Origin of the sequence: Nocardioides sp. Root140, from assembly GCF_001426745.1 — a bacterium.
Lineage (GTDB): Bacteria > Actinomycetota > Actinomycetes > Propionibacteriales > Nocardioidaceae > Nocardioides.
The window spans coordinates 1,078,051-1,133,531 of the sequence record NZ_LMFI01000001.1; the positions used below are offsets into that span (position 1 = coordinate 1,078,051).

The following is a 55,481-nucleotide window of genomic DNA, read 5'->3' on the forward strand; positions in this document are numbered from 1 at the left end:
ACGAGGACGTCACCATCGTGATGGGCGTCAACCACGAGTCGTACGACGCCAGCGCGCACACCGTCATCTCCAACGCGTCGTGCACCACCAACTGCCTGGCCCCGATGGCGAAGATCCTCAACGACGGAATCGGCATCGAGCGCGGCCTGATGACGACGATCCACGCCTACACCGCCGACCAGAACCTTCAGGACAACATCCACAAGGACCTGCGACGTGCTCGTGCCGCCGCGCTCAACGTGGTTCCCACGTCCACGGGTGCGGCCAAGGCGCTCGGGTTGGTCCTCCCGGAGCTGAAGGGCAAGCTCGACGGCTACGCGCTGCGGGTCCCGGTGCCGACCGGCTCGGTCACCGACCTGACCTTCACGGCCTCCCGCGACACCACCGTCGAGGAGATCAACGCGCTGTTCAAGGCAGCCACCGAGGGCGACTTTGCCCGCTACGTGAAGTACTCCACCGACCCGATCGTGTCGTCCGATATCGTCACGGATCCGTCGTCGTGCATCTTCGACTCCCCGCTGACCAAGGTGATCGGAAACCAGGTCAAGGTGGTCGGCTGGTACGACAACGAATGGGGCTACTCCAACCGCCTCGTCGACCTGATCAGCTACATCGGCGAGACCCTCTGAGTCGTCCCGCCCACCAGCACACGGCAGAACAGCCAGCCCAGAACAGGAAGGCATGGCATGGCAGGCATCGACACGCTCGCGTCCGCACTCGGCGGGAGCCTCACCGGCAAGCGGATCCTGGTCCGCTCGGACCTGAACGTCCCGCTCGACGGCAACACCATCACCGACGACGGACGGATCAGGGCCAGCGTGCCGACGATCAAGGCCCTCGCCGACGCCGGTGCCCGCGTGGTCGTTGCCGCCCATCTCGGTCGACCTGAGGGCAAGCCCGACCCGGCGTACTCACTGGCGCCAGTCGCCGCGCGCCTCGGCGAGCTGCTGGGCGCCGACGTCGCCTTTGCCACCGACACGGTGGGGGAGTCGGCCCGTTCGACGGTCGAGGCCCTCGCCGACGGCCACGTCGCGGTGCTCGAGAACGTCCGCTTCAATCCGGGCGAGACCAGCAAGGACGACACGGAGCGTGGCGAGTTCGCCGACCAGCTGGCCGCCTTGGCCGACGGCTTCGTGAGTGACGGCTTCGGGGTCGTGCATCGCAAGCAGGCGTCCGTGTACGACGTGGCGAAGCGGTTGCCGCACGCGATGGGCAACCTGGTCGCGGCGGAGATCGACGTGCTCCGTCGGCTCACGGTCGACCCCGAGCGCCCCTACGTCGTGGTGCTCGGTGGATCGAAGGTCTCCGACAAGCTGGGCGTCATCGACAACCTGCTGGAGAAGGCCGACAAGCTCCTGATCGGCGGCGGCATGGTCTTCACCTTCCTCAAGGCCCAAGGCCACGAGGTGGGCAAGAGCCTGCTCGAGGAGGACCAGCTCGACGTCTGCCGCGAGTACGCCGAGCGCGCGAAGTCGAGCGGCGTGGAGATCGTGCTGCCGACCGACATCGTGGTCGACACCGCGTTCCCGAGCGACGACCGGGAGCCGCAGCCGCAGGTGGTCGCCGCCGACGCGATCCCGGCGGACTCCCTCGGTCTCGACATCGGCCCCGATTCCGGCGTCGCCTTCGCCGCCGAGCTCGCCGATGCCCGCACCGTCTTCTGGAACGGGCCGATGGGGGTCTTCGAGGTCGACGCGTTCGCCGCCGGCACCCGGGCCGTCGCCGAGGCGCTGACCAAGGTCGACGGCCTCTCGGTGGTGGGCGGTGGCGACTCCGCTGCCGCCGTACGCCAGCTGGGCTTCGAGGAGTCGGCCTTCGGTCACATCTCGACCGGCGGCGGCGCCAGCCTCGAATACCTCGAGGGCAAGGAACTGCCCGGCATCACCGTTCTCGACGACTGACAACTCCTCACGCAAGGACCCTCATGGCCAAGCGCAATCCGCTGATGGCGGGCAACTGGAAGATGAACCTGAACCACCAGGAAGCGGTGGTCCTGGTGCAGAAGCTCGCATGGACGCTCTCCGACAAGCGTCACGACTACGGCAAGGTCGAGGTGGTCGTCGTACCGCCGTTCACCGACCTTCGGTCGGTGCAGACCCTCGTCGACGGCGACCGGCTCTCGGTGAAGTACGGCGCCCAGGACGTCTCCATGCACGACAGTGGCGCCTACACGGGCGAGATCTCGGCGGGCATGCTGGCCAAGCTGGGGTGCTCCTACGTGGTCGTCGGCCACTCCGAGCGCCGCGAGTTCCACGCCGAGACCGACGAGGTGGTCAACGCCAAGGCGGTCAAGGCGATCGCTGCCGGCATGACGCCGATCGTCTGTGTGGGCGAGGGGCTGGAGGTTCGGCAGTCCGGTGAGCAGGTCGCGTACACGCTGGCCCAGGTCGACGGCTCGTTGGCCGGCCTGACTGCGGAGCAGGTCGCCGAGCTCGTCATCGCCTACGAGCCGGTCTGGGCGATCGGGACCGGCGAGGTGGCGACTCCCGACGACGCGCAGGAGGTGTGCGCGGCGATCCGTGCCCGCCTCACCGAGGTGCACGGGGAGGCCGCCGGAGCCGCGTGCCGCATCCTGTACGGCGGCTCGGTGAAGGCCGCGAACGTCGCCGGCATCATGACCCAGCCCGACGTCGACGGTGCCCTCGTCGGAGGGGCCAGCCTGCAGGCCGACGAGTTCGGCGGCATCTGCAGGTTCTACGACATGCCGGTGCTGTGATCCCTGAAATCGTGAGTTAGTGTTGCCGCTGTGACTTTGATCTTCACCATCCTCCTCGTGCTCACCAGCCTGCTGTTGATCGCCATGGTCCTGTTGCACAAGGGTCGTGGTGGTGGCCTCTCCGACATGTTCGGTGGCGGCGTCTCCAGCAGCCTCGGTGGCTCGTCGGTGGCCGAGCGCAACCTTGACCGTCTGACGGTCGGTCTCGGAGTTATCTGGGCGGCGTGCATCATCGCGCTCGCTCTCCTGATGGCCTACAGCGGCGTCTGATCGAGAGGACTGAAACGTGGCTGGTGGAGGAAACGCAATCCGGGGGAGCCGGGTCGGAGCCGGCCCCATGGGTGAGGCAGAGCGCGGTGAGGCAGCCCCGCGCCAGAGTGTCACCTACTACTGCTCGCACGACCACCGTTCGGTGGTGACCTTCGCAGTCGAGGCCGCGGCTCCTGAGTCGTGGGACTGCCCGCGGTGCGGACTCCCTGCCAGCCAGGACTCCGAGAACCCGCCGCCGGCCCCGAAGATCGAGCCCTACAAGACGCACCTCGCCTACGTGAAGGAGCGACGCTCCGACAAGGAGGCGGCCGACATCCTCGACGAGGCCGTCAAGCTCCTCCGCTCCCGCCGAAAGTCCGGCGACATAATTTTCTGAGCGCAGAGCGCTCCGAAAATTGTAGGAGCCGAACGGGCCATTGTTGCTGCGAGCGCCAGCGAGCGTCCAGCAAGAATTGCCGGTTCGGCGAGCGCCCGGCAACGCGTGAGGTGCCCGCAACGGTGGACACGGTCGCCGTACCCCGCTCGCACGTCAAGAACTGCAGGCCCGCGCGTCAAGAACTGCAGGCTCGCGCATCAAGAATCCACGGCTCGTGCGGCGGCTGCGTCGAGCCACCACACGATCTCACCGGTGCCCGTGACACCCGTGGCCGGAGCACCGTGCAGGTCCAGGTCTCCGCGGGAACGCGCCACGGCCTCGGCCTTGTCGACGCCGGAGACGATGAACCACACCGCTCGGGTGTGGTTGAGCGCACCGAAGGTCAGGCTGATCCGCTCGGGCGGCGGCTTGGGGGAGTCGGGGACGGCGACCGCGATCCGGTCGTCGACGTCGATCTGGTGGGACCCCGGGAAGAGCGAGGCGATGTGGCCGTCGGGGCCGAGACCGAGCATCACGACGTCGAACTGTCCGCCGCCCTGGGCGCGGATCTCGTCGGAGTAGGCCTGCGCCGCCTCGTCGAGGGTCAGCCCGGAGTCGTGGGACGGCATCTCGTGCACCCGCTCGGGGTCGACGTCCATGTGGTCGAGGAGGTCTCGACGGGCCTGGACGGCGTTGCGGTCGTCACTGGTGGCGTCGACGTACCGCTCGTCGCCCCACCAGAAGTCGACCTCGTCCCAGTCGACGTCGAAGCCGTTGAGCGACGAGGCCAGCTTGCGGTGCACCAGTCCGGCGATCGTGCCACCGGTCAGGCAGACCGAGGGCACCCGGCCCTCGGCCTGCACCTCGGCCAGGCGCTGGATCAGTGCTTCGGCGACGGCCTCGGCCAGGGCGTCGCCGTCGTCGTGGACCTTGGTCGCCGTCGTCATGACAGCAGCGCCCGCAACTGGGCGAGGCCGCTCTCGAGATCGGTGAGGTGGAGGCGGAGCAGGGGTCGTCCCTTGTCGGCCAGCACCTGGCCGTCGCCGATCGCCTGCGCGACGAGGAACTGCTGGTAGGTGAACTCGCGACCCGGCACCTCGAGGTCGGCGGCCGGCTCGGCGGTGACCTGGAGGTAGACGCCGGTGGCGGGTCCGCCCTTGTGGTACTGCCCGGTCGAGTGCAGGAACCGTGGTCCCCAGCCGAACGTGACGGGTCGTCCGGTGCGGGTGGCCAGCTCGGGACGGCAACCGGCCAGGTCGGCGTCGCGCTGTCGGTCGAGGTAGGCCTGCACGGCGAGGTAACCGTGCGCGGCGTCGAGGTTGCCGAGCAGTGCGTCCACGGCCGCGGCGGCAGTGGACGTGCCCTCGGGCAGCCAGTCGCCGGCGTACACGCTGATCGCCGCGTCGGTGAAGGAAGGATCCGGGGTGGACCCGGCGCCGTCGAGCATCTCGCGGGCGGCGGCCTTGGCGCTCTCGACGTCGGGCTGGTTGAACGGGTCGATGCCGATCACCCGGCCGGCGACGGCGGTGGCGTACTCCCAGATCAGCATCTGGGCGCCGAGGGCCGCATCGACCGAGGCCCCCGTGGCCGAGGCCGGGCGGACGGACGCGAACGGGAAGTCGGGACCGAACGTGGACAGCACCGAGTCGGGGGTGCTCGGCACGAAGTTCGGGGCCTCGAGCGACTCCACCACGACGGGCAGGATGCCCTTGCCGTCCTTGCCGGTCGATTCGGCGATCAGCTGCTCGGCCCAGTCACCGAAGCCGCTGAAGTCGGCCCCGGCGTTGGCCAGCACCAGCTTGTCGACGCCCTGGCTGGATGCCTGGCCCAGAAGGGCACCCAGGCGGAGTGCGGGGTTGTTGACGGAGTCTTCGGAGAGCGCGGACTGCACCTGGTGCGCCTCGTCGAGCAGGGCCCCGATGTCGGCCCCGGCCAGGCCCGAGGGCACCAGCCCGAAGGCAGTGAGCGCGGAGTAGCGCCCGCCCACCTTGTCGTCGGCACGGAACACTCGGTAGCCGTCGGCACTGGCGCTCTTGTCGAGCGGCGAGCCGGGGTCGGTGACGACCACGATGCGCGCGGTCGGGTCGATGCCCGCGTCTCGGAACGCGGCCTCGAACGAGCGCTTCTGGCTGTCGGTCTCGACGGTGCCGCCCGACTTGCTGGACACCACCACCGCAGTGGCCCGGAGGTCCTGGCCGAGGGCGGAGCGGACCACGTCGGGATTGGAGGAGTCGAGCACCTCGAGGGGCACGCCGGCTGCCTTGCAGATGACCTCGGGCGCCAGCGACGAGCCACCCATGCCGCACAGCACCACCCGTGAGACGCCCTGGGCGGCGAGCTCGTCGCGCAGTGCCTCGATCTCGGACACAAGTGGACGCGAGGCGGTCGGCAGGTCGACCCAGCTGAGCCGCTTGGCGGCCTCATCCTCGGCGGCGCGACCCCACAGCGTCGGGTCCTGGGCGGCGATCCGGGAGGCGACCTTGTCAGCCACGAGCTGGTGGACCGCAGCGGCGAAGGCTGCCTCGTCGGGGTAGCCGAAGTGCAGGCAGAAGCCGTCGCCCTCGGCGACGTTCCAGGCGGTCACGACCGGCTGCTCTCGAGCTGCCCCTTCACCGTCTCCACGAGCTCGGCCCAGGACTTGTCGAACTTGTCGACACCCTCGGTCTCGAGCACCACCAGTACGTCGTCGAAGTCGATGCCCACGCCCGCGAGTGCGGCGAACACCTCCTCGGCCTCAGCGGAGCGGCCGCTGACCGTGTCGCCCTTCAGCTCGCCGTGGTCAGCAAACGCATCCATGGTCTTCTCCGGCATGGTGTTCACGCAGCCGTCGACGACCAGCTCCGTCACGTAGAGCGTGTCGGGGTAGGCCGGGTCCTTGACGCCGGTCGAGGCCCACAGTGGGCGCTGCACGTTGGCTCCGCCGAGCTGGAGGAAGCGGTCGCCCCCGAAGACCTCCTGGTACGCGGCGTACGCACGCCGGGCATTGGCGATCGCGGCCTTGCCCTTGAGTGCCTTCGCCTCGTCAGTGCCGATCGCGGCGAGGCGCTTGTCGACCTCGGAGTCGACCCGGGACACGAAGAACGACGCCACCGAGTGGATGGTGGAGAGGTCGATGCCCTTGGCCTGGGCCTGCTCGAGACCGGTGAGGTAGGCGTCCATCACCGCGCGGTAGCGGTCGATGCCGAAGATCAGGGTCACGTTGACGCTGATCCCCTCGGCAGTCGCCGCCGTGATCGCCGGCAGGCCGGGCTCGGTGGCCGGGATCTTGATCAGCACGTTGGGCCGGTCGACGGTCTCCCAGAGCTCGCGGGCCTGGGCGATGGTCGCCTCGGTGTCCATGGCCAGGCCGGGCTCCACCTCGATGGAGACCCGCCCGTCGAAGTGGTCGCCGGCGTAGACGTCGGCGAGCACGTCACAGGCGTTGCGCACATCGTCGGTGGTCAGCGCGCGGATGACCGCGTCGACGTCCTGGCCCTCGGCCCCGAGCTTGGCCACCTGGTCGTTGTAGCGCTCGCCGTCACCGATCGCGCCGGCGAAGATCGTGGGGTTCGTGGTGACCCCCACGACCGACTTCTCCTTGACCAGGTCGGCCAGGTTGCCGGTCTCGATCCGCTCCCGGGAGAGGTCGTCGAGCCACACCGACACACCGGCGTCGGCAAGGGACTTGAGTCGTTCGGACATTGTGTTCCTCCTGAACTGCGGTCGGGATCTGCCTGCGCGGTGCGCGGTGGGGCGTCGGTCAGCCCTGCGCGGCCGTGATGCTGTCGCGCGCCGCCGAGGCCACGGCCCCGGCGGTCACGCCGTACTCCTCGAAGATGCGCTTGTAGTCGGCCGAGGCGCCGTACTGCTCGATCGAGATGATGCGTCCGGCGTCGCCGACGATCTCGCGCCAGCCCTGGGCGATGCCGGCCTCGACCGAGACCCGCGCCTTGACGGTGGGCGGGATGACCGAGTCGCGGTAGGACTGGTCCTGCTCGTTGAACCACTCCACGCACGGCATCGAGACGACTCGGGCCTTGATGCCCTCGGCAGCGAGCTCGTCACGGGCCGCGACGGCCAGCTGGACCTCGGAGCCGGTGCCGATCAGGACGACGTCGGGCGCCCCGCCGTCGGCGTCGACCAGGACGTAGCCGCCCTTGGCGACGCCGCTGGTGTCGGCCCAGTGCTGTCCGGTTTCGGCCTCCTCGCCGCGCGGGAACGTGGGCACGCCCTGACGGGTGAGGCACAGTCCGGCCGGACGGTCGGTGCGCTGGAGCACGGCCAGCCACGCGGCCGCCGTCTCGTTGGCATCGGCCGGGCGGACCACGTCGAGCCCGGGGATCGCGCGCAGGGCGGCGAGGTGCTCGATCGGCTGGTGGGTGGGGCCGTCCTCGCCGAGACCGATCGAGTCGTGGGTCCAGACGTAGGTCACGGGCGCACCCATCAGCGCGGCCAGGCGTACGGCGGGACGCATGTAGTCGGCGAACTGGAGGAACGTGCCGCCGAAGACGCGGGTCAGGCCGCCGAGGGTGATGCCGTTCATGATCGAGGCCATCGCGTGCTCGCGGATGCCGAAGTGCAGCACCCGGCCGCGCAGCGGGTCGCCCGACCACTCGTTGGACGAACGGTCGGCCGGGATGAACGACGGCACGCCCTCGATGGTGGTGTTGTTGGAGCCCGCCAGGTCGGCCGAGCCGCCCCACAGCTCGGGCATCAGGGGTGCGATCGCGTTGATGGTCTTGCCGCTCGCCGAGCGGGTCGCCACGCCCTTGGCGTCGGCGGGGAACACCGGCAGCGCCTCGGCCAGGCCGTCGGGCAGGGCACGGGTGCTGACCCGCTCGAGGAGCGTCTTCTGCTCGGGGTTGGCCGTCGCCCACGCGGCGAACTGCTCGTCCCACTCCTTGCGGGCGGCAGCGCCACGGTCGGAGAGCGCGCGGGTGTGCTTGAGCACGTCGTCAGGCACCTCGAAGGTCTGCTCGGGGTCCCAGCCGAGCACCTTCTTGGTGGCCGCCACCTCGTCGTCGCCGAGTGCGCTGCCGTGGGCGGCCTCGGTGCCCTGGGCGTTGGGCGCGGGCCAGGCGATGATCGTGTCGAGCACGATGAAGCTGGGCTTGTCGGTGACCTCGTTGGCCTTCTGGATGGCCGCGTGGAGCGCCGGGACGTCCTCGTCGTAGCCGGTGCCGCCGTTTGTCCAGTCGACGGTCTGCACGTGCCAGCCGTAGGCCTCGTAGCGCTTGCCGACGTCCTCGCCGAGCGCGATGTCGGTGTCGCCCTCGATCGAGATGCGGTTGCGGTCGTAGATCACGGTCAGGTTGCCGAGCTCCTGGACGCCGGCGATCGAGGACGCCTCGCCCGAGACGCCTTCCTCGATGTCGCCGTCGGAGCAGATCGCGTAGACGTGGCGGTCGAACGGTGACTCGCCAGCGGCGGTGTCGGGGTCGAGCATGCCGCGTTCGCGTCGCGCGGCCATCGCCATGCCGACCGCGTTGGCGACGCCCTGGCCCAGCGGGCCGGTGGTGGTCTCGACACCGACGGTGTGGTGGTACTCGGGGTGGCCCGGGGTCTTGGAGCCCCAGGTGCGCAGCGCCTCCAGGTCGGAGAGCTCGAGACCGAAGCCGCCCAGGAACAGCTGCGTGTAGAGCGTGATGCTCGAGTGGCCGCACGAGAGCACGAACCGGTCACGCCCCTGCCAGTAGGCGTCGGACGGATCGTGGCGCATGACCTTCTGGAAGAGCAGGTACGCCGCGGGCGCGAGGCTCATCGCGGTTCCGGGGTGTCCGTTGCCCACCTTCTGGACCGCATCCATGGCCAGCACGCGGGCCGTGTCGACGGCGCGGCGGTCGAGGTCGGTCCACTCAAGGGTGGGGGAATCGGTGGTCACGTGAGGATCCTCTCGTTGCAACTACGGCGGCAACGACGAGCCTACTCATCATGGGCTATAGACTCGACGTCGGCTCCACCGTTTTCCATCACCATGACGCAGTCTTTGCAACCCGAGGTTTTCGTGACGTACGTCGGCCAGTCGGCTTCCACCCCTGAGCGGGCGGCAGACCCGTCGGGCGACCCCGAACGCGCGTCGTTCAAGGACGTCGTCGCCGCCTACGTCGGTCTGACCAAGCCGCGGGTGATCGAGCTGCTGCTCCTCACCACCGTGCCGGTGATGTTCTTCGCCGACCGTGGCGTGCCCGACCTGTGGCTGGTCGTCGCGACCGTCATCGGCGGCACCCTGTCGGCGGGCTCCGCCTCGGCGTTCAACTGCGTCTACGACCGTGACATCGACGAGCAGATGCGACGCACCCGCCGCCGCGCCCTGCCACGCCACATCGTGTCGGCCGGCTCGGCCCTGCTGTTCGCCGTGGTGCTCGCGGTGGTCTCGACCTTGGTCCTCGCAGTGTGGGTCAACTGGCTCTCCGCGGCCCTGTCGCTGGGCGCCAACGCGTTCTACGTGCTGGTCTACACGATCCTGCTCAAGCGGCGTACGACCCAGAACATCGTCTGGGGCGGCCTCGCCGGGTGCTTCCCGGCCCTCATCGGCTGGACGGCGGTCACCAACGAGCTGGCCTGGACGCCGATCGTGCTGTTCATGGTGGTCTTCTTCTGGACGCCGCCGCACACCTGGGCCCTCGCGCTGCGCTACCGCGAGGACTACGCGAACGTCGACGTCCCGATGCTGCCCGTCGTGAAGCCCGCGGCTGAGGTCGGTCGACAGATCGTCCTCTACTCGTGGGTGATGGTCGCGACGTCGCTGGTGCTGTGGCCGGTGGCCGGCACCGGTTGGTTCTACCCGGCGTGTGCCGCCGTCCTCGGCGGGGTCTTCCTGGTCGAGGCGCACAGGATGTGGGGCCGCACGAAGGGCACCGAGACCCTGTCGCTGATCAAGCCGATGCGGCTCTTCCACACCTCCAACCTCTACCTCAGCCTCCTGTTCGTCGCGGTCGCGCTCGACCCGCTGCTGACCCGCTGAGACCCCCTTCGCGGGCTGTCGTCAGGACCGTCGCGGGAGCGGTGGTCTGGACCGGGAAAAATAGTTCGGGGTCCGAAGCAACCAAACCGGTGTCCGCCACGTCATACCTGTTGAACGGCGGCGTGCCCGGTCTCGGGGGTTCGGGCACCCCGCCGTCCCAGTTCTTCCCGGGTCTGCTCAGACCGTGCGCTGTGCGCGCACCACGACCCAGGCGAGGGTCGCTGCGGTCAACGAGGCGCCCAGCATGTGCACGGTGACCAGCGGCACCGGCAGGTCGTTGAAGTACTGCACGAAGCCGACCACGCCCTGCAGCAGCTCGACCAGGAGCAGGGCGCCGGCGGCCCGCCGTACGCCCTCCAGCCGCTGCCGGTGCGCGAGGGCGACGATGCCGACCGTCAGGGCGACCAGCACGTAGACCGCCGACGCGTGCACGTGCGACCAGACCTGGGGGTCCAGGCCCGTACGTCGTGCATCGAGGTCCCCCGCGTGGGGCCCGGAGCCCGTGACCACGGTGCCCAGCCAGAGCACGACCCAGCCGACGCCGAAGACCAGCCAGGCCAGCCTCCGGGTCTGCTCCGGCGCTCGGAGTGGGTCGTCGGCGGACCAGGTGTCCGGCTGCCGGGTGACCTCGACGAGCAGCACACAGAGCCCGATCAGGGCCATCGAGACCAGCAGGTGGAAGGCCACGACGTAGGGGTTGAGGTCGGTCAGCACCGTGACGCCGCCGATGATCGCCTGCGCAGGCACGTAGAGCGCGATCATGGTCGACAGGCGCACCGTGCGGGTTCCGTTGACGCCGCCCGAGGCCCGGTAGGCGAGCGCGGCCAGCCAGCAGGTGATGGCGACCGCAGCGAGCACCCAGGTGAGCATCCGGTTGCCGAACTCGATCGCGCCGTGGATGCCGAGGGCGCCGTGGGCGACGTACGACTCGTCCGTGCACCGCGGCCACGTCGGACAACCAAGACCCGATGCGGTCAGGCGGACCACGCCGCCGGTCACCACGATCATGATGTTCGCGACCAGGTTCGTCACCGCCAGGGGGCGGAGGTACCGGGCCGGAACGATGTTGCTCACTCCCACTTGAAGCTCCTGCTCGCCATCGCGCCCGCCGCGACGGCCCAGACGGCCAGCACGGCGAAGGCGACGAGATTGACGGATCCGTCGATGAACGCGTCCCGCATGGCGTCGCCCAGGGCTGCGGACGGGAGGAACTGGATCACCGCGCCCGCCGAGCCGTAGGTGTCACGGGGGAGCACGATGCCGCCGCCCATCATGAGCAGCAGGTAAACCAGGTTGGCCACGGCCAGCGTCGCCTCGGCGCGCAGGGTCCCGGCCACGAGCAGGCCCAGACCGGCGAATGCCGCCGTACCGAGCAATGCGGCCGCCACGGCCAGCAGGACGCCGGCAAACCCGCCGCCGGGACGCCAGCCGAACCCGAGGGCCACCGCACCGATGACGACCGCCTGCAGGACCTGTACGCCGAGCAGGGCGATCACCTTGCCGAGCAGCAGTCCGGAGCGTGGCAGCGGTGAGGCACCGAGGCGCTTGAGCAGCCCGTAGCGGCGCTCGAACCCGGTGGCGATGGCCAGCGACGTGAACGACGTGGACATCACCGCGAGGGCCAGGACCCCCGGGGTCAGCACGTCGACCGGGGTCTCGTCGAAGTCGAGTCCCAGACGGCGGGCCGCCAGGATGCCGCCGACCAGTGCCAGCACCGGGATGACCACGGCCAGCAGCAGCTGCTCGCCGTTGCGAAGCAGCAGGCGGGTCTCCATGGAGGCCTGGGCCACCACCTGGCGGGAGAGTGGAGCCGAGCCCGGGGCCGGGGTGAAGTCCTGGCGGGTGGTGCTCATGCCTCGAACTCCCGTCCGGTCAGCTGCAGGAAGACGTCCTCGAGCGTGCGCTGGCCGAGGACCAGGCTCTCGGGCAGCACGTCGTGCTCCTCGCACCACGCGGAGACCCGGGCGAGGGTCGACCCGTCGGCGGGACCCGTGATCAGCAGGCTCTGCTCGTTGATCTCCGTCACCTCGGTGTGGTCGCCGAGCGCGATGCGCAGCTTGTCGGGGGAGCCGGGCGGGAACGGTCGGGTCACGACCAGGCGGATCGTGGCCTGGTCGCGGGCCCGGGTCAGGTCGAAAGGGGTGCCGCTGGCGACCAGGCGCCCGTGGTCGATGACGTGGACCAGGTCGGAGAGCCGCTCGGCCTCGTCCATGTGGTGGGTGGTCAGCACGATCGTGACGCCGTCGGCCTTGAGCTCCTCGAGCAGCTCCCACGTCGTGCGTCGCACGGCGGGGTCCATGCCCGCCGTGGGCTCGTCCACGAAGACCAGCTCGGGGCGGCCGACGATCGCCATCGCGAGGCCGAGTCGCTGCTGCTGCCCGCCGGAGAGCCGGCGGTACGGCGTACGCCCGCACTCGTCGAGGCCGAGTCGCTCGACCAGCATCTCGACGGGCAGCGGGTGGGCGTGCAGGCGTGCGATGTGGCGGAGCATCTCCTCGGCCCGCACCCCCGACCAGGCGCCACCGGACTGCAGCATCACGCCGATGCGGGGGAGCAGCGCACGGCGTTCGCGGGTCGGGTCGAGCCCGAGCACCCGGACCGTGCCGGCCTGTGGTCTACGGAACCCCTCGCACACCTCGAGCGTGGTGGTCTTGCCGGCGCCGTTCGGCCCGAGCACGGAGGTGATGGTGCCCCGCTCGACGCGGAGCGACAGCTCGTCGACGGCGGTCTTCTCGCCGTAGCGCATGACGAGGCCGTCGATCTCGACGGCCGCCGCGTCGGATCCTGGGCTGCCGGGAGCGACGTCGGGGGAGGGGGGCACCGGGACAGTCTAGGAACGCCGCCCCGGACGCCGAAAAACAGGTGACCCATCAGGGACACCTCCCTAGGGTGGAGGACCGATGAGTTTCGTGACCGGCGCGGGTCGAAGTGTCAGGAACCGGACACACCGTCCAATGCGAGAGGGAGCAGCATGACGTCACCCCCGGCCATCGAGGCCGACAACCTGGTCAAGCACTTCGGAGAGACCGTCGCCGTCGACGGCGTGAGCTTCTCGGTCCCCGAGGGAACCGTGCTCGGCATGCTCGGCCCCAACGGTGCCGGCAAGACGACGACGGTGCGCATGATGACCACTTTGACCACGCCCACCAGCGGCACGGCCCGGGTCGCCGGGCACGACGTGATCCGCGAGCCCGGCGCCGTACGCCGCAGCATGGGGCTCACCGGCCAGGCCGCGACGGTCGACGAGCTGCTGACCGGTCGCGAGAACCTCCGGCTCATCGGCGGGCTCTACGGTCTGTCGTCGAAGTACATCGCCCGGGCCAGCGACGACCTGCTCGAGCGGTTCTCCCTGACCGAGGCCGGCAACCGGATCGTGAAGACCTACTCCGGGGGCATGCGGCGCCGGCTCGACCTCGCGGTGAGCCTGATCGCGACTCCTCCGGTGCTGTTCCTCGACGAGCCCACCACCGGGCTCGACCCGCGCAGCCGGGTCGAGCTGTGGGACGTGCTCCGTGAGCTGGTCCGCGACGGCACCACGCTGCTGCTCACGACCCAGTACCTCGAGGAGGCCGACCAGCTCGCCGACCGCATCGTGGTGATCGACAAGGGCTCGGTGATCGCCGAGGGCACACCGCTGCAGCTCAAGGACCAGTCCGGCAAGGCAGCGGTGGTCGTGACCGTCTCCAACGTGGCAGACCTCCCCGCCGCCGAGAAGCTGCTGCGCAGCCAGGTCGCCGAGGTCCACATCGACGAGGCGTCCCGCCAGCTGACCGCCGCGGCGAACGGCCTGGCCGACATGACCCGCATCGCGTCGGTCTTCGCCGACAGCGCCATCGAGCTCGACGACCTCGGCCTCAAGCGCCCGAGCCTCGACGACGTGTTCCTGCACCTGACCGGCCACCGTGCCGAGGACGCCGAAGAAACGCCCGACGAGGAGCTGGTCCCGTGACTGCTGTCATCGAACGCCCCGAGATCCGCGACACCGGCCTGCTGCGGCAGTCGATGGTGATCGTGCGCCGCAACCTGATCCACATCAAGCGGATGCCCGAGATGCTGATGGACGTCACCATCCAGCCGGTGATGTTCGTGATGCTGTTCGCCTTCGTCTTCGGAGGGTCCATCCAGACAGGGTCCCCGGCCGGGTACCGCGAGTGGCTGCTCGGCGGCATCATGGGGCAGACCATCGCGTTCGCCTCGTTCGTCGTGGCGGTCGGCCTGACCGCCGACATCGAGAAGGGCATCGTCGACCGCATGCGGTCGCTGCCGATCAACCCGGCGGCCGTTCTCGTGGGCCGCAGCATCTCCAGCCTGTTGCACTCCAGCATCGGCATCATCGTCATGTCGCTGACCGGGCTGGTCATCGGCTGGCGCATCCGCGGCAGCGTGTTCGATGCGGTGCTGGCCTACGTGCTGCTGCTGATGTGGGGCTTCGCGATGATCTGGGTCGGCATCCTGGTCGGCTCCAAGATGCGCTCGGTCGAGGCGGTCAACGGCGTGATGTTCACGACGATGTTCCCGATCACCTTCCTGGCCAACACCTTCGCCCCCACCGAGAACATGCCGAAGGCGCTGCGCTGGCTGGCCGAGTGGAACCCGATCTCCGCCCTGGTGCAGGCGGTCCGCGAGCTGTGGGGGAACACTCCACCGGTGGCGTCCGATGCTGCGCTTCCGCTGCAGCACCCGGTGTTGACCACGTTCATCTGGACGATCGGCATCACGCTCGTCATCGCTCCCCTGGCGATCCGCACGTTCCGCAGGCGCACGCAGGACTGACCGCAGTCAGCGGGTACTGTGCCGCGCATGTCGTCACGACCCGCGCGCAAACGGGCCCGCCAGTCCGATCGCGACGCCGTCGTCGACGCGTTGTCGGGAGCCTTCGCCGACGGCCAGATCGATGCGGCCGACCACGACCGGCTGGTCAGTTCCGCCCTGCGGGCCGACCGGCTGGACTCCCTGGTCGCGGTGCTCGACGAGGTCCAGGTGCCCGAGCGCCACCCGGCCAACGCCCTGCTCACAAAGGTGCAGGCTCCCGCGGTGCGCCGTACGCCCGGGCACTCGCGGGCCGCGACGGTGGGAGCCACGGTCGCGGTGCTGGTGGGCGGGTTCGTGGCGTTGCTGGTGGTGGTGGGCCTGATGGACCGCGACGACGAGCCGGGCGACGAACCCGTGCTGACCGCCACCGCCCTGGAGGCGCTGGTCGCCGACGTCGAGGACGACCTCGGCACCACCGAGGTGCTCGCCGTCGAGACCCACGGCACGTACGCCGACGTGCTGGTGCCCACCGACGAGGGACGCGGCCGCTTCGACCGGTACTCCTACGACCCGGGCGCCGACGACACGCTGACAGAGTCGACCGGTGGCCGGGTCGGCACGGCGGACCCGGAGCTGGTCGACCTGGCCGATGTCGACCTGGACCGCCTCCTGGAGAACGTCGAGGAGGCCGGCTCGGACCTCGGCGTCGACGGTGCGCAGCAGTTCACGGTCACCATCGCCAGCGGCGACTGGGGGAGCAGCCTGACCTACGCTCCCGAGTTCGAGGGCAAGGAGCTGCCGCCCCACGTGGAGATCAGCGTCAGCAACGACTACATGGAGTCCGGTCGCCTGGTCACCGACCTGAGCGGCGCGACGGTCCTGCTGCGCGCCCCGTTCACCGCGCCCTCGTCCCAGTGAATGGTGAGTTAGGTGACCCTTGCTTGATCCGGCCCCCGCATTAACGTCACACTTGTGTTGTGGAATTCACCCGCACACCCGTCGCCGTCCCTGAAGGGGACGCTCCGACCCGTGCCCGCGTGCTGCGTTCCATCCTCGAGCAGGGCCCTTCCACGGCCGCCGACCTGGCCCACCTGCTCGACCTCACCCCGGCCGCCGTACGCCGTCACCTCGACCACCTGGTCGAGCTCGGCACCGTCGAGGCACGCGAGCAGCGGGTCTACGGCTCGCGCGGTCGCGGGCGACCGGCCAAGGTGTTCGCGCTCACCGAGAGCGGGCGCGACGGGCTCGGTCACCAGTACGACGACCTCGCGGTCCATGCCCTGCGTTATCTCGCCGACACTGCCGGCGACGACGCGGTCATGGAATTCGCGAGGCAGCGGGTGGCGTTCATAGAACGTGACTATGCAGACCTGGTGCGCGACGAGCCCGAGCTCACCCCGGCCCAGGCACTGGCCAGGGTGCTGACCCAGGGCGGGTACGCCGCCGGCGTCCGCACCCTGCCGATGGCCGACCAGCTGTGCCAGCAGCACTGCCCGGTCTCCCACGTCGCCGCGGAGTTCCCGCAGCTGTGCGAGGCCGAGACCGAGGCGATCGGGCGGGTCCTTGGCCGACACGTCCAGCGTCTGGCCACCATCGCGCACGGCGACGGCGTGTGCACCACGAGCATTCCGAACCTCGACCTCGACAAGTTCGAGGCCTCCACGATTCACGACAAGAAGGACGGAGCGTCTTCATGACGACCATTGACGAAAGAAACCCGGAGCTCGAGGGCATCGGTCGTTACGAGTTCGGCTGGTCCGACAAGAACGAGGTCAGTGACAACGCCCGCCGTGGCCTCAACGAGGAGGTCGTCGCCGACATCTCCTCGAAGAAGAGCGAGCCGCAGTGGATGCTCGACCTGCGCATGAAGGGCCTCAAGCTCTTCCACCGCAAGCCCATGCCCAACTGGGGTTCGGACCTGTCGACGATCGACTTCGACAACATCAAGTACTTCGTGCGCTCCACCGAGAAGCAGGCCACCTCGTGGGAGGAGCTCCCCGAGGACATCAAGAACACCTACGACAAGCTCGGCATCCCCGAGGCGGAGAAGCAGCGCCTCGTCTCCGGTGTCGCCGCCCAGTACGAGTCCGAGGTCGTCTACCACGCGATCCGCGAGGACCTCGAGGAGCAGGGCGTCATCTTCGTCGACACCGACACCGCGCTGCGCGAGCACGAAGAGATCTTCAAGGAGTACTTCGGCACCGTCATCCCCGTCGGTGACAACAAGTTCGCCGCGCTCAACACCTCGGTGTGGTCCGGTGGCTCGTTCATCTACGTGCCCAAGGGCGTCCACGTCGACATCCCGCTGCAGGCCTACTTCCGGATCAACACCGAGAACATGGGCCAGTTCGAGCGCACCCTGATCATCGTCGACGAAGACGCCTACGTGCACTACGTCGAGGGCTGCACCGCGCCGATCTACTCCTCCGACTCGCTGCACTCGGCGGTCGTCGAGATCATCGTGAAGAAGGGCGGCCGTTGTCGTTACACGACCATCCAGAACTGGTCGAACAACGTCTACAACCTCGTCACCAAGCGCGCCACCTGCGAGGCCGGCGCGACCATGGAGTGGGTCGACGGCAACATCGGCTCCAAGGTGACCATGAAGTACCCCGCGGTCTACCTCATGGGTGAGCACGCCAAGGGCGAGACGCTCTCGATCGCGTTCGCCGGCGAGGGCCAGCACCAGGACGCGGGCGCCAAGATGGTGCACGCCGCGCCCAACACGTCGTCCTCGATCCTGTCGAAGTCGGTGGCCCGTGGTGGTGGCCGTACGTCCTACCGCGGCCTGATCCAGATCAACGAGGGTGCGCACGGCTCGAAGTCCAACGTGCTCTGTGACGCGCTGCTGGTCGACCAGATCAGCCGCTCCGACACCTACCCGTACGTCGACATCCGCGAGGACGACGTGTCGATGGGCCATGAGGCCTCGGTCTCGAAGGTCTCCGACGACCAGCTGTTCTACCTGATGTCGCGCGGCATGGCCGAGGACGAGGCGATGGCGATGATCGTGCGCGGCTTCGTCGAGCCGATCGCCAAGGAGCTGCCGATGGAGTACGCCCTCGAGCTGAACCGGCTGATCGAGCTGCAGATGGAAGGTGCGGTGGGCTGATCCTCGCCCTCCGCGCACTGCCCTCCCGACCGTCGTACAAGAAAGCCAAGAAGTGACTGCAACTGTTGAGAACGTGAGTTCGGCCCTCGAGGTCGACAAGGTGATCTCCCACCTGCACCCCGAGGGGTCCTTCGACCTCGCGGACCACCCCGTGCCCACCGGCCGTGAAGAGGTGTGGCGGTTCACCCCGCTCAAGCGCCTCAGGGGCCTGCACGACGAGGCCCCCTTCGGCGCCGGCGCGTGCGCGGTCGAGGTGAGTGCCGCGCAGGACGTGGTCGTCGAGCAGGTCGGCGCCGACGCCGTCGAGCGCGGCCTGTCCGGCCTGGTGCCCACGGACCGGGTCTCGGCCCGCGCCTGGGCCGCGGCCGACGGTGCCACCGTCGTCCGCATCCCGCAGGACACCGTGGTCGACGGAGCGACGATCCTGGCCCACACCGGCACCGGCGCCGAGCTTGCCGGCGCCTCGCACACCGTCATCGTGGCCGAGAAGTTCTCGAAGTCGACCGTCGTGCTGACCTTCGCCGGCACCGCCGTACTCGCCGACAACATCGAGATCGTCCTCGAGGACGGCGCCGAGCTGACTGTCGTGTCCCTGCAGGACTGGGCCGACGACGCCGTGCACCACTCCACCCAGCACGCCCGGGTGGGCCGCGACGCCTCGCTCAAGCACGTGGCCGTCTCGTTCGGTGGTGACCTCGTGCGCCACGACGCGACGGCCGACTATGCCGGTCCCGGCGGCTCGGTCGAGATGCTCGGCATGTACTTCGCCGACGAGGGCCAGCACATCGAGCACCGCCTCTTCGTCGACCACACCGCTCCGCACACCAAGAGCAACGTGGTCTACAAGGGTGCGCTGCAGGGCCAGGGCGCCCACGCGGTCTGGATCGGCAACGTGCTGATCCGCAAGGTCGCCGAGGGCATCGAGACCTACGAGGAGAACCGCAACCTGGTCCTGACCGACGGGTGCCAGGCCGACTCCGTGCCGAACCTCGAGATCGAGACCGGCGAGATCGAGGGTGCCGGCCACGCGTCGGCCATCGGTCGCTTCGACGACAACCAGCTGTTCTACCTCCGCTCTCGCGGCATCGCGGAGGACGAGGCGCGCCGGCTGGTCGTGCACGGCTTCTTCAACGACCTGATCCGCAGGATCGATGTGCCGGAGCTGGAGGAGAAGCTCGCCGCCACCGTCGAGTCCGAGCTCGAGAAGAACGTCCTGAAGGCGTTCAAATGAGCTTCGTCCGCGCCTGCGCCGTCTCCGAGGTCCCCGCTGACGAGGCCCTCGGGGTGACGATCGACGACCTCGACGTGGCCGTGGCCCGCGACGGCGACGAGTTCTTCGCCGTCCAGGACCTCTGCTCGCACGCGGCGGTCGCCCTCTCCGAGGGTGAGGTCGCGGACTGCACCATCGAGTGCTGGCTGCACGGGTCGACGTTCGACCTGCGCACGGGCAAGCCGACCGTCCTGCCCGCCACCGAGCCGATCACGACGTTCCCGGTCGAGCTCCGCGGCGACGACGTGTACGTCGACATCAGCACCACCCTCAACGGCGTCGTGCCGTCCTGAACCACAGACTTTCGTACAGAGAAGAGAGAGCACACATGAGCACCCTGGAGATCAACGACCTGCATGTCTCGGTCGAGACCGAAGACGGCCCCAAGGAGATCCTCAAGGGCGTCACGCTGACCATCAAGGACGGCGAGACCCACGCGATCATGGGCCCGAACGGCTCCGGCAAGAGCACCCTGGCCTACTCCATCGCAGGCCACCCCAAGTACACCGTCACCGGCGGCACCGTCACCCTCGACGGCGACGACGTGCTGGCGATGAGCGTCGACGAGCGGGCCCGCGCCGGCCTCTTCCTCGCCATGCAGTACCCCGTCGAGGTGCCCGGCGTCTCGGTGTCCAACTTCCTGCGCACGGCCAAGACCGCCATCGACGGCGAGGCGCCCAAGCTGCGCACCTGGGTCAAGGACGTCAACGCCACCCTGGAGAAGCTCGACCTCGACTCCTCCTTCGGCACCCGCTCGGTCAACGAAGGCTTCTCCGGTGGTGAGAAGAAGCGCCACGAGATCGCCCAGCTCGAGCTGCTCGACCCCAAGGTCGCCATCCTCGACGAGACCGACTCGGGCCTCGACATCGACGCCCTCAAGGTCGTTTCGGACGGCGTCAACCGTTTCATCGAGGACAAGAACAAGGGCGTCCTGCTGATCACGCACTACACGCGCATCCTGCGCTACATCACGCCCGACTTCGTGCACGTCTTCGTCAACGGCAAGGTCGCCGAGTCCGGCGGTCCTGACCTCGCCGATGAGCTCGAGGCCAACGGCTACGACAAGTACGTCTCCGCGGCGGTCTGATCCCCATGGACGGGTTGCTCCCCGAGCTGGAAGTCATCCGCAAGGACTTCCCGATCCTCGAACGCCAGCTGGCGGGCGGGATGCCGCTGGTCTACCTCGACAGCGCCAACACCTCGCAGAAGCCGCAGGTGGTCATAGACACGATGGTCGACCACCTCGAGCACCACAACGCGAACGTGGCACGCGCCATGCACCAGCTCGGAGCAGAGTCGTCCGAGGCGTTCGAGAACGCGCGCGACAAGGTCGCCGCGTTCATCAACGCCCCCTCGCGCGACGAGGTGATCTTCACCAAGAACGCCTCTGAGGCGCTCAACCTGGTGGCGAACACGCTGGCCTGGGCCCGTGGCCCGCTCGAGATCGGGGAGGGCGACGAGGTCGTCATCACCGAGATGGAGCACCACTCCAACATCGTGCCGTGGCAGCTGCTCACCGAGCGCAAGGGCGCCACGCTGCGCTGGTTCGGGCTCACCGACGACGGACAGCTCGACCTGTCGAACATCGACTCCCTGATCACCGAGAAGACCAAGGTCGTCTCGCTGACGTGGGTCTCCAACATGCTCGGCACGATCAACCCGATCGAAAAGATCGCCCGCCGTGCCCACGAGGTCGGCGCGATCGTGGTCGTCGACGCGTCGCAGGCGGTGCCGCAGATGGCCGTCGACGTCGTGGAGTCCGGTGCGGACCTGCTGGCCTTCACCGGCCACAAGGTGGTCGGCCCGACCGGCATCGGCGTGCTCTGGGGCAAGCGTGAGGTCCTCGACCAGCTGCCGCCGTTCCTCGGTGGTGGCGAGATGATCGAGACCGTGGCGATGGAGCGGTCGACGTACGCCGGCATCCCGCACAAGTTCGAGGCCGGCACCCCGCCGATTGTCGAGGCCGTGGGTCTCGGCGCGGCCGTGGACTACCTCGGCCACGTCGGCATGGACGCCATCCGCGCCCACGAGCACGCGATCACCGCCTACGCCCTCGACGGCCTGGCCACCGTGCCCGGCCTGACCGTGCTCGGCCCGCTCGACGCCGCACTGCGCGGCGGAGCGATCTCCTTCGAGATCGACGGCGTGCACCCCCACGACGTGGCCCAGGTGCTCGACTCGCGTGGTGTCGCGGTCCGCGCCGGTCACCACTGCGCGAAGCCGGCCCACAAGCGCTTCGGCGTGCAGGCCTCGACGCGCGCCTCGTCGTACCTCTACACGACGCCGGCCGAGATCGACGCCCTCGTCGAGGGGCTGGAATACACCCGCTCCTACTTCAAGTTGGGTTGATCATCATGAGCCAGGAACTCGACACCCTCTATCAAGAGATCATTCTCGACCACTACAAGAACCCCTTGAACAAGGGTCTCCGTGACCCGTTCGAGGCCGAGGTGCACCACGTCAACCCCACGTGCGGTGACGAGGTGACCCTCCGGGTGCACATTGCCGGAGGCGTCGTCGAGGACGTCTCCTACGACTCGGTCGGCTGCTCCATCTCGCAGGCGTCGGCCTCGGTGATGACCGACCTCGTGATCGGCAAGCCGGTCGACGAGGCAATGCAGATCCACGCGACCTTCCAGGAGCTCATGCAGGGCCGCGGCAACGTGGAGCCCGATGAGGACGTCCTCGAGGACGGTATCGCCTTCGCCGGTGTCGCGAAGTTCCCGGCCCGGGTCAAGTGCGCCCTGCTGTCGTGGATGGCATGGAAGGACGCGACGGCCCAGATCGTTGCCAGCTCAGCGGACAACAAGGAGACCACCAATGGCTGACCACTCTGACATTCCCGAGGCGCCCGTGGGTACCACCACGACCGTCTCCAAGGACGACGTCGTCGAGGCGATGAAGGACGTCGTCGACCCCGAGCTCGGCATCAACGTCGTCGACCTCGGCCTGGTCTACGACGTGCACCTCGACGAGGGCTCCAACGTCGTGCTCGACATGACGCTGACGTCGGCGGCCTGCCCGCTGACCGACGTGATCCAGGACCAGACGAACTCCGCGCTCGAGGGGATCGTCAACGACGTGGCGATCAACTGGGTCTGGATGCCGCCGTGGGGCCCGGACAAGATCACCGACGACGGTCGCGAGCAGCTGCGCGCCCTCGGCTTCAACGTCTGACCGACCTTGTCGGAACCCGAGCCGGATCGTGCCTGTGCATGATCCGGGTCGGGTTCTCGCGATTTGCTGTGTCACGACGGCGCACCTGCACGATCGTGGTCGCCGAGGACGGGCGACCGGGCACTGACTCCCGGGTCACTCGTAGGCCGGCAGTGGAGGATCGAAGGTGAGGTCGACGTACGGCGCCTCGTCCTTGCGCTGGTCGGTCGGCCACGTCCCGGTGCCGGCGTACGTCGTGCCGTCGAGGGTCAGGTCGACGTCGTAGGTGAAAGGCGCCGGGCCGAGCCTGGCGGCCTGTCGCGCCTGGGCGCGGGTCCCCGAGAACGAGAGCGTGCCCTCGGCGATGCACTCGTGGCCGATCACTCGCTCGGTGTCCAACTGCATGGAGTTGCCGTTGGCAGCGGTCACCGTGACGGCGACGCTCGCCTTCCCCGGTGATCGGTCCAGCCCGGAGAAGAGCAGTTCGAGACTACTCGGTGCCTGAACCTCTCCGCCGTCGCCAGCCTCGATGAGGCTCATGAAGGAGCGGGGCGGCGGCACGGTGCCGGCGGTGGGCGTCTCCCAGGCGAAGGTGGCCACTGCATCTCCCTGTGGGCCGCGGCCGAAGACGTCGACCTCCCACGCCCCGGCAGGCCCCACGGGATCGATCCGGAAGGTCTGCGCTCCCGTCTTCTCCACCGGCACCGTGAAGCTCTGTGCACAGGGCGCGGCGTCCGACGGACGGAAGGTCGCCTCGAACGTCCATCCGTCGGCGGGGAAGGTGAACTCGACGTCATCCGGGCTGCCCGCCGCAACAGGGTTCTTCGGGGGCATGCCGTCGGAGCACGTCTGCGTGACCACCCCTTCGCCGTCGGGCGGTCCGCTCCAGCACGACGTCCACGGGTTGAGGTCTCGATCGCCGGCGGCGAGGTTCAGGATGATGGGCAGTGGCAGCGCTGGGTCGAACGTGCGACCCGAGCCCTTGGTGGCGCTTGCCGACGGCGACTCGCTCGAGGCGACGTCCGTGCGTCCCTTGCCCACGGGATCCTCCTGCAGCACTCCGGTGGCCACGAAGACGCCGCCGATGACGGCGACGACGGCGATGGCCGCGACTGCACCACGACGCCGGTTGCGTCGGCGATCACGGACCGCGACGACCTCATCGAAGGGTGGGGTCGTGGATGGGATCGCTGCGGACACCTCGTCCGACAGGCGCCTCTCAAAGTCACTCATGTCGTGCTCCGTTCCTCATCGGCCAGCAGCGGGGCGAGCGCCGTACGCGCCCGTGACAGCCGCGACTTGACCGTGCCAACAGGGACGTGGAGCCGGTCCGCGACCTCCTGCACGGGGAGGTCACACACGTGATGCAGCACCAGGACCGCGCGCTGCTCGACCGGCAGACCGGCAAGCGCAGCGGACAGCTCGACACCGGCAGCGGGGTCCGTCGGTGCGGCCATCGAGGCACGGCGCCCCAGCCGCTGCAGCCCGAGCCGGGCCACCTTGAGCCGCCGCTTCCTTGAGATGAGCAGGCGCACCGCAACGGAGCGCACCCATGCCTCGGGGTCGTCGTACGTGCGCACCTTCGGCCAGTGCTGCAGGAGCCTGACGAAGCTCTCCTGGGCGACTTCCTCCGCGTCGGCGCGATCACCACCGACGACCGTGAGCAGGCCGATCAGGGGTGCGCACGCGTGTGCGTACAGCTCGGCAAGCTCCTCGGTCTCCACACGGACAACACGCGCCGACGCGGCCCCGGGTTCCCGGACCAGCTCATTTTCCTGGGGAACGTCTTCGGTGGGTGGTTGCGGCATGGTGGTGAGACGGTACGGCGCACCCGACCGTTCCGCTAGCCTCGCCGGGTGACAACTCTCCTGGTGCCGGCGATGCGGATCGCGCGCTGGGTGGAGAACTTCGAGGCTCGCCACGACGGCTGCGACCTGGCGGTGTCCGGGGGAGCGCTGACCGGGCTCGGTGGTGACGGGTCGACGTTCGAGGCGCTCCCACCGTTCGGCAGGGCGTACGACGACCGCGCCGACCCGTCCGACTTCCTCGATGCCTGCAGCCCACCGGCCCAGTGGGGCGTGCTCCTGGTGCGCAAGGGCGGGTTCGCGATCGCCAGACTGGAGGGCGACGCGGTCGTCGAGTCCAAGGTCGGGCAGCGCCACGTGCAGGGACGCACCAAGGCCGGCGGCCAGAGCCAGCAACGCTTCGCCCGACGCCGCGACAACCAGGCCAGGCAGGCCTACGAGGCCGCGGCCGGCCACGCCGTACGCATCCTGGGTCCGTTCGAGGAGAGACTCCGCTCGGCCGCCGGTGACCCCGACGTGGTGCTGGTGACCGGGGGAGACCACGAAGCCGTCGAGGCCGTGCTCGTCGACCAGCGGCTCCGGATGCTCGCGACCAGGGTGGTCGAGCCCTTCCTGGCCGTGCCCGACCCGCGCCGTTCGGTGCTCGAAGCCGCCATCGCGGACGCGGGTTCTGTCAGGATGACGGTCGTCAACACCTGACGAGACCGCAGGAGTCAGCATGTGGCAGCCCGAACCAGGCTGGCAACCCGTGCCCGGAGGCATGGGGACCTCGACCGTGGGTGTGTGGCGTTGCGGCGACCAAGTGGTCAAGCGGCTCCAGGCGCCCCTGCCGGGTGACCCGGGAGAGCTCTCGGACCGGTCGCACTTCGCGTGGTGGCGGCGCCCGGCCGAGGTCGCGACGTCCGGTGTGGTCGACGAGACGCCCGGCCTGCGCAGCGTCCGCGCAGCCAAGGTCGAGGAGGACGACGAGGGCATCACGCTGTGGCACGCGTACGTCGAGAGCGAGACGCTGCCCGGTCCGTTCGTGGCGCGGGCGCTCGGCCGGTTCGCCGGCGCCGACCTGCCGGCGTACCCCTGGCTGGCGAGGCGTCAGCTGGCCACGCGGCTGGCCAGGGTGGAGCACAACGGCGGCTGGCGCACCCTGGAACGTACGACGGTCGCGGATGTCGCCGACCGGTTGTGGCAGCTGCGCGGCCAGCACCTCGACGTACTCGACGGGCTGCCGGAGGTGGCGCAGCACGGCGACCCCGCCGCGGCCAACCTGATCGCCCGCGACGGTGACGACGTCGTGGCCATCGACTGGTCGATGTTGGGGATCGGGCCGGTCGGCGCTGACCTGGGCTACCTCGCCCTGACCGCGCGCGAGGACTTCGACGTGCTGGTCGACGCCTACGCCGACGGTCTTCCGGCGGGCATTGCCACGCGGGCGCAGGTGCTGCTCGGCGCCAGGATCAACGCCGTCCACACCGCGATGTCGCGTGCCGAATGGGCGCTGGCACGGGTGGCCGACGGACCCGGCGCGCTGGCCGGGAAGTACCGCCACCCGAGCGTGGCGCCCTACCTGCGCTCGTTGCAGCGCCTCTTCCCGCAGATCGAGGCGCTGCTCTGACGGGCTAGTTCCAGATGTCGCAGGCCTCGTAGTCGCCGGAGTCGTAGCCGGTCTTGAACCACTTCATCCGCTCCTCCGAGGAACCGTGGGTCCACTGGTTCGCATCGACCCGGCCGCCGGTGACCTCCTGGATGTGGTCGTCGCCGACCGTGTAGGCGGCGCCGACGGCCTCCTCGATGTCGGCGTCGTCGATGGTGAGGATCTGCTCGCCGTTGTCGTCCTTGAGCGACTCGATGTGGTGGGTCCACAGGCCGGCGTAGCAGTCGGCCTGGAGCTCGAGCTTGACCGCGTCGCTGTCGGCACCCTGCTGGGTCTTCACGTTCTTCATCTGTCCGGTGATGTTCTGGATGTGGTGGCCGTACTCGTGGCCGAGTACGTAGGGCTCCACGAAGTCGCCGCCCTTGCCACCCAGCTGGCCTTCGAGCACGTCGTCGAAGAACGTCGGGTCGAGGTAGATGGTCTGGTCGGAGGGGCAGTAGAACGGTCCGACCGCGGACGTGGCGCCACCGCAGCCGGTGTTGGTCGAGCCGGAGAACGTCACAGCCGGGGCCGCGACGAAGTCGCCGCTCTTGAACTGTGAGGACCAGTAGGTCTCCAGCAGCTGGAGGATCGCCTTGCGCGAGCACGCCTCCGAGTTGTTGGCGTCCTCGCCGGTCTTGCACTCGTCGTAGGCATCAGCCTCCTGCTGTTGGGCAGGGTCGCTGCCGGCCGCGTTGTTCTGCGAGCTCCCGTCGCCCTGGTTGATGCCGGGGATGCTGCCGTTGTTGCACATGGTGACCAGGAAGGCGATCACCAGGATCAGCAGGCCGATCTTGCCGCCGCCGGCACCGGTCGGGATCGGCAACTTCATGCCGCCGCCACGTCCGCCGAGCCCGCCACCGCCGCCACCGGCATCGGAGACCTTTCCCGAATCGATCCGTGCCTTGGGATTGAAGCGCATGCTGCGTCCTTCCTGATGCCCGTGCGGATGCCGGGGGAGACCCTTCTCCCACGTACACTAACGATCCTGATGATCACCGCACAGCAACTAGAGGTCCGTGCCGGTGCGCGTCTCCTCATGGAGAACGTAAGTTTCCGCGTGGCAGCAGGCGACAAGGTCGGCCTGGTCGGTCGCAACGGTGCCGGCAAGACGACCCTCACGAAGATTCTCGCCGGCGAAGCACTGCCCGCCTCCGGCAAGGTCCTGTCGACCGGTGAGGTCGGCTACCTGCCCCAGGATCCCCGCACGGGCGACCCCGAGGTGATGGCCCGCGACCGGATCCTGTCCGCGCGTGGCCTCGACGACGTCGTACGTCGACTGCGACAGGCCGAGGCCGACATGGGGTCGGAGGACGCCGCCATCTCCGAGCGCGCGATGAAGCAGTACGCCCGCGCCGACAACGAGCTGCACGCCGGCGGAGGGTACGCCGCCGAGTCCGAGGCGGCCACGATCGCGGCGAGTCTCGGCATCGAGGAGCGCATCCTCACCCAACCGCTCAGGACGCTCTCCGGTGGCCAGCGCCGCCGGGTCGAGCTGGCCCGCATCCTCTTCTCCGACGCCGAGGTGATGCTCCTCGACGAGCCCACCAACCACCTCGACGTCGACTCGATCGTGTGGCTGCGCGACTTCCTGAAGAGCTACAAGGGCGGGCTGATCGTGATCAGCCACGACAACGACCTCCTCGAGGCGACGGTCAACAAGGTCATGCACCTTGACGCCAACCGGGCCGAGATCGACGTCTACAACATGGGCTGGAAGAACTACCTGACCCAGCGCGAGACCGACGAGCGGCGCCGCAAGCGCGAGCGGGCCAACGCAGAGACCAAGGCCAAGACGCTCACCGACCAGGCCAACCGCATGCGGGCCAAGGCCAGCAAGGCGACCGCCGCCCAGTCGATGCTCAAGCGCGCCGAGAAGATGATGGCCGGCCTCGAGGGCGAGCGCCAGGCCGACAAGGTCGCGAAGATCAAGTTCCCGGCTCCTGCCGCGTGTGGCAAGACCCCGTTGACCGCCAAGGAGCTCTCGAAGTCCTACGGATCGCTCGAGGTCTTCATGGACGTCGACCTGGCCATCGACAAGGGCAGCCGCGTCGTCATCCTCGGGTTCAACGGCGCCGGCAAGACCACGATGCTGCGCATCCTGGCCGGCGTCGACCGCCCCGACACCGGCGAGGTCATCCCGGGCCACGGGCTCAAGGTCGGCTACTACGCCCAGGAGCACGAGACCCTCGACACCAGCCGCACCGTCCTGGAGAACATGCAGTCCGCGGCGCCGCAGCTGACCGACACCGAGGCCCGCAGCGTCCTCGGCTCGTTCCTCTTCTCCGGTGACGACGCGCACAAGTCGGCCGCCGTACTCTCGGGTGGTGAGAAGACGCGCCTGGCCCTGGCCAGCCTGGTCGTCTCCAGCGCCAACGTGCTGCTGCTCGACGAGCCCACCAACAACCTCGACCCCGCCTCCCGCGAGGAGGTGCTGGCCGCGATCCGCACCTACGAGGGCGCGATCATCCTTGTCACCCACGACGAAGGTGCCGTGCGCGCCCTCGAGCCCGACCGCGTGCTGCTGCTGCCCGACGGCGACGAGGACCTGTGGAACGAGGGGTACGCCGACCTGGTCTCGCTGGCCTGACATGGGCGGTTCTGATCTGAGGGGCCAGCCATGTCCGGCATGAGCGGGATGGGCGCCACCTGGCGCAACCTGCGCACCGACCGCAGCGTCGCCGACAGCAAGCTCGACCGGGGCACCGTGCGTCGGGTCCTGTCGTTCGCGCGTCCGCACCGACGCCTGATCGCCGGGTTCCTGGCGTTGACGGTCGTCGACGCCTGCCTCGTGGTGGTGACGCCGCTGCTGGTGCAGCGGATCGTGGACGACGGCGTGCTGAAGTCCGACATGGGCCTGGTGGCCTGGCTGGCCTCGGCGATGGCCGGAGTGGCGATCTTCAGCGGCCTGCTCGCCATCGCGTCGGGCTACCTCTCCTCACGCATCGGCGAGGGCCTGATCTTCGACCTGCGCACCCGGGTCTTCGGGCACGTGCAGCGCCAGTCACTGGCGTTCTTCACCCGCACCCAGACCGGTGCGCTGGTCTCGCGGCTCAACAACGACGTGATCGGCGCCCAGCGCGCGTTCACCTCCACCTTGTCGAGCACGGTCTCCAACGGCATCTCGGTGGTCGTGGTCGGCATCGCCATGCTGGCGCTGAGCTGGCAGGTGACGCTGCTGTGCCTGATGCTCTTCCCGATCCTGCTGCTGGCCTCCCGCTGGGTCAGTCAGCGCCTGGCCGGGCTGACCCGCGACCAGATGGACGGCAACGCCGACATGGGCAACGCCATGACCGAGCGGTTCAACGTGGGTGGCGCGATGCTGCTCAAGCTCTTCGGCCGCCGTGACGAGGAAGACGCGCTCTTCGCCGAGAAGGCCGGCAAGGTGCGTGACCTCGGCGTCCGCATCTCGCTGATCACCCGCATCTTCGCGGCCGTGATGATGACCGTGCCCGCGCTGGCCACCGCGCTGGTCTACGGCGTGGGCGGCTACCTGGCCATCCACGAGAAGCTGACCGTCGGCACCATGCTGGCGCTGGCCACCCTGCTGCTCCGGCTGCTCGGTCCGATGCAGGGTCTCTCCAACGTGCGCATCGACGTGATGACCGCGCTGGTCAGCTTCGAGCGGGTCTTCGAGGTGCTCGACCTACCGTCCCTGGTGCAGGAGAAGCCGGACGCCGTCGTGCTTCCGCGCAGTGCGTCACGGGTCGAGTTCCGCGACGTCGCCTTCGCCTACCCACGCGCCGACGAGGTGTCCCTGGCCTCGCTCGAGGTGGTGGCCCGCAAGGAGAGCCGCGACTCCGGCGAGGTGCTGCACGACATCGGGTTCGTCGCCGAGCCCGGCCAGATGGTGGCCCTGGTCGGGCCCTCCGGGGCCGGCAAGAGCACGATCACCCACCTCGTCGCCAGGTTGTACGACGTCCGCGGTGGCTCGGTGCACGTGGGGGACCACGACGTGCGCGACGTGACCCTGGAGTCGCTGGAGAACGTGGTCGGCTACGTCACCCAGGACTCGCACATGTTCCACGACACGATCCGGGCGAACCTGCTCTACGCCCGACGCGAGGCCGACGACCGCGCCATCTGGAACGCCCTCCACGCGGCCCAGATCGGGCGGCTCGTGGAGAACCTGCCCGACGGGCTCGACACCGTCGTCGGCGACCGCGGCTACCGGCTCTCCGGCGGTGAGCGCCAGCGCCTCGCCATCGCGCGACTGCTGCTCAAGGCGCCCGCGATCGTCGTACTCGACGAGGCCACGGCGCACCTCGACTCCGAGTCCGAGGCGGCGGTGCAGCGGGCCCTCGACGCCGCTCTCGTCGGCCGCACGTCGCTGGTGATCGCGCACCGCCTCTCGACCGTGCGCGGTGCCGACCTGATCCTGGTGGTCGACGACGGCCGCGTGGTCCAGCGCGGCACCCACGCCGAGCTCCTGGCGCAGGGTGGCCTCTACGGGCTGCTCCACCGCACCCAGTTCATCGACGACACCGCCGGAGGACGACCGTGACCCTCAGGTGTGCGGTGCTCGACGACTACCAGGCCGTGGCCGAGGGGCTGGCCGACTGGGCCACCCTCGACGACGTGCAGGTGCGGTTCCTGCACGACCACCTGCCCGACGAGGACGCCTGCGCCGAGACACTGGCCGATGCCGACATCCTCGTGGTGATGCGCGAACGCACGCCGATCACCGCGACCCTGCTGGCCCGGCTGCCCCGGCTGAAGCTGGTCGTGACCAGCGGTCTGCGCAACGCCTCCATCGACCTCGACGCGGCCCGCGCACGCGGCGTGGTGGTCTGCGGAACACCGAGCGCGTCCGAGCCGCCCACCGAGCTGACCTGGGCCCTGGTCCTCGGTCTCGCCCGCGGGCTCCACGTCGAGGTCCCGTCCTTCGCGTCGGGCGGCCCGTGGCAGAGCACCCTCGGCGCCGACCTGCACGGAGCCGTGCTCGGTGTCGTCGGCCTCGGCAAGATCGGCTCCCGCGTGGCACGGATCGGGCAGGCGTTCGGAATGGATGTCGTGGCCTGGAGCCCGCACCTGACCGACGAACGCTGCGCCGAGGTCGGCGTACGCCGGGCAGCGGACCTGCCCACGCTGCTCGCGGAGAGCGACTTCACGACCCTCCACCTGGTGCTGGCCGAGGCCACCCGCGGCATCATCGGCCGCGCCGAGCTGGCCGCCATGAAGCCGTCGGCGTTTCTCGTCAACACCTCCCGCGCCGGCCTGGTCGACACCCCGGCGCTCGTCGAGGCGCTGCAGGACGGTCGCCTCGCCGGGGCCGGTCTCGACGTGTTCGACACCGAGCCGCTGCCGTTCGACGACGCGCTGCGTGGCCTGCCGAACGTCCTGGCCACGCCGCACCTCGGCTACGTGACGCGGCGCAACTATGCGGGCTACTTCACCGGCGCCGTCGAGGACATCGCCGCCTGGCAGGCCGGCTCCCCGGTGCGCCTGCTGACCTGAGCGCCCACCCCGGGTGGCAGGATTCGCGGTATGGACCTCAACGTTCGTGACCGCGTCTACGTCATCACCGGGGGAGCCCGCGGCCTGGGCCGCGCCACCGCCGACCAGCTTGTCGCCGACGGTGCACGGGTGGTGCTGTCGGGGCGCAGCCGTGACTCCCTCGACGCCGCCGTGGCCGAGCTCGGCGAGGGGGCGGTCGCGGTCGAGGCCGACAACTCGGACCCCGCCGCACCGGGTCGTCTGGTCGCCGCGGCACAGGACACCTGGGGCCGGCTCGACGGAGTGCTGATCTCCGTCGGCGGACCGCCCAAGGGCAGCGTGACCGGCACCAGCGACGCAGACTGGACCACGTCCTTCGAGTCCGTCTTCCTGGGCGCCGTGCGCGTGGCCCGCGAGGTTGCCGCGGTGCTGGAGGAGGGCGGATCCATCACGTTCGTGCTCTCGATCTCCGCGAAGGCGCCGCTGGCCGACATGGCGATCTCCAACGGGCTGCGCCCCGGCCTGGCGATGGTGGCCAAGCAGCTCGCCGACGAGCTGGGCCCCCGGGGCATCCGGGTGAACGGGCTGATGCCCGGGCGCATCGACACCGAGCGGGTGCGCGAGCTCGACGCGGCCGGTGGCGACGCCGAGGCCTCCAAGGCACAGCAGCTCAGCTCGATCCCGCTGCGGCGCTACGGCACCCCGGACGAGTTCGGCAGGACGGCGGCGTTCCTGATGTCGCCGGCGTCAGGCTTTGTCAGCGGGGTGCTGCTTGCGGTTGACGGTGGGCTTTCGCGCCCCCTGTGACCGCCCCCGCGGCTCCTGTTCTTGTTTCGAGCGCCGTGGGCGGCGCGTCCGCTGGGAGCTCTTGCCGCTCCACTCGTCGTACGCCATCCAGAAGAAGCCGATGATCGCGAGCAGCCCGAAGAACCACCACTGCAGGCCGTAGAAGAAGTGCGGTCCGTTGTTCCTCTCGGGTGTCTCGGCCCCGGCCAGGGGTTGTTCCGGCTCGGGGTCCTCCGAGACGAGGTCGACGAAGCCGCCGTACGTCGTGAGGTCGAGCGCCTCGGCGATGTGCTTGCTGGAGATCGAGCGCGTGGAGTGGTCGGAGACCTTGGTGGAGTCCCCGGACGCGTCCTTGCGGACCCACCCGGTCACGGTCACCTGGCCCTCCGGGGGCGCGGGGACGTCGTCGGGCCGGGCGCCGCTGTTCTGCGTGGCCAGCCAGCCGCGGTCGACCAGCAGCGCCGTCCCCGACGAGGTGACCAGTGGGACGACCACGTCGACACCGGACTGGCCGTCGCGCGTGCGGTAGCGCACGATCACGGTGTCGTCGACGTCGTACTCGCCGGTGGCCGTGACCCGCAGCCACTCGTGCTCGGTGTCGACCGTGCCGCCGGGGGAGAGGACCTCGTCCACCGGCACCGGATCAGCGCTCGTGTTGCGCTCCACGATCGCGTTGGAGGCCTTGCGGTCCTCCAACCGGTGGAACTGCCACTCACCCAGTCGCCAGGCCACCCAGGCGAGGGCGATGACGACCAGGAAGAAGACGATCCACCGCCGGGTGAAGAGGAACGACAGGGATCTCACGCGGTCGAGGTTATCCCGACACGGCACCGCGAATCGGAGCGGGTAGGACCGGCCAACTAGGATGGGGTGATGCAGACCCTGAGTGACGCCTTCGGCCGTACGGCGACGGATCTGCGCGTCTCGCTGACGGACCGGTGCAACCTGCGGTGTTCCTACTGCATGCCGGCCGAAGGCCTCGACTGGCTGCCCGACGACTCCGTCCTCACCGACGACGAGCTGGTCCGGCTGGTCGGCGTCGCCACGAACCTGCTCGGCGTGCGCGAGGTGCGGTTCACCGGCGGCGAACCGCTGGTGCGACGGGGACTGGTCGACATCGTCCGGCGTACCGCCGCGCTGGAGCCGCGCCCCGAGATCTCGTTGACCACCAACGCCCTCGGGCTGGCTCGCAACGCCCAGGCGCTGGCCGAGGCGGGGCTCGACCGGGTCAACGTCAGCCTCGACACGATCCGCCCGGAGACGTTCGCCGAGATCACGCGTCGCGACCGGTTGCACGATGTGGTGGCCGGCCTCGAGGCCGCCCATGCCGCCGGCCTCGGACCCGTGAAGATCAACGCCGTGCTGCTGCGTGGCGTCAACGACGACCAGGCCCCCGAGCTGTTGCAGTGGTCGCTCGACCGCGGCTACGAGCTGCGGTTCATCGAGCAGATGCCGCTCGACGCCCAGCACGGCTGGCGACGCGACACGATGATCACCGCCGACGAGATCCTCGCCGCGCTCGAGGCCGAGTTCGACCTGTCTCCTGCCGAGGAGCCGCGGGGCAGCGCGCCGGCCGAGCTGTTCAGCGTCAACGGAGGTCCGGCCACGGTCGGCGTCATCGCCTCGGTGACCCGCCCGTTCTGCGGCGACTGCGACCGGGTCCGGCTGACCGCCGACGGCCAGGTGCGCAACTGCCTGTTCGCCCGCGAGGAGTCCGACCTGCGAACGGCGCTGCGCGCCGGTGCCACCGACGCCGAGCTGGCCGAACGCTGGATCGCCGCCGTGGTCGGCAAGCTGCCCGGGCACGGCATCAACGACCCGTCGTTCCTCCAGCCGACCCGGCCGATGTCCGCGATCGGCGGCTGACCCGCTTCGACGCGGCGCGCCCCAACCGGGCTCAGGACGTGAGTGGCTCGACGTCCTTGAGGAAGTTGCGCGCGGCGAGGAACTCGCTGAGTGACTCCTTGTGCTCGTCACAGGCCAGCCACGTCTTGCGACGCTCGGGCGTGTGCAGCTTCGGGTTGTTCCACAGCAGGGACCACCGAGCGGCTTCCTGGCAGCCCTTGGCAGAGCACCGCAACTCGTCATCCACGTGGTGGCTCCCTTCGTGAAGAGGCTCGGGAAAAGGCGAATGCCGGACGGCCACGGGGGAGGTCGTCCGGCATTCGCTGGTTGATGATTGCACGACCGAGCGCCGAATCCAATCCGGGACTCACGTGTCGCGCTTCGTGCTCGGAGTCGGGCTCGGCTCCTTGCCGGGCAGCTCGCGACCGAACCAGTCGGTGGGGCGCAGCTCGACCTCGCGACGTTGCGGTGTGCCGTTCGCGAACACCACCGCGAGGTAGGGCAGGAACACGGCGCCCACCACCAGCACCCAGCGCAGCCAGCCGTCTCCGACGACCACGGCCCCGACGAAACAGACCGTGCGGATGCCCATCGAGATCAAGTAGCGCCGTTGCCGGCCCGCGATCTCGACGGCCGGCGAGGGCGCGGCGGTGGTGATCCGCACTGCTTCCGGGTCCTCGCGTGGCATGCCCCCATCGTACGTCGCTAGGCTGGTGGGGTTGTCCGCCGTACACCCCACTGGAGGTCCCCCGATGTCGAACCGCACCTACCGCGTCACCGAGATCGTCGGCACGTCGCCCGACGGCATCGACCAGGCCATCCGCAACGCCGTGGACCGCGCCGCCAGCACCCTGCGCCACATCGACTGGTTCGAGATGACCCAGGTCCGCGGGCAGGTCAAGGACGGACAGGTCGAGCACTTCCAGGTCGGCCTCAAGGTCGGCTTCCGCCTCGAGGACGACTGAGTTCCGAGCGGTCCGTCGAGACTGAGGTCACAGCCGTGGCTTTAGGCATACCCCTCGGTAATCTCTAGCGTCGGTGACCGTGAGCAGATCAGTTCTCGTCACCGGCGGCAACCGCGGGATCGGCCGCGCCATCGCCCAGGCGTTCCTCGACCAGGGCGACCAGGTCGCCGTCACGACGCGCAACGGCGGAGCACCAGAAGGGGCTCTCGACGTCCGCTGCGACATCACGGACCCGGCCGCGGTCGATGCCGCGTTCAAGCAGATCGAGGAGGCCCACGGGCCCGTCGAGGTGCTGGTCGCCAACGCCGGAATCACCAAGGACACCCTCGTCCTGCGGATGACCGACGACGACTGGGACTCGGTCATCGCCACCAACCTCACCGGCTCGTTCCGGGTGGCCAAGCGCGCCGCGAAGGGCATGCTCCGACTGCGTCGCGGTCGCATCATCTTCATCTCGTCGGTGGTCGGCCTGCTCGGCTCGCCGGGCCAGGTCAACTACGCCGCGTCGAAGTCCGGCCTCGTCGGCATGGCGCGATCGTTGGCCCGTGAGCTCGGCTCCCGCTCCATCACCGCGAACGTCGTGGCCCCCGGCTTCGTGTCCACCGACATGACCGACGTGCTCCCCGAGGAGCAGAAGGCCGCCTACCAGTCCCAGATCCCGTTGGGTCGCTTCGCCAGCGTCGAGGACGTCGCCGGTGCGGTCACCTGGTTGGCCGGCGACGGCGGCGCCTACGTCACCGGCGCGGTCATCCCGGTCGACGGCGGCCTCGGCATGGGCCACTGACCTCCTCCCACCCCTCCCTGACACAAGGAGCAAGACGCATGGGCATTCTCGACGGCAAGCGGATCCTCGTCGCCGGTGTGACGATGGACAGCTCGATCGGCTTCGCGGTGGCCAAGGTCGCCCAGGAGCAGGGCGCCACCGTCCTGATCTCCAACTTCGGTCGCGCACTCGGCATCACCAAGCGCATCGCCAAGCGCCTCCCCGTCGAGCCGCCCGTGCTCGAGCTCGACGTCACCGACGAGGACCACCTCGCCCGGCTGCCCGAGCTCGTGCGCGAGCACGTCGACGGTCTCGACGGTGTCGTGCACTCGATCGCCTACGGCAACCCCGAGACCCTGCTCGGCGGCAAGTTCCTCGACGGGCCGTGGGGTGACGTCGCCCAGGCGGTCCAGGTCTCGGCGTACTCCCTCAAGTCGCTGGCCGTGGCCAGCAAGCCGCTGATGAGCGAGGGCGGGTCCGTCGTCGGCCTCACCTTCGACGCGACGGTCGCCTGGCCGGCGTACGACTGGATGGGCGTGGCCAAGGCTGGCCTCGAGTCCACCTCGCGCTACCTGGCCCGCGACCTCGGCGCCGACGGCATCCGCTGCAACCTGGTCTCCGCCGGGCCGCTGCGCACGCTGGCTGCCAAGGCCATTCCCGGCTTCTCCGACCTCGAGGACATGTGGGGCACGCGTGCCCCGCTGGGCTGGGACAACACCGACCAGGAGCCCACCGCGCGTGCGGTCTGTGCCTTGCTGTCCGACTTCTTCCCGGCGACCACCGGCGAGATCGTGCACGTCGACGGTGGCTTCCACGCGATGGGTGCCTGACCCGATCCAGCCTGCGCGTGCCGGAGATCGGCGATGCCGGGATGAGTCTGTACCGTTCCGTGGGTGACTTCACTCATCGAGCTGCGCATCCTCGAAGGCCCCAATCTCTACTTCCCGCGGGCCGCGGTGAAACTGACCCTCGACATCACGCCGCTGGCCGAGGCGCCGGATGAGACGGTGCAACGGTTCGCGCGTCGGATCGGACTGAAGAACGTCCGCCAGGGTGCCGCCGGCTCCGGCTTCCGGCAGCGCTTCGCCACCCGGGCCGTGGCCCGGCTGGTCCGGTCGATCGCGGGGGAGTCGGGCACCGCGCGCCTCGCCGTACGCGTCCGCCCCACCAACGACCCGCACCAGATCGTGGTCGCCTTCCCGTGGCGGCACCGCAACAAGGGCGAGGCCCTGGGCCGCGCGGTGGCCGAGGTGCTCGACGCGCTGCCGGGCGCCGACATCGATGTCCTCGTCAGCGAGGTGGCGCAACGGTTGGCGACCGTCGAGGCGGGGGCGGCTCCGACCACGATCAAGCCGCGCATCCCGGTCGTCGCGGTCACCGGCACCAACGGCAAGACCACGACCTCGCGGATGATCGCGCACATCGCCCGCACCAACGGACTGCTGGTCGGCTGGTCGAACACTGACGGCATCTACATCGACGGTGAGCTGGTCGAGCCGGGTGACTACTCGGGCCCGTCGGGTGCCGGCCGGGTGCTGGCCCACAAGCAGGTGCAGCTGGCGGTCACCGAGACCGCGCGCGGCGGCATCCTGCTCAAGGGCATCGGCCTGACCCGCAACGACGTCTCGGTGGTCACCAACGTCACCGCCGACCACCTCGGGCTGCAGGGCATCGACACCGTCGACCAGCTCGCCGAGGTGAAGGCGGTGGTCCCGCGCATCACCCGACCCGACGGCTGGGCGGTGCTCAACGGGGACGACCCACGGGTCCTGGCGATGCGTCAGGTGATCAAGGCCCAGCCCTGGGTGTTCTCCCGCGACCCCGACTCGCCGGCCGTCCGCGAGGTGCTCAACAGCGGCGGTCGGGCGACCACCGTGATCGACGGCTGGGTCGCCGTGCTGACACCGGGCCGCGACGCCGACCCGTTGATCGAGCTGGTCGACGTGCCGATGACGCTGGCCGGACTGTCCCGCTTCAACGTCGAGAACACGCTGGCCGCTGCCTCCGCCGCCCTGGCCATCGGGATGCCCCGCGACGTCGTCGTGGAGGGCCTGCGCACGTTCCGACCCGACGCCGAGCACAACCCCGGCCGGATGAACTTCTTCTCCATCGGCGAGGTCTCGGTGGTGATGGACCTGGCCCACAACGAGGCCGGCCTCGAGGCGCTGATCGAGATCATGAACGGCGTACGCCGTCCCGGTGCGCGGATCCTCCTCGGGCTGGGCGTGGTCGGCGACCGGCAGGACGAGCTGATCGAGCAGCTCGGCGAGATCGCTGGCCGCGACGCCGACGTGCTGGCGATCTGCCACAAGGAGCGCTACCTGCGCGGGCGTACGACGGACGAGCTCGACGTGCTGATGCGCGCCGGGGCGGAACGCGTGGGCGCCACGCACATCGTGTCGTGGCCGACCGAGGTGTCCGGACTCGAAGCACTGGTGGCCCAGGCGCAGCCCGGCGACGTCGTGGGCATCATGTGCCACGCCGAGCGCCAGGAGTGCTACGACTGGATCGCCGGCAAGGGCGGCACGCCCGACAGCCCCGAACACCTGGCCGAGAAGGTCCGCGCGGCCCGAGACTGACGGATCAGGGGGCGTCGACTGCCCCGACGTGGTTGTCGAGGTCGACGTCGCCCTCGACGACGAAGCCGAGGAGGCCCGCGGTGGTGCGGGTCTCGTGCTGCTCGCCGGCCTCCCAGACCGCGGCCTGGCCCGGACCGAGATGCTGCACCACGCCGTCGTAGCCGCTGACCGTCGCGTTGCCCTCCATGACCACCAGGAGCTGGCGGCCCAGGGCAGGGTGACGTCCGATCACCCCGCCCGGGGCCAGTTGGACCACGACGAGGTGGGCGTCGGCGGTCAGGCCGAGCGCCCCCACCGTGAAGCCGGTGCTGTCGTTGGCCTCGATCCTGCGCCTGGGGACCTGGTCGAGCCTGAGGATCCGCACCCGGGTCAGACGCGGTCGCTCGACACCGAGGTGATGTCGGGGTCGGCGGCGGGGGAGTCGTCGGTGGCGCCGGAGCCGGCCTGGGCCTGGTTGGACCAGTTCTCCAGCTCGGCCATCACCTGCGGGTGCTTGTCGACGCACAGGATGACCAGGTCGCCGCGGTTGGCGCGACTCATCGCGTGACGGATGGCGTCGGTCTCGTCGGTGATCACCTCGACCTGCTTGCAGCGGGTGCCGGCCTCCATGGCCCGGCGTACGCCCTCGGCCACGAACCCGGCCACCTCGCCGCGTTCGCGCCCGCGCAGGGCGACGTCCTCGCGGACCACGACCACGTCGAAGTGCTGGGCCGCGATCTCACCGAGCTCGCGCATGTCCTCGTCGCGGCGGTCGCCGGCGGTGGCGATGACGCCGATCCGGGAAGGACGGGCCAGCTCGTGTGCCGACTCCAGCGACTCGCCGACCCGGTCGACGAAGTCGCCGAGCATGCGCATGCCGGGCGCGTTGTGGCAGTAGTCGACGATGACGTTGACGCCGTTGACCTCGACCTCGTTGAGCCGACCGGGGGACTGGTAGTAGTTCGTCGAGAACGTGCGCATGCCCTGGCGGATGTCGTGCAGGGGAGCACCGGCGGCGAAGGCCGCGGCGGCCGCGGCCATCGCGTTCTGCACGTTCATCCGGGCCCGGCCGCCGAAGGTCGACGGCAGCAGGTGGGTCCACGCCAGCTGCATCTCACGGCGCCCGTGCTTGACCACGATCATCTCGCCGCGGTCGGACGGCGCCAGGATCAGTGCCTTGCCCCCGCGCCGGCAGTGCGCGTCGATCATCTCGCGGGCCTCGGTGCCCGGCTCCTCCATGGAGAACCAGACGATCTGGCCCGAGCAGCGCCGGCGCATGTTGCGCACCAGCGGGTCGTCGGCGTTCAGCACGGCGTGCCCGTCGCGGGGCACCGCCTCCACCACGACGGCCTTCACGTCGGCGAGCTGCTCGACCGTGTCGATGCCGCGCAGTCCCAGGTGGTCGGGCTGCACGTTGAGCACCACGGCGACGTCGTTGCGCTCGTAGCCGAGCCCCTCGCGCAGGATGCCGCCGCGGGCCACCTCGAAGACCGCGAAGTCGACGCGCGGGTTCTGCAGCACCATGCGGGCAGACCGGGGCCCGGACGCGTCGGCCCGGATCAGCAGCCGCTCGTCGATCACGACACCGTCGGTCGAGGTCATGCCGACCTTGCGGCCCATGCCCTTGAAGATGTGGGAGATCATCCGCGACGTCGTGGTCTTGCCGTTGGTGCCGGTCACCGCGACGATCGGGATGCGCGACGGTGCGCCGGGCGGGAACAGCATGTCGACCACGGGCTTGGCGATGAACTGCGGCTCGCCGATGGTCGGGTGGGTGTGCATGCGGAACCCGGGGGCGGCGTTGACCTCACAGATCGCGCCGCCGGTCTCACGGACCGGCTCGGTGATGTCGGGGCAGATGAAGTCGATGCCGGCGATGTCGAGCCCGATCATGCGAGCCGCCTCCTCGGCGATCTCGACGTTCTCGGGGTGCGCCTCGAAGGTGCGGTCGATCGAGATGCCGCCGGTCGACATGTTCCCGGTCAGCGCCAGCTTCACCTGGACGCCGGCGTCGGGCACGTCGGTGAGCTCGAAGCCCTGGTCGCGGACCCTCTCGATGGCGGCGTCGTCGACCTTGATGCGGGTCAGCACCTTCTCGTGCCCGACTCCGCGCCGCGGGTCGGCGTTGGCCATCTCGACGAGGTGCTCGATGGTGCTCGTGCCGTCACCGGTGACCCCGGCAGGCACTCGCTCGGCGACGGCGGCGAGCTTGCCGTCGATGATCAGGCACCGGTAGTCCTTGCCGGTGACCATCGACTCGACGATCACCCAGCCGCGGCGGGACTGGTCCTTGGCGACCGGGAACGCCTCGCGGACGTCGTCCTCGTTCTCCAGGTCGAGGCAGACGCCTCGGCCGTGGTTGCCGTCGAGCGGCTTCACCACCACGGGGTAGCCGATCCGGTTGGCGACGGTGACCGCCTGGTCGGCGGTCCGCACCGACTCCTGCTTGGGCACCGGCAGCCCGGCGGCACCGAGCAGCCGCGTGGTGAGGTCCTTGTCGCTGGCGATGTCGACCGCGATGGAGCTGGTCTCCGAGGTCATCGTGGCCCGGATGCGCTTGGCGTGGACGCCCTGGCCGAGCTGCACGAGCGAGTGCTGGTTCAGGCGCAGCCACGGGATGTCGCGAGACACCGCCTCGTCCACGATGGCCTGGGTGGACGGCCCGAACGCGGTGCGCTCGGCGCGCTTGATGAACGCCTCGAGCTCGTTGTCCCAGTCGAACTCCGGGTCGGCCTCGACCAGGTGGTTGACCAGGCGTACGGCGAGACGCGCGGCGGCCAGGCCGACCTGTTCGTCGACGTAGCCGAAGATCACGTTGTAGTGCCCGGGCTTGCCCTTGACCTGTCGGGTCTTGCCGCGACGGATGTCGTGGCCGACCACCTGCTGCAGGGCGAGCGCCGTGTGTTCGGCGACGTGGCCGAGCCAGGTGCCCTCGTTGAGGCGCTCGACGAAGCCGCCGCGACGGCCACGGGAGCAGGAGTGCTCACGCAGGCCGGGCAGCATCTGGAGGATGTTGTCGGTGAAGGCGGGGATGGTGTTCGTCGGGTACTGCTCGAGTGAGCCGAGATCCACGACCAGGTGGATCGAGCGGTCGTAGGACCAGATGTTGGCTCCGCGGTAGACCCGCGTCTCGACGATGGCCAGGTCAGCGGTCGGGCGTCCACCCGCCAGGGGAGTGTCGGTCATGAGCTCGCTTCCGTCTCGTCGGCTTCGATGGTCTGGTCGGCTTCCTTGCGACGCCTGCTCTTGCGTCTCCGGAGCACCGAGGGTGACACGTCACCCGCCGCGATGTCGCGGGCCAGCTTGCGCAGGTCGCGACCGGCCTCGGCGATCTCGGCCGCCTCGGCGTCATCGGCGACTGCCGGGGCAGGCACGAGTGTGCGTGTCGTCAGGTCGAAGGTCGCACCTTGCGGCAGCACGTGCAAGACGACGCCTGAGGTCAGCAGGGGTGACGAGCGCGACGCCTCGTGCGCGTTGCTCACGATGCGGGCCGGGTCGAAGATCGTCACGGCCCCGCGGCCGATGACGCGCAGGATCTCGTGGTCGCCCTCGACCGTCACGACGGCGGCGGTGTCCTCGTCGACACCCATGCCGAGCAGTTGCGGCGACTGGGCGACGATCATCAGCAGCCGGCCGTAGCGGTTGCGCTGCTCGAAGTGCTGGTCGATCACGCAGTTCTCGACCAGTCCCAGTCCGGCCGCGACCTGGGTCATCCGCTGCTTGGCGGTGGCGCCGCCGGTGCCGAAGGCCACCATGTGCGAAGACTGGATGCTGGCGCCCGCGGACGTGCCGGCGATCACCGCGCCACGTCGTCGGGCGGCGTGGATCGCCTCGCCGAACGGTGTGCCGCAGATCGCGCCGGAGAGCTTGAGCTGGTTGCCGCCGGTCATGAAGATGCCGGTCACGTCGGACAGTGCCTCGACGAACGCCGCGTCATGCGACTGCTCACGGGTCACCGGTCGAACGGAGACGACGTCGGCCGCCCCCAGCTTGCGGAACAGGGCGTCGTACACCTCGACGATCTCGGGGCCCAGGGAGGACGCCGTGGCGATCACGGCGATCTTCGCGTGCGGGCCTCCCGAGGCCCGGACGAACTCGGTGAGCACCGAACGCCTGCGCAACTTGTCTTCGGCGCCGCCCACGATCATCAGGGGGCCGGGCGTGGGGGAATCGATGGGGGACTCACTCTCGCTGGGCATGACAGGCAGGCTAGCCGGTGCCAACATGGTCGCGTGCACAAGTCTTCCCGGATCCTCGTCCTCATGCGGCATGCCAAGGCAGAGACGCCTTCGGCACTCGATCACGAGCGGGAGCTGGCTCCTCGTGGACGACGCGAGGCGGCGTTGGCAGGCGAGTGGTTGCGACAGGTCGAGGTGGTGCCCGCCGCCGCCCTCGTGTCCTCCGCAGCGCGCACGCAGGCCACCTGGTGGGAGGTCTCGACGGCGGGAGGGTTCGACTGCCCGGTCGAGACGAGCGACGCGTTGTACGCCGCCGAACCGGACTCGGCGCTCGACCTGATCCGTCTCACGTCGGACGACGTACGCAGCCTGGTCGTCATCGGGCACAACCCGACCATGGCGTTCCTGGCGCAGACGCTGGACGACGGCGAGGGGGACACAGACGCCTCCAACGGCATGATCGCCGGGTTCCCCACGGGCGCGATGGCGGTCTTCGAGGTCAGCGGCGCCTGGACCGATCTCGACATGGGCGGCGCCCGCCTGGCCCGCTTCCACGTGCCGCGTGAGGACGACTGACTCCCGACGGGGCGAGCCAGCCCCTCGCTCAGACCGGAGGTGCCGGCGTGACGATGCCGACGGCGGCGTCAGCGGCCTCGATCTCCTCGCGGGAGATGCCGAGGAGGTACATGATCGCGTCGAGGTAGGGCACGTTCACCGCGGTGTCGGCCGCCTGCTGGACGACCGGCTTCGCGTTGTAGGCGATGCCGAGCCCGGCCGCGTTGAGCATGTCGAGGTCGTTCGCCCCGTCGCCGATCGCGATCACCTGCTCCTCGGTGACCCCCACGTCGTGGGCGAAGCGGCGCAGGGCGGCGGCCTTGCCGGCCCGGTCGACGACGTCGCCGACGATGCGCCCGGTGAGCCGGCCGTCGACGATCTCGAGCTCGTTGGCGTGGGCGAAGTCGAAGCCGAGGTCGGCCGCGATGCGGTCGGTGATCTGGCTGAAGCCGCCGGAGACCATCGCGAACCGGTAGCCGAGTCGCTTCAGGGTGCGGATCATGGTGCGGGCACCCGGGGCGAAGACGATGCCCTCGTAGACCCGCTCGAGGGCACGGGCGTCGACCCCTTCGAGCAGGGCGACCCGTTCGCGCAGTGAGTCGGCGAAGTCGAGCTCGCCGCGCATCGCCTGCTCGGTGACCCGGGCGACCTCCGGCTCGCAGCCCGCGTGGGCGGCCAGCATCTCGATGACCTCGCCCTGGACCAGCGTGGAGTCGACGTCCATCACGATCAACCGCATGCCGCGTCGCAGCAGGTTGGCCGGCTGGACCGCGACGTCGACCCCCTGGAGGGTGGCCTCCTTCACGAGGCCCTCACGCAGGGTGTCGGTCGAGACCCCCGAGACGTGGAGCTCGATGGCAGTGACCGGGTAGCGGGCCATGCGCTCGATGCGGTCGATGTTGCCGCCGGAGTCCGCGATGCGTCCCGTCATCGCGGCCATGGCGGCCGCGCGCAGGGGCGCCCCGATGATCGTGACGTGGCTGCGCCCGTCACGACGGGACTTGTTGTCACCGACTCCGCGGTCGACCTCGACCTGCATGCCGAGTGCCGAGCCGACCTCGACGACCGCGTCACGGAGCTTCTTCCACTCCCGGGGCGCACTGACCAGCACGCCGAGCACGAGGCGTCGGCGAAGCACGATCTGCTCGATGTCGATCACCTCGACACCCGCAGCGGCCAGCCTGGAGAAGACCGCCGAGGTCACGCCGGGACGGTCCTTGCCGGTGAGGGTGATGAGCAGGGTCTTCGGCGGGGCTTCTTCGAAGTCAGTCATGACGGGTAGAGGCTACTGCGGTCCTGGCCGGTTGTCGGTGCCGACTCGTAGTGTGGGCCGCATGTCCGACACACACCACACCGTCAACTACATCGAGCTCGGTGCCACGGACCTCGCGGCGGCGAAGGCGTTCTACACCTCCGCCTTCGGCTGGGAGTTCAACGACTACGGCCCCGACTACGCCGGCATCAAGCTGCCCGGGCGCGACGACGAGATCGGCGGGCTCAACCCGGCCACGACTCCGCAGCCCGGCGGCCCGCTGGTCCTGATCTCCTCCGACGACCTCGACGCTACGCATGCCGCGGTGCTGGCGGCCGGGGGCACGGTCACCGAGGGTCCCTACGCGTACCCGGGCGGCCGTCGGTTCCACTTCACCGATCCGTCCGGCAACGCCCTCGGGGTCTACTCCCACCAGTGACACGACACAGGTGAGGGCCTAGTCAGGGGGCCAGACCTCGGGGGAGCAGGCTGCGACCAGGGCCCGGCGGGCGGCGTGTTCCAGCGGGAGGAGCGCGTCGGCACGCTGCGCCATCTCGTGCGCCGTCACCGCGGCGCCATGGTCCTGGCCGGCCAGCTCGGTGATGCCCAGGGCCTGGAGTGCGCGGCCGGCCAGCGATCTCGCGCGCTCGGGCGTGCCGGGCGGTGCGTCGTAGGCCGGCACGTGGCGCAGGTTCATCAGCTCGTCGGCGACCTCGGGACGCCAGCGCGCCACCTCGAGGTCGACGAGGGCCGTGGCCGCGGTCGACACCGCTGCCCGCAGTCCCCGGTCTGCCTCACCGAGATCGACCAGAGCACGACGTGCGGCCGGCAGCACCTGCCACACCACACCGGCCCCGGCCCGGACCGGGACCAGTCCCAGGTCGGCACCTTCCAGGACGACGGCCTCGCCGGCGTCGAGTGCCGCGGCATTGAAGTCGGCGGGGCCGCCGAGCCCGGTCGGGTCGCCGGGCGCGGGCAGGGCGAGGCCCGCCGAACGTGCCCCGGAACGGCGTACCGCGCCGAGGGCCAGGAGCAGCGGAGTGGTGCCGTCGTCGCCGGGCAGTCCGACCAGGTCGTGTGCTGCGTCGCCGTCCAGCACGGCGTCGCGGACGTCGTCCGGAGTGGCCGCTCCGCGCAGCCAGGCGGACAACCACCACGCCATGCGGGCCGAGTCGATGGGGAGTGCCGATGCCATGGCGCGGGAGCCTACGCCGGGTGGATAGGGTGCGGGACATGACCGCCGTACTTGAGTTCGCCGAGGTGACGGTGCGCCGTGGGGGCGCCACGTTGCTCGACGGCGTCAACTGGACGGTCGAGGAGGACGAACGCTGGGTGATCCTCGGCCCCAACGGAGCCGGGAAGACCACGCTGATCCAGGTCGCGGCGGCCCAGATCCACCCCACCTCGGGAGTCGCGGGCATCCTCGACGAAGTGCTCGGCACCGTCGACGTCTTCGAGCTGCGCCCGCGGATCGGCCTGACCAGCGCGGCGATCGCCGAGCGCATCCCGCGCCACGAGCTGGTCCGGGACGTCGTGGTCTCCGCGTCGTACGGCGTGCTCGGTCGATGGAACGAGCACTACGACACCCTCGACCACGGCCGCGCCGAACAGCTGCTCGTCGAGCTCGGTGCCAAGCCGTTGCTCGACCGCACCTTCGGCACGTTGAGCGAGGGCGAGCGCAAGCGGGTGCAGATCGCCCGCGCCCTGATGACCGACCCCGAGCTGCTGCTGCTCGACGAGCCCGCCGCGGGCCTCGACCTCGGCGGCCGCGAAGACCTCGTCTCCACGCTGTCGCTCCTCGCGCAGGACGAGCTGGCCCCAGCCACCGTGCTGATCTCGCACCACGTCGAGGAGATCCCTCCGGGCTTCACCCACGCCCTCCTCCTGCGGCAGGGGAAAGTCGTCGCAGCGGGCCCCGTGGAGCGGGTGATCACCGAGGAGATGCTCAGCGCCACCTTCGGGATGCCGTTGCAGTTGGGTCACGAAGACGGCCGGTACGCCGCCCGGCGCCGATCGCGCCGACACGCGGGCTAGGGTTTCGTCATGGACTGGTTGCGCGAACACGCATGGGAGACCTGGTTGGGTCTCACCATCCTGCTCGGCGTGGCCGAGCTGTTCAGCATGGACCTCATCCTGCTCATGCTCGCCACCGGTGCCGGGGTCGCGATGGTCGCCGCGTTGCTCGGCGCGCCGTTCGAGCTGACCGTCCTGCTGTTCGCCGGTGCCTCGGTCGCCGCCTTGGCCCTCGTGCGCCCCAGTGCCCTCAAGAAGCTGCACGCCGGCCCGGAACTCTCGCTGGGCCACGGCAAGCTGGTCGGCCACCACGGCGTCGTCCTGGCCCGGATCAGCGACCAGGACGCCGGCCGCATCAAGCTCTCGGGTGAGGAATGGACCGCCCGGCCCTACGACGAGTCGATCGTCATCGAGGCCGGAGAGACGGTGGAGGTGCTCCAGATCAAGGGCGCCACGGCCTACGTCCACCCGGTGCCGCGACTGGAGCCCTGAAGGCTCTGCCGGCATCTGCTCCACCACGCACCTGAACCACCAGACCTGCTTCACGAAAGAGTGACGGATCTTCCGTCCGGGGAAAGGAAGAGCAGATGACCGCAGTTCTCGTCCTGCTGCTACTGCTGCTGCTGTTCGTCGTCGTCGTACTCGCCAAGACCGTGCGGATCGTTCCGCAGGCGCGTGCCGGCATCGTCGAACGCTTCGGCAAGTACAAGGGCTCGCTGCCCGCAGGCCTCAACATCGTCGTGCCGTTCATCGACAAGGTGCGCTACATGATCGACCTGCGCGAGCAGGTCGTGTCGTTCCCGCCGCAGCCGGTGATCACCGAAGACAACCTGGTCGTCTCGATCGACACCGTCATCTACTTCCAGGTCACCGACCCGGTCGCCGCGACGTACGAGATCGCCAACTACATCCAGGCCGTCGAGCAGCTGACCATGACCACCCTGCGCAACATCGTCGGTGGCATGGACCTCGAGGAGACCCTCACCAGCCGCGACGCGATCAACAGCCGTCTGCGTGGCGTGCTCGACGAGGCCACCGGCAAGTGGGGCATCCGGGTCAACCGTGTCGAGCTCAAGGGCATCGACCCGCCGCCCTCCATCAAGGACTCGATGGAGAAGCAGATGCGTGCCGACCGCGAGAAGCGTGCCGTCATCCTCACCGCCGAGGGTCAGCGCCAGGCCGCGATCCTGACCGCCGAGGGTTCCAAGCAGTCCGCGATCCTCTCCGCCGAAGGTGACCGGGAGTCGCTGATCCTGCGCGCCCAGGCCGACCGGGAGTCTCAGATCCTGCGTGCCCAGGGTGAGGGACAGGCCATCCAGACCGTCTTCCAGGCGATCCACGACGGCCGGCCCGACCAGTCGCTGCTGGCCTACCAGTACCTCCAGATGATGCCGAAGATCGCGGAGGGCGACGCCAACAAGGTCTGGATCGTCCCATCCGAGATCGGCAAGGCGCTCGAGGGCCTCGGCTCGACGATGACCGAGCTCAGCGGAATCCCGAAGGACGTCGACGGGCCGCGTGTGCGTGTCGACATGGGATCCAGCGAGCCGAACATCCCCGACCCGGCCGACCCGACCCTGTCGAGCACGCACGCCGCGGTCGAGCAGGCCATCGCCGAGGCCAAGGGCGCGGCCATCGGCAAGGACTCGGCCGCCGCAGCGGTGACTCCTGAGACGCCGGCCGCACCGGCTGACCCCGAGGTGCCTCCGGCACTCGACCAAGAGGTGCCTCCGGCGCCGTGACACTGCTCGAAGCCGCGGCCGTCCTGCTCGCAGGCCTGGCCGCCGGCACCATCAACACCGTGGTGGGGTCGGGAACGCTGATCACGTTCCCGACCCTCCTCGCGTTCGGCGTACCCCCGGTCACCGCCAACGTCTCCAACACCATCGGCCTCGTGCCCGGCTCGATCTCCGGGGCGATCGGCTACCGGCGTGAGCTGGTCGGCCAACGGGCCCGCATCCTGAGGCTCTCCGTCGCCTCGCTGATCGGCGGCGTCATCGGGGCGGTGCTGCTGCTCGAGCTGCCCTCGGGGGCGTTCGAGGCGATCGTCCCGGTCCTGATCGTGGTCGGCTGCCTCCTGGTGGTCTTCCAGCCGCGCATCTCGGCATGGGTGGCCAAGCGGCACGAGGCCGCGGGCGGCCTGCCGGCCAACGGCGCGTGGTGGGTGTGGCCACTGGTCCTGCTCGGCGGCGTGTACGGCGGCTACTTCGGCGCGGCCCAGGGCGTGCTGCTGATGGCCGTGATGGGCATCGGCATCGACGAGACCCTCCAGCGGCTCAACGGCACCAAGAACGTGCTCGCCGGGCTGGTCAACCTCGTCGCGGGCGTGATCTTCGCTGTCGTCGCCGACGTCGACTGGCTGGTGGTGGCGCTGATCGCGACGGGGGCCGTGGTCGGCGGGCAGCTCGGTGCGATCTACGGTCGCCGTCTGCCGCCGCTCGCCCTGCGTGCGTTCATCGTCGTGGTCGGGGTCGTCGCGCTGATCTTCTTCCTGGTCTGACCCGCCACCGGCGGGCGGGTCAGCGGCGGGCCATCACGAGTGCGGCCGCGCCGGCAACGACGGCACCGACCGCGGGCAGGGTCAGGAAGCCGCTGGTGGCCTTGGTGACCGAGCCGTCGATCCCGGCGGCGGTGCCGGAGAACGCGTCGGTGGCGTCGACGGCCATCCCGACCAGGACGAGGTTGCGCTGGGTGGTGCCCGAGGCAGCGAGCGTGACCGCGCCGAGGGCGACCTCTCGGGCCCCGAACATCCGGCTCATGTAACCGAGCTGCGGGTTCGCCCCCGGGTCGAGCCGGAAGATCTTCGCGGCCAGTGCGGGGGAGACCAGCGCGACGGCGCCGAGGACGATGCGGGCGAGGTTGAGACCGGTGATGGGGTTCATGTCCCGGAGACTAGCGAGCGTCGACGTACGCCGTCAGCCAGGTGTCCATCTCGGCGTACACCTTCTTCCGCACCTCGGGCAGGGACAGCACGACGTCGTGGCGCGCGTCCTCGACCGCGATGCTGGTGACGTGACGCCCGAGTGACGGCGCCCAGCGCCGGATCTGGTTGACGTCGAGCACGATGTCGTGGCGGTGCACCGAGTCGTCCATCGACTCCGGTGCCGCGCTGCGGGCACTGGAGAGCACCAGCGAGGGGCAGCCGACCTCGATGCCGGCGTGGAGCTCGGAGTGGCCGTTGCGCACGGCGCGCAGCCACCCGGCGTACACGGGCTGCGACTCCACCGGCTTCCAGGACAGGTCGAAGTCGAACTCGCCCTCCAGGTCACGGTGCAGGCTGCGGGTGTAGAACCCCGAGACCGGGCGGGGGATCACCCGCTTGGGTGTGCGGGCCCCGACCTGCTTGATCACCGTCGTACCGATGGTGCGGGTCCACCAGGCGCCCTGCATGTCGAACCAGGGGGAGTTCAGCACCATGCCCGCCAGCTCGGGTCGGCGGTCGTTGGCCCACAACGGCACCGTCAGCCCGCCCGTGGAGTGCGCGGTGAGCACCACGTGGTCGTGGCCGTCGCGGCCGCTGATGCGGGCCCAGGCAGCGTCGAGGTCGGGGAAGTACTCGCGCAGGTCCTCGACGTAGTTGACCGTCTGGTGCTGCCGGATCGAGCGGCCGTACTTGCGCAGGTCGAGGGCGTAGAAGTCGTAGCCGCGGGAGGTCCACCACTCGGCGTACTCGGTCTGGAAGAAGTAGTCGGCGAACCCGTGCACGTGCAGCACGGCCTTCGCGGTCGGGGTGTCGGCCGGGCGGTGCACCAGGGTGGCCACCACGGCGCCCTCGGAGTCGTCGGGGAGCTCGATGGTCTCCTGCGTGTACGGCGCCCCCAGGACGTCGGTCTCGACCTCGCTCATGCCGGTGATTCTTGCAGTCGTGGCAAGGAGACTCGCCCTGACCGCTCAATTCTTGAATAGTTCCAGAAAAGGTGGTTGAGTGCTGGCATGCCCCGCACCGATCCCACCGTCATGCTGCGGGAGAAGTCCCTGCGTGTGACGCGGCCGCGGATCGCCGTCCTCGAGGCGCTCACCCGACACCCGCACGCAGACGTGGACACCGTCGCACGCGTCGCCCGCGAGGACATCGGTTCGGTCTCCACACAGGCCGTGTACGACGTGCTCAGGGTGCTGTCCGACGCCGGCCTGGTGCGCCGCATCGAGCCTGCTGGTTCGCCGGCCCGGTTCGAGGTGCGAGTCGGGGACAACCACCACCACCTCGTGTGCCGCACCTGCGGCGACATCGCCGACGTCGACTGCGCGGTCGGAGACGCGCCGTGCCTGCACGCCGTCGAGACCCATGGCTTCGTCATCGACGAGGCCGAAGTGACCTACTGGGGCCTGTGCCCCAGCTGCTCGTCCACCCGACACCCCACCGAAGGAGCACGCAGTGTCTGACGACAACACCAAGCCGTTGACCACGGCGGCCGGCGCACCGGTCACCAACAACCAGGACAGCCTCACGGCGGGTCCGCGCGGCCCGATGCTGCTCCAGGACCTCTGGTTCCTGGAGAAGCTGGCGCACTTCGACCGCGAGGTCATCCCGGAGCGCCGCATGCACGCCAAGGGCTCGGGTGCCTACGGCACCCTCCGCATCACCCACGACATCTCGAAGTACACCAAGGCCGCGATCTTCAACAAGGTCGGCAACGAGTGCGAGATGTTCGCCCGCTTCTCCACCGTGGCCGGAGAGCGCGGTGCGGCCGACGCCGAGCGCGACATCCGCGGCTTCGCCCTGCGCTTCTACACCGAGGAGGGCAACTGGGACGTCGTCGGCAACAACACACCGGTCTTCTTCTTCCGCGACCCGCTGAAGTTCCCCGACCTGAACCGCGCCGTCAAGCGCGACCCGCGCACCAACCTGCGCGACGCGGAGAACAACTGGGGCTTCTGGACCAACCTGCCTGAGGCGCTGCACCAGGTCACCATCGTGATGTCGGACCGCGGCATCCCGAAGTCCTACCGCCACATGCACGGCTTCGGCTCGCACACCTTCTCGTTCATCAACGCCGAGGGCGAGCGGTTCTGGGTGAAGTTCCACTTCCGCACCCAGCAGGGCATCGAGAACCTCACCGACGAGGAAGCCGCCAAGCTGGTCGGCGACGACCGCGAGTCCAGCCAGCGCGACCTCTACGAGTCCATCGAGAAGGGCGACTTCCCGAAGTGGAAGTTCTTCATCCAGGTGATGCCCGAGGCCGACGCGGAGAACTACCGCTTCCACCCCTTCGACCTCACCAAGGTCTGGTCGAAGAAGGACTACCCGCTGATCGAGGTCGGCGAGTGGGAGCTCAACCGCAACCCGGAGAACTACTTCGCCGACGTCGAGCAGGCCGCCTTCACCCCGGCCAACCTGGTGCCCGGCATCAGCTTCTCGCCCGACCGCATGCTCCAGGGCCGCCTGTTCTCCTACGGTGACGCGGCGCGCTACCGCCTCGGGGTCAACCACCACCAGATCCCGGTGAACTTCCCCAAGGGCGCGCCCGGCCTGAACACCTACCACCGCGACGGCACCATGCGCGTCGACGGCAACCAGGGTGGCGTGCCCGGCATCGAGCCGAACAACTTCGGGCGCTGGCAGGAACAGCCGGCGTACGCCGACCCCGCACAGGCGATCGGGTCGACTGCCGACCGGTTCAACTTCCGCGAGGACGACGACAACTACTTCGAGCAGCCCGGTGACCTGTTCCGCCTGATGAGTGCCGAGCAGCAGCAGGTGCTCTTCGAGAACACGGCCCGCGCCATCGACGGTGCATCCGAGACGTCGGTCGAGAAGCACATCGAGCACTGCACGCTGGCCGACCCGGCGTACGGCGAAGGTGTCCGCAAGGCGATCGAGGCGCTGAAGGCCGGCAACCTCGGCGACAGTGACCCCAACCCGGACAACACCCCCGCCTGACCCAGCGATACTCCCTGACGTTTCGGTCCCTCGGACCGAAACGTCAGGGAGTACCTGATTTCAGAGCAGGTGGGTGCGGCCGAACAGTTCGGCGGCCGCGCGGGCGGTCGGCGTACCGGCATCGAGGTCGGCGCCGGCCGCGACCAGTACGGCCACCACGTCGTCGGCCCCCTTGAACAGCGCGCCGGCGACCGGGGACTGGTCACGGTCATTGCGCTGGTCGACGTCGGCGCCTCGTTCGACCAGTGCCGACACCGTGGCCGCGTGACCGTGATAGGCGGCCAGCATCAGCAATGTGTTGCCCCCGGCGTCGGTCGCGTCGACCGGGAGGCCGTGGTCGAGGAACTCCAGGAGCTGCGTTGTCTCGCCGGCGCGGGCCAGGTCCCTGGCCAGGGCCAGCACTCGTTCGGTCTGCTCAGGGGTCAGCTCTGTCATGGGCTCATTCTCCCTGCACCGGCGTAGATCGTGCGGATGACGTCCTCGATGTCCGGCTCGCGCAGGGACAGGTCGGCCACGTCGTACGCCGCAGCGACGGCGGCCACGATCGGTGCCGCGCTGGCCTCGGTGGGGAACGCCAGCCACTGCCGCGGGCCCTCGACCCTGACCACCTCGGCGCCGTCGATCGCGATCGGTGGCGCCTCGTCGACCAGGTCGACCACCAGGGTCCGCCGTGACCCGCCGCGCTGGTGCAGCCCGGCCAGGCTTACGTCGAAGACGGCGGTGCCGTGGTCGATCACGATCACGCGGTCGCAGAGCGCCTCGATGTCCTGGAGGTCGTGCGTGGTCAGCAGCAGGGTCGTGCCGCGGCGCTCGTTGAGGGCGCGCAGGAACTCGCGCAGGCGGCCCTTGCTGATCACGTCGAGGCCGATGGTCGGCTCGTCGAGATAGAGGATCTCGGGGTCGTGCAGCAGCGCGGCCACGATGTCGCCACGCATCCGCTGGCCGAGTGAGAGCTGGCGCACCGGAGTGTCGAGCAGGTCGTGGAGGTCGAGCAGCTCGAGGAACTCGTCGAGGTTCTCGCGGTGCCGTGCCGGGTCCGTGCGATAGATCTTCTGCAGCAGGTCGAAGGAGTCACGCAGTGGCAGGTCCCACCACAGGGTGGTGCGCTGCCCGAAGACCACGCCGATGCGCCGGGCCAGCTCGGTGCGGCGTCGGGACGGGTCGAGCCCGGCCACGCTGATCGAGCCGGACGACGGCACCAGGATGCCGGTCAGCATCTTGATCGTGGTCGACTTGCCGGCCCCGTTCGGGCCGATGTAGCCGACCATCTCGCCCGCGTCGATCGAGAACGACAGGTCACGCACGGCCTCGACGTCATGGCTGGTACGCCGCAGCCGGCCGGCCTTCTTGCGCACGGTGAACGTGCGGCCCAGTTCGCGGACTTCGATCAGAGACATCTCAGCTTCCCGTCGAGCGGTAGTGGCGGACGCCGAAGCGCCACACGAACGTGGTCAGCCAGAGCATCGCCGCACCCACGACGAGGCTCAGGAACTGGAACCACTGGGGCATCCCGAACGGGTCGTCGCGACCGAGGATGAACAGCGCGGGATACCAGTTCACGAAGGCGAGTGGCAGCACGAAGGTCAGTGCCTTGACCACCTCGCCGGGGAAGATCGCCAACGGGTACTGGGTGATGGTGTTTCCCCCGTAGGTGAAGGCATTCGCGAACTCGACGCCGTCGGCAGTCAGGAACTGGATGCAGGCGAGCATGACGAAGATCGAGCAGAAGATCGCCGCCCCGCCGGTCAGCATGCCGGCCATGACCAGGAGGCGCATCGGCGTCCACTCGACGTACAGGCTCGCCCAGCCCGTGACGATCGTGCAGAGCAGGATCCGGGACAGTCGACGCAGGGCGAACTCGTTGGAGCAGACCTGTGCCAACAAGGGCACGGGGCGCACCATCATCGTGTCGAGATCACCCATGCGGATCATCTGGCCGAGTCTCTCGATGCGGCCCACGAACATGTCGGCGAACGCCAGCCCGATCCCCGTCGCCCCGTAGAGGAAGGCGACCTCCCGCAGGCTGAACCCGCCCATGGAGTCGATGGTGTGGAAGAGGATCCAGATGCCGATGAAGTCGAGCGCCCCGATGACGAAGCCGGCGACGGTCATCATCCAGAACGACACCCGATAGGTCATCGAGGCGCGCACCCACATGGCAGCGATCCGCCAGTACCCGGTCCACCCGTCGACGACGTGCGTACTGTCAACCACCCTGGACCACCACCCGGCGTTCGGCCACCCGCAGCAGCACCAGGCAGGCCAGCATCAGCACGGCACTCCAGGCGGCCGCGAAGCCGAGGCCCAGCCACACCTCGGCACCGGCCCGCTGGCCGAGCCAGATGTCTGCCGGGATCTGCAGCATGGCGGCCCAGGGCATCGCCATCGCCAGGTCGCGCAGCGCACCGGGGAACAGGACGAGTGGCACGGTCAGGCCGGTGAAGAAGGAGTTCATCACGATGAGCACCGTGCGCGGGCCGGCCTCGTCGAAGAGCCAGAACGACGTGATCGCCACCAGCATGCGCATCGCGAAGCTCACGACCACCGCCAGCAGCACCGCCAGCATGAAGGCGACCCAGGCGAACGGCCCGCCGGGAAACCGCAGGTCGAAGAGCAGGGCACCCACGATCGCGGGTCCGACTCCGCGGGTCAGCAGGTGGTACGCCGCTCGCCCGAGGTCGGCCGCGAGATACCAGCCGAGCAGGCCGACCGGACGATAGAAGTCGATCACCACGTCGCCGCTGCGAATCCGGTCGGCGAGGTCGTCGGGGGAGCCGCCGCCGAACATGCCGACGGTCATCAGCATGGCCTGCCCGAGCCACACGTAGGTCAGCGCATCGGTGACGTCGTAGCCGCCGGCGTCGGGACGCTGCTCCCAGACCGCCATGTAGACGAAACAGCTGATGATCCCGAAGACGCAGTTGGTGAAGATGCCCGCTGCCGTCGCCAGGACGTAGGTGGAGTAGCGCCGGAAGGCACGCGTCGCGATGGCGACGTACAGCATGTGACCTCCGGGCAGTCGTGGGCGACCCCGGATCCTTTCACCTAGCGAGGTGTCACGCCAACCACTTTGATCGTGTACTCGTCGTCGACCGCGTTCGTGATGTGGTCCACCTCGAGTGAGCGCACGGCGCCGGTCTCCGGGTCGTAGGTCACCCGGACCGTGGCGGAGTCGCGGAGTGCGGTCTCGACCTGGTCGAAGAGGTCCTCCATGGTGACGATCTCGGGCGCCGCCTCGGCCTT

Annotated in this window: 61 protein-coding genes (2 of these 61 only partly in view); 36 read left to right on the top strand and 25 right to left on the bottom strand. The window is 69.5% G+C overall.

Features of this window, described 5'->3' with window-relative positions; translation table 11 throughout:
• The 5 genes in view from gap to ASD30_RS05275 are tightly spaced (at most 57 nt apart) and all read left to right on the top strand, a layout consistent with a single transcriptional unit that may run on beyond the window.
• Window positions 1-629 carry the 3' portion of a type I glyceraldehyde-3-phosphate dehydrogenase gene (gap, locus tag ASD30_RS05255; protein WP_056677827.1) on the top strand. Its footprint begins 379 nt before the window's first position, so the window shows 629 of its 1,008 coding nt (coding positions 380-1,008); its start codon lies off the left edge, out of view; the stop codon is at window positions 627-629.
• Window positions 630-686: 57 nt separating this feature from the next.
• Complete coding sequence (locus ASD30_RS05260; RefSeq protein ID WP_056677830.1) at window positions 687-1,901, top strand: phosphoglycerate kinase; 1,215 nt, start codon at window positions 687-689, stop codon at window positions 1,899-1,901.
• 23 nt (window positions 1,902-1,924) lie between these two features.
• Window positions 1,925-2,716: a triose-phosphate isomerase gene (gene tpiA / locus ASD30_RS05265; protein WP_056677833.1), complete on the top strand. Its 792-nt coding sequence runs from the start codon at window positions 1,925-1,927 to the stop codon at window positions 2,714-2,716.
• Window positions 2,717-2,746: 30 nt separating this feature from the next.
• Window positions 2,747-2,986 carry a preprotein translocase subunit SecG gene (secG, locus tag ASD30_RS05270; RefSeq protein WP_056677836.1) on the top strand — a complete coding sequence of 80 codons (240 nt, stop codon included), beginning with the start codon at window positions 2,747-2,749 and terminating at the stop codon, window positions 2,984-2,986.
• A 16-nt stretch (window positions 2,987-3,002) separates the two neighbouring features.
• Window positions 3,003-3,362 carry an RNA polymerase-binding protein RbpA gene (locus tag ASD30_RS05275; protein ID WP_082563555.1) on the top strand — a complete coding sequence of 120 codons (360 nt, stop codon included), beginning with the start codon at window positions 3,003-3,005 and terminating at the stop codon, window positions 3,360-3,362.
• Between the two features lie 197 nt (window positions 3,363-3,559).
• Here the strand turns inward: ASD30_RS05275 and pgl are convergent, their stop codons facing one another.
• From pgl to tkt, 4 genes are read right to left on the bottom strand one after another with little or no spacing between them, the layout of a single operon-like run.
• Entirely contained in the window at window positions 3,560-4,288 is a 729-nt protein-coding gene (gene pgl, locus ASD30_RS05280; RefSeq protein WP_056677841.1) for a 6-phosphogluconolactonase, read from the bottom strand.
• Entirely contained in the window at window positions 4,285-5,925 is a 1,641-nt protein-coding gene (locus tag ASD30_RS05285) for a glucose-6-phosphate isomerase (RefSeq protein ID WP_235532502.1), read from the bottom strand. Before ASD30_RS05285 ends, pgl begins: the two co-directional genes overlap by 4 nt.
• Window positions 5,922-7,022: a transaldolase gene (tal, locus tag ASD30_RS05290; RefSeq protein WP_056677844.1), complete on the bottom strand. Its 1,101-nt coding sequence runs from the start codon at window positions 7,020-7,022 to the stop codon at window positions 5,922-5,924. Before tal ends, ASD30_RS05285 begins: the two co-directional genes overlap by 4 nt.
• Window positions 7,023-7,080: 58 nt before the next feature.
• Complete coding sequence (gene tkt / locus ASD30_RS05295; RefSeq protein WP_082563556.1) at window positions 7,081-9,201, bottom strand: transketolase; 2,121 nt, start codon at window positions 9,199-9,201, stop codon at window positions 7,081-7,083.
• Window positions 9,202-9,294: 93 nt separating this feature from the next.
• Here tkt and ASD30_RS05300 point away from each other — a divergent pair, with 93 nt between their 5' ends.
• Window positions 9,295-10,284: a heme o synthase gene (locus ASD30_RS05300; protein ID WP_082563557.1), complete on the top strand. Its 990-nt coding sequence runs from the start codon at window positions 9,295-9,297 to the stop codon at window positions 10,282-10,284.
• 177 nt (window positions 10,285-10,461) lie between these two features.
• Here the strand turns inward: ASD30_RS05300 and ASD30_RS05305 are convergent, their stop codons facing one another.
• From ASD30_RS05305 to ASD30_RS05315, 3 genes are read right to left on the bottom strand one after another with little or no spacing between them, the layout of a single operon-like run.
• Window positions 10,462-11,358: a COX15/CtaA family protein gene (locus ASD30_RS05305; protein WP_235532503.1), complete on the bottom strand. Its 897-nt coding sequence runs from the start codon at window positions 11,356-11,358 to the stop codon at window positions 10,462-10,464.
• Window positions 11,355-12,137, bottom strand: coding sequence for an ABC transporter permease (locus ASD30_RS05310; RefSeq protein WP_056677851.1), 783 nt, complete (start codon window positions 12,135-12,137; stop codon window positions 11,355-11,357). The genes ASD30_RS05305 and ASD30_RS05310 overlap by 4 nt, the downstream gene beginning before the upstream one ends.
• Window positions 12,134-13,105 carry an ABC transporter ATP-binding protein gene (locus ASD30_RS05315; protein ID WP_235532504.1) on the bottom strand — a complete coding sequence of 324 codons (972 nt, stop codon included), beginning with the start codon at window positions 13,103-13,105 and terminating at the stop codon, window positions 12,134-12,136. Before ASD30_RS05315 ends, ASD30_RS05310 begins: the two co-directional genes overlap by 4 nt.
• Window positions 13,106-13,255: 150 nt before the next feature.
• Here ASD30_RS05315 and ASD30_RS05320 point away from each other — a divergent pair, with 150 nt between their 5' ends.
• From ASD30_RS05320 to ASD30_RS05370, 11 genes are all read left to right on the top strand, one after another.
• On the top strand, window positions 13,256-14,233 hold the full coding sequence (locus ASD30_RS05320; protein WP_056677855.1) for an ATP-binding cassette domain-containing protein: 978 nt from the start codon (window positions 13,256-13,258) through the stop codon (window positions 14,231-14,233).
• Window positions 14,230-15,057, top strand: coding sequence for an ABC transporter permease (locus tag ASD30_RS05325; RefSeq protein WP_056677857.1), 828 nt, complete (start codon window positions 14,230-14,232; stop codon window positions 15,055-15,057). Before ASD30_RS05320 ends, ASD30_RS05325 begins: the two co-directional genes overlap by 4 nt.
• A gap of 27 nt (window positions 15,058-15,084) precedes the next feature.
• Window positions 15,085-15,954, top strand: a complete 870-nt coding sequence (locus ASD30_RS05330; protein WP_056677860.1) for a DUF1707 SHOCT-like domain-containing protein — start codon at window positions 15,085-15,087, stop codon at window positions 15,952-15,954.
• A gap of 59 nt (window positions 15,955-16,013) precedes the next feature.
• Complete coding sequence (locus ASD30_RS05335) at window positions 16,014-16,733, top strand: helix-turn-helix transcriptional regulator (RefSeq protein WP_056677863.1); 720 nt, start codon at window positions 16,014-16,016, stop codon at window positions 16,731-16,733.
• Entirely contained in the window at window positions 16,730-18,148 is a 1,419-nt protein-coding gene (sufB, locus tag ASD30_RS05340) for a Fe-S cluster assembly protein SufB (RefSeq protein WP_056677866.1), read from the top strand. Before ASD30_RS05335 ends, sufB begins: the two co-directional genes overlap by 4 nt.
• A 73-nt stretch (window positions 18,149-18,221) precedes the next feature.
• Entirely contained in the window at window positions 18,222-19,379 is a 1,158-nt protein-coding gene (sufD, locus tag ASD30_RS05345; RefSeq protein ID WP_235532505.1) for a Fe-S cluster assembly protein SufD, read from the top strand.
• Complete coding sequence (locus ASD30_RS05350; protein WP_056677874.1) at window positions 19,376-19,711, top strand: non-heme iron oxygenase ferredoxin subunit; 336 nt, start codon at window positions 19,376-19,378, stop codon at window positions 19,709-19,711. The genes sufD and ASD30_RS05350 overlap by 4 nt, the downstream gene beginning before the upstream one ends.
• A gap of 35 nt (window positions 19,712-19,746) precedes the next feature.
• Window positions 19,747-20,505, top strand: a complete 759-nt coding sequence (gene sufC / locus ASD30_RS05355; RefSeq protein ID WP_056677877.1) for a Fe-S cluster assembly ATPase SufC — start codon at window positions 19,747-19,749, stop codon at window positions 20,503-20,505.
• 5 nt (window positions 20,506-20,510) lie between these two features.
• The gene (locus ASD30_RS05360; protein ID WP_056677880.1) at window positions 20,511-21,767 is read left to right on the top strand and encodes a cysteine desulfurase; all 1,257 of its coding nucleotides are present in this window, start codon (window positions 20,511-20,513) and stop codon (window positions 21,765-21,767) included.
• A 5-nt stretch (window positions 21,768-21,772) separates the two neighbouring features.
• Window positions 21,773-22,246: a Fe-S cluster assembly sulfur transfer protein SufU gene (sufU, locus tag ASD30_RS05365; protein ID WP_056679338.1), complete on the top strand. Its 474-nt coding sequence runs from the start codon at window positions 21,773-21,775 to the stop codon at window positions 22,244-22,246.
• Window positions 22,239-22,595, top strand: a complete 357-nt coding sequence (locus ASD30_RS05370; protein WP_056677883.1) for a metal-sulfur cluster assembly factor — start codon at window positions 22,239-22,241, stop codon at window positions 22,593-22,595. Before sufU ends, ASD30_RS05370 begins: the two co-directional genes overlap by 8 nt.
• A gap of 135 nt (window positions 22,596-22,730) precedes the next feature.
• On the opposite strand, the gene ASD30_RS05375 is transcribed toward ASD30_RS05370, so the two are convergent.
• Entirely contained in the window at window positions 22,731-23,807 is a 1,077-nt protein-coding gene (locus ASD30_RS05375; protein ID WP_056677887.1) for a hypothetical protein, read from the bottom strand.
• Complete coding sequence (locus ASD30_RS05380; protein ID WP_082563558.1) at window positions 23,804-24,382, bottom strand: RNA polymerase sigma factor; 579 nt, start codon at window positions 24,380-24,382, stop codon at window positions 23,804-23,806. Before ASD30_RS05380 ends, ASD30_RS05375 begins: the two co-directional genes overlap by 4 nt.
• Window positions 24,383-24,430: 48 nt before the next feature.
• Between ASD30_RS05380 and ASD30_RS05385 the strand changes: the two genes are divergently transcribed.
• Both ASD30_RS05385 and ASD30_RS05390 read left to right on the top strand, forming a co-directional pair.
• Window positions 24,431-25,078, top strand: coding sequence for an acVLRF1 family peptidyl-tRNA hydrolase (locus ASD30_RS05385; RefSeq protein ID WP_082563559.1), 648 nt, complete (start codon window positions 24,431-24,433; stop codon window positions 25,076-25,078).
• Between the two features lie 19 nt (window positions 25,079-25,097).
• A complete protein-coding gene (locus ASD30_RS05390) occupies window positions 25,098-25,988 on the top strand; it encodes a phosphotransferase (protein ID WP_056677896.1) in 891 nt (296 codons plus the stop codon).
• A 4-nt stretch (window positions 25,989-25,992) separates the two neighbouring features.
• Here ASD30_RS05390 and ypfJ read toward each other — a convergent pair whose 3' ends face one another.
• On the bottom strand, window positions 25,993-26,928 hold the full coding sequence (gene ypfJ / locus ASD30_RS05395; RefSeq protein ID WP_056677899.1) for a KPN_02809 family neutral zinc metallopeptidase: 936 nt from the start codon (window positions 26,926-26,928) through the stop codon (window positions 25,993-25,995).
• Window positions 26,929-26,997: 69 nt separating this feature from the next.
• Between ypfJ and ASD30_RS05400 the strand changes: the two genes are divergently transcribed.
• From ASD30_RS05400 to ASD30_RS05415, 4 genes are read left to right on the top strand one after another with little or no spacing between them, the layout of a single operon-like run.
• A complete protein-coding gene (locus ASD30_RS05400) occupies window positions 26,998-28,596 on the top strand; it encodes an ABC-F family ATP-binding cassette domain-containing protein (RefSeq protein ID WP_056677902.1) in 1,599 nt (532 codons plus the stop codon).
• A gap of 30 nt (window positions 28,597-28,626) precedes the next feature.
• Window positions 28,627-30,510: an ABC transporter ATP-binding protein gene (locus tag ASD30_RS05405; protein WP_056677906.1), complete on the top strand. Its 1,884-nt coding sequence runs from the start codon at window positions 28,627-28,629 to the stop codon at window positions 30,508-30,510.
• Window positions 30,507-31,463 (top strand): D-2-hydroxyacid dehydrogenase family protein, encoded by a 957-nt coding sequence (locus ASD30_RS05410; RefSeq protein ID WP_056677909.1) that lies wholly within the window; start codon window positions 30,507-30,509, stop codon window positions 31,461-31,463. Before ASD30_RS05405 ends, ASD30_RS05410 begins: the two co-directional genes overlap by 4 nt.
• A 30-nt stretch (window positions 31,464-31,493) precedes the next feature.
• Entirely contained in the window at window positions 31,494-32,249 is a 756-nt protein-coding gene (locus tag ASD30_RS05415) for an SDR family oxidoreductase (RefSeq protein WP_056677914.1), read from the top strand.
• On the opposite strand, the gene ASD30_RS05420 is transcribed toward ASD30_RS05415, so the two are convergent.
• The gene (locus ASD30_RS05420) at window positions 32,190-33,032 is read right to left on the bottom strand and encodes an SURF1 family cytochrome oxidase biogenesis protein (RefSeq protein WP_056677916.1); all 843 of its coding nucleotides are present in this window, start codon (window positions 33,030-33,032) and stop codon (window positions 32,190-32,192) included. The two genes, ASD30_RS05415 and ASD30_RS05420, sit on opposite strands and share 60 nt — an antisense overlap.
• A gap of 69 nt (window positions 33,033-33,101) precedes the next feature.
• On the opposite strand from ASD30_RS05420, the gene moaA reads away from it, so the two are divergent.
• Entirely contained in the window at window positions 33,102-34,094 is a 993-nt protein-coding gene (moaA, locus tag ASD30_RS05425; protein WP_056677920.1) for a GTP 3',8-cyclase MoaA, read from the top strand.
• A 31-nt stretch (window positions 34,095-34,125) separates the two neighbouring features.
• Here the strand turns inward: moaA and ASD30_RS05430 are convergent, their stop codons facing one another.
• Window positions 34,126-34,320: a hypothetical protein gene (locus ASD30_RS05430; protein ID WP_056677922.1), complete on the bottom strand. Its 195-nt coding sequence runs from the start codon at window positions 34,318-34,320 to the stop codon at window positions 34,126-34,128.
• Window positions 34,321-34,440: 120 nt separating this feature from the next.
• Window positions 34,441-34,761: a DUF3099 domain-containing protein gene (locus tag ASD30_RS05435; protein ID WP_056677925.1), complete on the bottom strand. Its 321-nt coding sequence runs from the start codon at window positions 34,759-34,761 to the stop codon at window positions 34,441-34,443.
• A gap of 64 nt (window positions 34,762-34,825) precedes the next feature.
• Here ASD30_RS05435 and ASD30_RS05440 point away from each other — a divergent pair, with 64 nt between their 5' ends.
• The 4 genes from ASD30_RS05440 to ASD30_RS05455 all read left to right on the top strand — a co-directional run bounded on the left by ASD30_RS05440 (window position 34,826) and on the right by ASD30_RS05455 (window position 38,380).
• Complete coding sequence (locus tag ASD30_RS05440; protein WP_056677927.1) at window positions 34,826-35,038, top strand: dodecin; 213 nt, start codon at window positions 34,826-34,828, stop codon at window positions 35,036-35,038.
• Window positions 35,039-35,117: 79 nt separating this feature from the next.
• Window positions 35,118-35,822, top strand: coding sequence for a beta-ketoacyl-ACP reductase (locus tag ASD30_RS05445; protein WP_056679341.1), 705 nt, complete (start codon window positions 35,118-35,120; stop codon window positions 35,820-35,822).
• Window positions 35,823-35,860: 38 nt separating this feature from the next.
• On the top strand, window positions 35,861-36,631 hold the full coding sequence (gene fabI / locus ASD30_RS05450) for an enoyl-ACP reductase FabI (protein ID WP_056677930.1): 771 nt from the start codon (window positions 35,861-35,863) through the stop codon (window positions 36,629-36,631).
• A 63-nt stretch (window positions 36,632-36,694) separates the two neighbouring features.
• Window positions 36,695-38,380: a Mur ligase family protein gene (locus ASD30_RS05455; RefSeq protein WP_235530066.1), complete on the top strand. Its 1,686-nt coding sequence runs from the start codon at window positions 36,695-36,697 to the stop codon at window positions 38,378-38,380.
• A gap of 4 nt (window positions 38,381-38,384) precedes the next feature.
• On the opposite strand, the gene ASD30_RS05460 is transcribed toward ASD30_RS05455, so the two are convergent.
• From ASD30_RS05460 to ASD30_RS05470, 3 genes are read right to left on the bottom strand one after another with little or no spacing between them, the layout of a single operon-like run.
• Entirely contained in the window at window positions 38,385-38,744 is a 360-nt protein-coding gene (locus ASD30_RS05460) for a cupin domain-containing protein (protein ID WP_056677933.1), read from the bottom strand.
• Window positions 38,745-38,749: 5 nt separating this feature from the next.
• Complete coding sequence (cphA, locus tag ASD30_RS05465; RefSeq protein ID WP_056677937.1) at window positions 38,750-41,545, bottom strand: cyanophycin synthetase; 2,796 nt, start codon at window positions 41,543-41,545, stop codon at window positions 38,750-38,752.
• Window positions 41,542-42,558 carry a cyanophycinase gene (locus ASD30_RS05470; RefSeq protein ID WP_082563561.1) on the bottom strand — a complete coding sequence of 339 codons (1,017 nt, stop codon included), beginning with the start codon at window positions 42,556-42,558 and terminating at the stop codon, window positions 41,542-41,544. The genes cphA and ASD30_RS05470 overlap by 4 nt, the downstream gene beginning before the upstream one ends.
• A 33-nt stretch (window positions 42,559-42,591) precedes the next feature.
• Between ASD30_RS05470 and ASD30_RS05475 the strand changes: the two genes are divergently transcribed.
• The gene (locus ASD30_RS05475) at window positions 42,592-43,113 is read left to right on the top strand and encodes a SixA phosphatase family protein (protein WP_235532506.1); all 522 of its coding nucleotides are present in this window, start codon (window positions 42,592-42,594) and stop codon (window positions 43,111-43,113) included.
• A 28-nt stretch (window positions 43,114-43,141) separates the two neighbouring features.
• On the opposite strand, the gene serB is transcribed toward ASD30_RS05475, so the two are convergent.
• Window positions 43,142-44,365 (bottom strand): phosphoserine phosphatase SerB, encoded by a 1,224-nt coding sequence (gene serB, locus ASD30_RS05480; protein WP_056677940.1) that lies wholly within the window; start codon window positions 44,363-44,365, stop codon window positions 43,142-43,144.
• A 61-nt stretch (window positions 44,366-44,426) separates the two neighbouring features.
• On the opposite strand from serB, the gene ASD30_RS05485 reads away from it, so the two are divergent.
• A complete protein-coding gene (locus ASD30_RS05485; RefSeq protein ID WP_056677943.1) occupies window positions 44,427-44,783 on the top strand; it encodes a VOC family protein in 357 nt (118 codons plus the stop codon).
• 18 nt (window positions 44,784-44,801) lie between these two features.
• Here the strand turns inward: ASD30_RS05485 and ASD30_RS05490 are convergent, their stop codons facing one another.
• Window positions 44,802-45,539, bottom strand: a complete 738-nt coding sequence (locus ASD30_RS05490) for a hypothetical protein (protein WP_056677946.1) — start codon at window positions 45,537-45,539, stop codon at window positions 44,802-44,804.
• Between the two features lie 38 nt (window positions 45,540-45,577).
• Between ASD30_RS05490 and ASD30_RS05495 the strand changes: the two genes are divergently transcribed.
• The 4 genes from ASD30_RS05495 to ASD30_RS05510 all read left to right on the top strand — a co-directional run bounded on the left by ASD30_RS05495 (window position 45,578) and on the right by ASD30_RS05510 (window position 48,857).
• Window positions 45,578-46,378, top strand: a complete 801-nt coding sequence (locus ASD30_RS05495) for an ABC transporter ATP-binding protein (RefSeq protein WP_056677949.1) — start codon at window positions 45,578-45,580, stop codon at window positions 46,376-46,378.
• Between the two features lie 9 nt (window positions 46,379-46,387).
• Entirely contained in the window at window positions 46,388-46,849 is a 462-nt protein-coding gene (locus ASD30_RS05500; RefSeq protein WP_056677952.1) for an NfeD family protein, read from the top strand.
• Between the two features lie 95 nt (window positions 46,850-46,944).
• Entirely contained in the window at window positions 46,945-48,099 is a 1,155-nt protein-coding gene (locus tag ASD30_RS05505) for an SPFH domain-containing protein (protein ID WP_056677955.1), read from the top strand.
• A complete protein-coding gene (locus ASD30_RS05510; protein WP_056677958.1) occupies window positions 48,096-48,857 on the top strand; it encodes a sulfite exporter TauE/SafE family protein in 762 nt (253 codons plus the stop codon). The genes ASD30_RS05505 and ASD30_RS05510 overlap by 4 nt, the downstream gene beginning before the upstream one ends.
• A gap of 19 nt (window positions 48,858-48,876) precedes the next feature.
• Here ASD30_RS05510 and ASD30_RS05515 read toward each other — a convergent pair whose 3' ends face one another.
• On the bottom strand, window positions 48,877-49,239 hold the full coding sequence (locus ASD30_RS05515) for a DUF4267 domain-containing protein (protein WP_056677961.1): 363 nt from the start codon (window positions 49,237-49,239) through the stop codon (window positions 48,877-48,879).
• 10 nt (window positions 49,240-49,249) lie between these two features.
• Entirely contained in the window at window positions 49,250-50,203 is a 954-nt protein-coding gene (locus tag ASD30_RS05520; RefSeq protein ID WP_056677964.1) for an alpha/beta hydrolase, read from the bottom strand.
• Between the two features lie 87 nt (window positions 50,204-50,290).
• Here ASD30_RS05520 and ASD30_RS05525 point away from each other — a divergent pair, with 87 nt between their 5' ends.
• Both ASD30_RS05525 and ASD30_RS05530 read left to right on the top strand, forming a co-directional pair.
• Window positions 50,291-50,740 carry a Fur family transcriptional regulator gene (locus tag ASD30_RS05525; RefSeq protein ID WP_056677967.1) on the top strand — a complete coding sequence of 150 codons (450 nt, stop codon included), beginning with the start codon at window positions 50,291-50,293 and terminating at the stop codon, window positions 50,738-50,740.
• On the top strand, window positions 50,733-52,238 hold the full coding sequence (locus ASD30_RS05530) for a catalase (protein ID WP_056677971.1): 1,506 nt from the start codon (window positions 50,733-50,735) through the stop codon (window positions 52,236-52,238). Before ASD30_RS05525 ends, ASD30_RS05530 begins: the two co-directional genes overlap by 8 nt.
• 60 nt (window positions 52,239-52,298) lie before the next feature.
• Here ASD30_RS05530 and ASD30_RS05535 read toward each other — a convergent pair whose 3' ends face one another.
• The 5 genes in view from ASD30_RS05535 to ASD30_RS05555 are tightly spaced (at most 41 nt apart) and all read right to left on the bottom strand, a layout consistent with a single transcriptional unit that may run on beyond the window.
• A complete protein-coding gene (locus ASD30_RS05535; protein ID WP_056677974.1) occupies window positions 52,299-52,673 on the bottom strand; it encodes an ankyrin repeat domain-containing protein in 375 nt (124 codons plus the stop codon).
• Window positions 52,670-53,635: an ABC transporter ATP-binding protein gene (locus ASD30_RS05540; RefSeq protein ID WP_056677977.1), complete on the bottom strand. Its 966-nt coding sequence runs from the start codon at window positions 53,633-53,635 to the stop codon at window positions 52,670-52,672. Before ASD30_RS05540 ends, ASD30_RS05535 begins: the two co-directional genes overlap by 4 nt.
• A gap of 1 nt (window position 53,636) precedes the next feature.
• Complete coding sequence (locus ASD30_RS05545; RefSeq protein WP_056677978.1) at window positions 53,637-54,452, bottom strand: ABC transporter permease; 816 nt, start codon at window positions 54,450-54,452, stop codon at window positions 53,637-53,639.
• A complete protein-coding gene (locus ASD30_RS05550) occupies window positions 54,445-55,242 on the bottom strand; it encodes an ABC transporter permease (protein WP_056677982.1) in 798 nt (265 codons plus the stop codon). Before ASD30_RS05550 ends, ASD30_RS05545 begins: the two co-directional genes overlap by 8 nt.
• A 41-nt stretch (window positions 55,243-55,283) precedes the next feature.
• Window positions 55,284-55,481, bottom strand: the end of a protein-coding gene (locus ASD30_RS05555) for a DUF6174 domain-containing protein (RefSeq protein WP_056677985.1). Its footprint extends 294 nt past the window's final position; 198 of the gene's 492 nt are visible here — the last part of the coding sequence; the start codon falls outside the window, past its right edge; the stop codon is at window positions 55,284-55,286.

Coding starts and splice junctions, on each gene's coding strand:
- ASD30_RS05260 (WP_056677830.1), top strand. CDS start 687: ATGGCAGGCATCGACACGCTCGCGTCCGCACTCGGCGGGAGCCTCACC.
- tpiA (WP_056677833.1), top strand. CDS start 1,925: ATGGCCAAGCGCAATCCGCTGATGGCGGGCAACTGGAAGATGAACCTG.
- pgl (WP_056677841.1), bottom strand. CDS start 4,288: ATGACGACGGCGACCAAGGTCCACGACGACGGCGACGCCCTGGCCGAG.
- tal (WP_056677844.1), bottom strand. CDS start 7,022: ATGTCCGAACGACTCAAGTCCCTTGCCGACGCCGGTGTGTCGGTGTGG.
- ASD30_RS05300 (WP_082563557.1), top strand. CDS start 9,295: ATGACGCAGTCTTTGCAACCCGAGGTTTTCGTGACGTACGTCGGCCAG.
- ASD30_RS05310 (WP_056677851.1), bottom strand. CDS start 12,137: ATGAGCACCACCCGCCAGGACTTCACCCCGGCCCCGGGCTCGGCTCCA.
- ASD30_RS05320 (WP_056677855.1), top strand. CDS start 13,256: ATGACGTCACCCCCGGCCATCGAGGCCGACAACCTGGTCAAGCACTTC.
- ASD30_RS05330 (WP_056677860.1), top strand. CDS start 15,085: ATGTCGTCACGACCCGCGCGCAAACGGGCCCGCCAGTCCGATCGCGAC.
- sufB (WP_056677866.1), top strand. CDS start 16,730: ATGACGACCATTGACGAAAGAAACCCGGAGCTCGAGGGCATCGGTCGT.
- ASD30_RS05350 (WP_056677874.1), top strand. CDS start 19,376: ATGAGCTTCGTCCGCGCCTGCGCCGTCTCCGAGGTCCCCGCTGACGAG.
- sufC (WP_056677877.1), top strand. CDS start 19,747: ATGAGCACCCTGGAGATCAACGACCTGCATGTCTCGGTCGAGACCGAA.
- ASD30_RS05360 (WP_056677880.1), top strand. CDS start 20,511: ATGGACGGGTTGCTCCCCGAGCTGGAAGTCATCCGCAAGGACTTCCCG.
- sufU (WP_056679338.1), top strand. CDS start 21,773: ATGAGCCAGGAACTCGACACCCTCTATCAAGAGATCATTCTCGACCAC.
- ASD30_RS05370 (WP_056677883.1), top strand. CDS start 22,239: ATGGCTGACCACTCTGACATTCCCGAGGCGCCCGTGGGTACCACCACG.
- ASD30_RS05375 (WP_056677887.1), bottom strand. CDS start 23,807: ATGAGTGACTTTGAGAGGCGCCTGTCGGACGAGGTGTCCGCAGCGATC.
- ASD30_RS05380 (WP_082563558.1), bottom strand. CDS start 24,382: ATGCCGCAACCACCCACCGAAGACGTTCCCCAGGAAAATGAGCTGGTC.
- ASD30_RS05390 (WP_056677896.1), top strand. CDS start 25,098: ATGTGGCAGCCCGAACCAGGCTGGCAACCCGTGCCCGGAGGCATGGGG.
- ypfJ (WP_056677899.1), bottom strand. CDS start 26,928: ATGCGCTTCAATCCCAAGGCACGGATCGATTCGGGAAAGGTCTCCGAT.
- ASD30_RS05400 (WP_056677902.1), top strand. CDS start 26,998: ATGATCACCGCACAGCAACTAGAGGTCCGTGCCGGTGCGCGTCTCCTC.
- ASD30_RS05405 (WP_056677906.1), top strand. CDS start 28,627: ATGTCCGGCATGAGCGGGATGGGCGCCACCTGGCGCAACCTGCGCACC.
- ASD30_RS05415 (WP_056677914.1), top strand. CDS start 31,494: ATGGACCTCAACGTTCGTGACCGCGTCTACGTCATCACCGGGGGAGCC.
- moaA (WP_056677920.1), top strand. CDS start 33,102: ATGCAGACCCTGAGTGACGCCTTCGGCCGTACGGCGACGGATCTGCGC.
- ASD30_RS05435 (WP_056677925.1), bottom strand. CDS start 34,761: ATGCCACGCGAGGACCCGGAAGCAGTGCGGATCACCACCGCCGCGCCC.
- ASD30_RS05440 (WP_056677927.1), top strand. CDS start 34,826: ATGTCGAACCGCACCTACCGCGTCACCGAGATCGTCGGCACGTCGCCC.
- fabI (WP_056677930.1), top strand. CDS start 35,861: ATGGGCATTCTCGACGGCAAGCGGATCCTCGTCGCCGGTGTGACGATG.
- cphA (WP_056677937.1), bottom strand. CDS start 41,545: ATGACCGACACTCCCCTGGCGGGTGGACGCCCGACCGCTGACCTGGCC.
- ASD30_RS05470 (WP_082563561.1), bottom strand. CDS start 42,558: ATGCCCAGCGAGAGTGAGTCCCCCATCGATTCCCCCACGCCCGGCCCC.
- serB (WP_056677940.1), bottom strand. CDS start 44,365: ATGACTGACTTCGAAGAAGCCCCGCCGAAGACCCTGCTCATCACCCTC.
- ASD30_RS05485 (WP_056677943.1), top strand. CDS start 44,427: ATGTCCGACACACACCACACCGTCAACTACATCGAGCTCGGTGCCACG.
- ASD30_RS05490 (WP_056677946.1), bottom strand. CDS start 45,539: ATGGCATCGGCACTCCCCATCGACTCGGCCCGCATGGCGTGGTGGTTG.
- ASD30_RS05495 (WP_056677949.1), top strand. CDS start 45,578: ATGACCGCCGTACTTGAGTTCGCCGAGGTGACGGTGCGCCGTGGGGGC.
- ASD30_RS05500 (WP_056677952.1), top strand. CDS start 46,388: ATGGACTGGTTGCGCGAACACGCATGGGAGACCTGGTTGGGTCTCACC.
- ASD30_RS05505 (WP_056677955.1), top strand. CDS start 46,945: ATGACCGCAGTTCTCGTCCTGCTGCTACTGCTGCTGCTGTTCGTCGTC.
- ASD30_RS05515 (WP_056677961.1), bottom strand. CDS start 49,239: ATGAACCCCATCACCGGTCTCAACCTCGCCCGCATCGTCCTCGGCGCC.
- ASD30_RS05520 (WP_056677964.1), bottom strand. CDS start 50,203: ATGAGCGAGGTCGAGACCGACGTCCTGGGGGCGCCGTACACGCAGGAG.
- ASD30_RS05525 (WP_056677967.1), top strand. CDS start 50,291: ATGCCCCGCACCGATCCCACCGTCATGCTGCGGGAGAAGTCCCTGCGT.
- ASD30_RS05535 (WP_056677974.1), bottom strand. CDS start 52,673: ATGACAGAGCTGACCCCTGAGCAGACCGAACGAGTGCTGGCCCTGGCC.
- ASD30_RS05540 (WP_056677977.1), bottom strand. CDS start 53,635: ATGTCTCTGATCGAAGTCCGCGAACTGGGCCGCACGTTCACCGTGCGC.
- ASD30_RS05550 (WP_056677982.1), bottom strand. CDS start 55,242: ATGCTGTACGTCGCCATCGCGACGCGTGCCTTCCGGCGCTACTCCACC.